Annotated in this window: 54 protein-coding genes (2 of these 54 running past the window's edge); 39 read left to right on the top strand and 15 right to left on the bottom strand. The window is 49.0% G+C overall.

Annotated elements, in window-relative coordinates; translation table 11 throughout:
* The 3 genes from ftsA to lpxC form a co-directional block, all read left to right on the top strand.
* Positions 1-685: the 3' portion of a cell division protein FtsA gene (ftsA, locus tag AC6R0R_RS09550; RefSeq protein ID WP_487901317.1), read on the top strand. It extends 578 nt beyond the left edge of the window; only the last 685 of its 1263 coding nucleotides appear in the window; the start codon falls outside the window, past its left edge; the stop codon is at positions 683-685.
* Positions 686-715: 30 nt separating this feature from the next.
* Entirely contained in the window at positions 716-1939 is a 1224-nt protein-coding gene (ftsZ, locus tag AC6R0R_RS09555) for a cell division protein FtsZ (RefSeq protein ID WP_500626517.1), read from the top strand.
* A gap of 99 nt (positions 1940-2038) precedes the next feature.
* Positions 2039-2956 carry a UDP-3-O-acyl-N-acetylglucosamine deacetylase gene (lpxC, locus tag AC6R0R_RS09560; protein WP_487901315.1) on the top strand — a complete coding sequence of 306 codons (918 nt, stop codon included), beginning with the start codon at positions 2039-2041 and terminating at the stop codon, positions 2954-2956.
* A gap of 109 nt (positions 2957-3065) precedes the next feature.
* Here lpxC and AC6R0R_RS09565 read toward each other — a convergent pair whose 3' ends face one another.
* Positions 3066-3521 carry a DUF721 domain-containing protein gene (locus AC6R0R_RS09565; RefSeq protein ID WP_500626518.1) on the bottom strand — a complete coding sequence of 152 codons (456 nt, stop codon included), beginning with the start codon at positions 3519-3521 and terminating at the stop codon, positions 3066-3068.
* A 322-nt stretch (positions 3522-3843) separates the two neighbouring features.
* Between AC6R0R_RS09565 and secA the strand changes: the two genes are divergently transcribed.
* The 5 genes from secA to carB all read left to right on the top strand — a co-directional run bounded on the left by secA (position 3844) and on the right by carB (position 12824).
* Positions 3844-6570: a preprotein translocase subunit SecA gene (gene secA / locus AC6R0R_RS09570; RefSeq protein ID WP_500626519.1), complete on the top strand. Its 2727-nt coding sequence runs from the start codon at positions 3844-3846 to the stop codon at positions 6568-6570.
* 93 nt (positions 6571-6663) lie between these two features.
* Positions 6664-7059 carry an 8-oxo-dGTP diphosphatase MutT gene (gene mutT / locus AC6R0R_RS09575; RefSeq protein WP_334554360.1) on the top strand — a complete coding sequence of 132 codons (396 nt, stop codon included), beginning with the start codon at positions 6664-6666 and terminating at the stop codon, positions 7057-7059.
* Positions 7060-7130: 71 nt separating this feature from the next.
* Entirely contained in the window at positions 7131-7940 is an 810-nt protein-coding gene (gene dapB, locus AC6R0R_RS09580; protein WP_500626520.1) for a 4-hydroxy-tetrahydrodipicolinate reductase, read from the top strand.
* 482 nt (positions 7941-8422) lie between these two features.
* A complete protein-coding gene (gene carA / locus AC6R0R_RS09585) occupies positions 8423-9580 on the top strand; it encodes a glutamine-hydrolyzing carbamoyl-phosphate synthase small subunit (protein WP_500626521.1) in 1158 nt (385 codons plus the stop codon).
* A gap of 16 nt (positions 9581-9596) precedes the next feature.
* Positions 9597-12824 carry a carbamoyl-phosphate synthase large subunit gene (gene carB / locus AC6R0R_RS09590; protein WP_500626522.1) on the top strand — a complete coding sequence of 1076 codons (3228 nt, stop codon included), beginning with the start codon at positions 9597-9599 and terminating at the stop codon, positions 12822-12824.
* A 148-nt stretch (positions 12825-12972) separates the two neighbouring features.
* Here carB and AC6R0R_RS09595 read toward each other — a convergent pair whose 3' ends face one another.
* Positions 12973-15318, bottom strand: coding sequence for a PilZ domain-containing protein (locus tag AC6R0R_RS09595; protein ID WP_500626523.1), 2346 nt, complete (start codon positions 15316-15318; stop codon positions 12973-12975).
* Between the two features lie 134 nt (positions 15319-15452).
* On the opposite strand from AC6R0R_RS09595, the gene radA reads away from it, so the two are divergent.
* Positions 15453-16832, top strand: coding sequence for a DNA repair protein RadA (gene radA / locus AC6R0R_RS09600; RefSeq protein ID WP_500626524.1), 1380 nt, complete (start codon positions 15453-15455; stop codon positions 16830-16832).
* An 89-nt stretch (positions 16833-16921) separates the two neighbouring features.
* On the opposite strand, the gene csdA is transcribed toward radA, so the two are convergent.
* The 4 genes from csdA to AC6R0R_RS09620 all read right to left on the bottom strand — a co-directional run bounded on the left by csdA (position 16922) and on the right by AC6R0R_RS09620 (position 20508).
* Positions 16922-18133 (bottom strand): cysteine desulfurase CsdA, encoded by a 1212-nt coding sequence (gene csdA / locus AC6R0R_RS09605; protein ID WP_500626525.1) that lies wholly within the window; start codon positions 18131-18133, stop codon positions 16922-16924.
* Positions 18133-18732 (bottom strand): DJ-1 family glyoxalase III, encoded by a 600-nt coding sequence (locus AC6R0R_RS09610; protein ID WP_500626526.1) that lies wholly within the window; start codon positions 18730-18732, stop codon positions 18133-18135. Before AC6R0R_RS09610 ends, csdA begins: the two co-directional genes overlap by 1 nt.
* Positions 18725-19612 carry a 2-dehydropantoate 2-reductase gene (gene panE, locus AC6R0R_RS09615; protein ID WP_500626599.1) on the bottom strand — a complete coding sequence of 296 codons (888 nt, stop codon included), beginning with the start codon at positions 19610-19612 and terminating at the stop codon, positions 18725-18727. Before panE ends, AC6R0R_RS09610 begins: the two co-directional genes overlap by 8 nt.
* A gap of 107 nt (positions 19613-19719) precedes the next feature.
* A complete protein-coding gene (locus tag AC6R0R_RS09620; protein WP_334554376.1) occupies positions 19720-20508 on the bottom strand; it encodes a nucleoside-specific channel-forming Tsx family protein in 789 nt (262 codons plus the stop codon).
* Between the two features lie 356 nt (positions 20509-20864).
* Between AC6R0R_RS09620 and AC6R0R_RS09625 the strand changes: the two genes are divergently transcribed.
* The 3 genes from AC6R0R_RS09625 to AC6R0R_RS09635 all read left to right on the top strand — a co-directional run bounded on the left by AC6R0R_RS09625 (position 20865) and on the right by AC6R0R_RS09635 (position 22769).
* Positions 20865-21431, top strand: coding sequence for an LON peptidase substrate-binding domain-containing protein (locus AC6R0R_RS09625; protein ID WP_500626527.1), 567 nt, complete (start codon positions 20865-20867; stop codon positions 21429-21431).
* 85 nt (positions 21432-21516) lie between these two features.
* On the top strand, positions 21517-22101 hold the full coding sequence (locus AC6R0R_RS09630; protein WP_334554380.1) for an RNA polymerase sigma factor: 585 nt from the start codon (positions 21517-21519) through the stop codon (positions 22099-22101).
* Positions 22098-22769, top strand: coding sequence for a ChrR family anti-sigma-E factor (locus AC6R0R_RS09635; RefSeq protein ID WP_500626528.1), 672 nt, complete (start codon positions 22098-22100; stop codon positions 22767-22769). The genes AC6R0R_RS09630 and AC6R0R_RS09635 overlap by 4 nt, the downstream gene beginning before the upstream one ends.
* A gap of 70 nt (positions 22770-22839) precedes the next feature.
* Here the strand turns inward: AC6R0R_RS09635 and AC6R0R_RS09640 are convergent, their stop codons facing one another.
* From AC6R0R_RS09640 to AC6R0R_RS09655, 4 genes are all read right to left on the bottom strand, one after another.
* Positions 22840-24195, bottom strand: a complete 1356-nt coding sequence (locus AC6R0R_RS09640; RefSeq protein ID WP_500626529.1) for an AmpG family muropeptide MFS transporter — start codon at positions 24193-24195, stop codon at positions 22840-22842.
* A gap of 95 nt (positions 24196-24290) precedes the next feature.
* Positions 24291-24836 carry a peptidylprolyl isomerase gene (locus AC6R0R_RS09645; RefSeq protein WP_500626530.1) on the bottom strand — a complete coding sequence of 182 codons (546 nt, stop codon included), beginning with the start codon at positions 24834-24836 and terminating at the stop codon, positions 24291-24293.
* Positions 24836-25405, bottom strand: a complete 570-nt coding sequence (locus AC6R0R_RS09650; RefSeq protein ID WP_500626531.1) for a YajG family lipoprotein — start codon at positions 25403-25405, stop codon at positions 24836-24838. Before AC6R0R_RS09650 ends, AC6R0R_RS09645 begins: the two co-directional genes overlap by 1 nt.
* A gap of 59 nt (positions 25406-25464) precedes the next feature.
* On the bottom strand, positions 25465-26595 hold the full coding sequence (locus AC6R0R_RS09655; protein ID WP_500626532.1) for a methyltransferase: 1131 nt from the start codon (positions 26593-26595) through the stop codon (positions 25465-25467).
* 149 nt (positions 26596-26744) lie between these two features.
* Here AC6R0R_RS09655 and bolA point away from each other — a divergent pair, with 149 nt between their 5' ends.
* From bolA to nqrM, 9 genes are all read left to right on the top strand, one after another.
* Positions 26745-27056 (top strand): transcriptional regulator BolA, encoded by a 312-nt coding sequence (bolA, locus tag AC6R0R_RS09660; protein ID WP_500626533.1) that lies wholly within the window; start codon positions 26745-26747, stop codon positions 27054-27056.
* A 424-nt stretch (positions 27057-27480) separates the two neighbouring features.
* Positions 27481-28821: a Na(+)-translocating NADH-quinone reductase subunit A gene (locus AC6R0R_RS09665; protein ID WP_334554394.1), complete on the top strand. Its 1341-nt coding sequence runs from the start codon at positions 27481-27483 to the stop codon at positions 28819-28821.
* 5 nt (positions 28822-28826) lie between these two features.
* The gene (locus AC6R0R_RS09670) at positions 28827-30071 is read left to right on the top strand and encodes an NADH:ubiquinone reductase (Na(+)-transporting) subunit B (RefSeq protein ID WP_500626534.1); all 1245 of its coding nucleotides are present in this window, start codon (positions 28827-28829) and stop codon (positions 30069-30071) included.
* A complete protein-coding gene (locus tag AC6R0R_RS09675; protein WP_500626535.1) occupies positions 30061-30831 on the top strand; it encodes a Na(+)-translocating NADH-quinone reductase subunit C in 771 nt (256 codons plus the stop codon). The genes AC6R0R_RS09670 and AC6R0R_RS09675 overlap by 11 nt, the downstream gene beginning before the upstream one ends.
* The gene (locus tag AC6R0R_RS09680) at positions 30831-31463 is read left to right on the top strand and encodes an NADH:ubiquinone reductase (Na(+)-transporting) subunit D (protein ID WP_334554400.1); all 633 of its coding nucleotides are present in this window, start codon (positions 30831-30833) and stop codon (positions 31461-31463) included. The genes AC6R0R_RS09675 and AC6R0R_RS09680 overlap by 1 nt, the downstream gene beginning before the upstream one ends.
* A 7-nt stretch (positions 31464-31470) precedes the next feature.
* A complete protein-coding gene (nqrE, locus tag AC6R0R_RS09685; RefSeq protein ID WP_014232790.1) occupies positions 31471-32067 on the top strand; it encodes an NADH:ubiquinone reductase (Na(+)-transporting) subunit E in 597 nt (198 codons plus the stop codon).
* A gap of 33 nt (positions 32068-32100) precedes the next feature.
* Positions 32101-33324, top strand: a complete 1224-nt coding sequence (gene nqrF, locus AC6R0R_RS09690) for an NADH:ubiquinone reductase (Na(+)-transporting) subunit F (protein ID WP_334554404.1) — start codon at positions 32101-32103, stop codon at positions 33322-33324.
* 110 nt (positions 33325-33434) lie between these two features.
* Positions 33435-34439, top strand: a complete 1005-nt coding sequence (locus AC6R0R_RS09695; RefSeq protein WP_500626536.1) for an FAD:protein FMN transferase — start codon at positions 33435-33437, stop codon at positions 34437-34439.
* Positions 34440-34460: 21 nt separating this feature from the next.
* On the top strand, positions 34461-34694 hold the full coding sequence (nqrM, locus tag AC6R0R_RS09700) for a (Na+)-NQR maturation NqrM (RefSeq protein WP_334554408.1): 234 nt from the start codon (positions 34461-34463) through the stop codon (positions 34692-34694).
* A gap of 31 nt (positions 34695-34725) precedes the next feature.
* On the opposite strand, the gene AC6R0R_RS09705 is transcribed toward nqrM, so the two are convergent.
* Positions 34726-35940 (bottom strand): GGDEF domain-containing response regulator, encoded by a 1215-nt coding sequence (locus AC6R0R_RS09705; RefSeq protein ID WP_500626537.1) that lies wholly within the window; start codon positions 35938-35940, stop codon positions 34726-34728.
* A 154-nt stretch (positions 35941-36094) separates the two neighbouring features.
* On the opposite strand from AC6R0R_RS09705, the gene dinB reads away from it, so the two are divergent.
* The 3 genes from dinB to AC6R0R_RS09720 all read left to right on the top strand — a co-directional run bounded on the left by dinB (position 36095) and on the right by AC6R0R_RS09720 (position 39495).
* The gene (dinB, locus tag AC6R0R_RS09710; RefSeq protein WP_500626538.1) at positions 36095-37147 is read left to right on the top strand and encodes a DNA polymerase IV; all 1053 of its coding nucleotides are present in this window, start codon (positions 36095-36097) and stop codon (positions 37145-37147) included.
* 73 nt (positions 37148-37220) lie between these two features.
* On the top strand, positions 37221-37964 hold the full coding sequence (locus tag AC6R0R_RS09715; RefSeq protein WP_500626600.1) for a DUF2884 family protein: 744 nt from the start codon (positions 37221-37223) through the stop codon (positions 37962-37964).
* A 169-nt stretch (positions 37965-38133) separates the two neighbouring features.
* Positions 38134-39495 (top strand): sodium-dependent transporter, encoded by a 1362-nt coding sequence (locus AC6R0R_RS09720; protein ID WP_500626539.1) that lies wholly within the window; start codon positions 38134-38136, stop codon positions 39493-39495.
* 42 nt (positions 39496-39537) lie between these two features.
* Here AC6R0R_RS09720 and rimK read toward each other — a convergent pair whose 3' ends face one another.
* Together rimK and AC6R0R_RS09730 are read right to left on the bottom strand one after the other, a co-directional pair.
* On the bottom strand, positions 39538-40443 hold the full coding sequence (gene rimK / locus AC6R0R_RS09725; protein ID WP_487901292.1) for a 30S ribosomal protein S6--L-glutamate ligase: 906 nt from the start codon (positions 40441-40443) through the stop codon (positions 39538-39540).
* 324 nt (positions 40444-40767) lie between these two features.
* Entirely contained in the window at positions 40768-42240 is a 1473-nt protein-coding gene (locus AC6R0R_RS09730; protein WP_500626540.1) for an aminoacyl-histidine dipeptidase, read from the bottom strand.
* Between the two features lie 448 nt (positions 42241-42688).
* Between AC6R0R_RS09730 and vcdP the strand changes: the two genes are divergently transcribed.
* The 15 genes from vcdP to pgpA all read left to right on the top strand — a co-directional run bounded on the left by vcdP (position 42689) and on the right by pgpA (position 55701).
* Entirely contained in the window at positions 42689-42775 is an 87-nt protein-coding gene (gene vcdP / locus AC6R0R_RS09735) for a small protein VcdP (RefSeq protein WP_500626601.1), read from the top strand.
* Positions 42776-43230: 455 nt separating this feature from the next.
* On the top strand, positions 43231-44523 hold the full coding sequence (locus AC6R0R_RS09740; RefSeq protein WP_487901289.1) for an NCS2 family permease: 1293 nt from the start codon (positions 43231-43233) through the stop codon (positions 44521-44523).
* A gap of 214 nt (positions 44524-44737) precedes the next feature.
* The gene (gene gpt, locus AC6R0R_RS09745) at positions 44738-45202 is read left to right on the top strand and encodes a xanthine phosphoribosyltransferase (RefSeq protein WP_334554424.1); all 465 of its coding nucleotides are present in this window, start codon (positions 44738-44740) and stop codon (positions 45200-45202) included.
* A 121-nt stretch (positions 45203-45323) separates the two neighbouring features.
* A complete protein-coding gene (gene frsA, locus AC6R0R_RS09750; protein ID WP_487901287.1) occupies positions 45324-46571 on the top strand; it encodes an esterase FrsA in 1248 nt (415 codons plus the stop codon).
* Between the two features lie 105 nt (positions 46572-46676).
* Positions 46677-47066, top strand: coding sequence for a sigma factor-binding protein Crl (gene crl / locus AC6R0R_RS09755; protein WP_500626541.1), 390 nt, complete (start codon positions 46677-46679; stop codon positions 47064-47066).
* Between the two features lie 137 nt (positions 47067-47203).
* Positions 47204-48337 (top strand): glutamate 5-kinase, encoded by a 1134-nt coding sequence (proB, locus tag AC6R0R_RS09760; RefSeq protein ID WP_500626542.1) that lies wholly within the window; start codon positions 47204-47206, stop codon positions 48335-48337.
* 19 nt (positions 48338-48356) lie between these two features.
* Positions 48357-49607: a glutamate-5-semialdehyde dehydrogenase gene (locus tag AC6R0R_RS09765; protein ID WP_500626543.1), complete on the top strand. Its 1251-nt coding sequence runs from the start codon at positions 48357-48359 to the stop codon at positions 49605-49607.
* Positions 49608-49710: 103 nt separating this feature from the next.
* Positions 49711-50160 carry a transcriptional regulator NrdR gene (nrdR, locus tag AC6R0R_RS09770; RefSeq protein WP_334554434.1) on the top strand — a complete coding sequence of 150 codons (450 nt, stop codon included), beginning with the start codon at positions 49711-49713 and terminating at the stop codon, positions 50158-50160.
* A 26-nt stretch (positions 50161-50186) separates the two neighbouring features.
* Positions 50187-51287 carry a bifunctional diaminohydroxyphosphoribosylaminopyrimidine deaminase/5-amino-6-(5-phosphoribosylamino)uracil reductase RibD gene (gene ribD, locus AC6R0R_RS09775; RefSeq protein ID WP_500626544.1) on the top strand — a complete coding sequence of 367 codons (1101 nt, stop codon included), beginning with the start codon at positions 50187-50189 and terminating at the stop codon, positions 51285-51287.
* Position 51288: 1 nt separating this feature from the next.
* Entirely contained in the window at positions 51289-51942 is a 654-nt protein-coding gene (locus AC6R0R_RS09780; protein WP_500626545.1) for a riboflavin synthase, read from the top strand.
* A gap of 46 nt (positions 51943-51988) precedes the next feature.
* Positions 51989-53095: a bifunctional 3,4-dihydroxy-2-butanone-4-phosphate synthase/GTP cyclohydrolase II gene (gene ribBA / locus AC6R0R_RS09785; protein ID WP_500626546.1), complete on the top strand. Its 1107-nt coding sequence runs from the start codon at positions 51989-51991 to the stop codon at positions 53093-53095.
* Between the two features lie 130 nt (positions 53096-53225).
* The gene (gene ribH, locus AC6R0R_RS09790) at positions 53226-53696 is read left to right on the top strand and encodes a 6,7-dimethyl-8-ribityllumazine synthase (protein WP_053408902.1); all 471 of its coding nucleotides are present in this window, start codon (positions 53226-53228) and stop codon (positions 53694-53696) included.
* A complete protein-coding gene (gene nusB, locus AC6R0R_RS09795) occupies positions 53696-54163 on the top strand; it encodes a transcription antitermination factor NusB (RefSeq protein WP_334554444.1) in 468 nt (155 codons plus the stop codon). Before ribH ends, nusB begins: the two co-directional genes overlap by 1 nt.
* A 60-nt stretch (positions 54164-54223) precedes the next feature.
* Positions 54224-55201, top strand: coding sequence for a thiamine-phosphate kinase (gene thiL / locus AC6R0R_RS09800; protein ID WP_500626547.1), 978 nt, complete (start codon positions 54224-54226; stop codon positions 55199-55201).
* Positions 55198-55701: a phosphatidylglycerophosphatase A gene (pgpA, locus tag AC6R0R_RS09805; RefSeq protein ID WP_500626548.1), complete on the top strand. Its 504-nt coding sequence runs from the start codon at positions 55198-55200 to the stop codon at positions 55699-55701. The genes thiL and pgpA overlap by 4 nt, the downstream gene beginning before the upstream one ends.
* A 92-nt stretch (positions 55702-55793) precedes the next feature.
* Here the strand turns inward: pgpA and AC6R0R_RS09810 are convergent, their stop codons facing one another.
* Both AC6R0R_RS09810 and glnD read right to left on the bottom strand, forming a co-directional pair.
* Positions 55794-56177, bottom strand: coding sequence for a DUF3461 family protein (locus AC6R0R_RS09810; protein WP_334554450.1), 384 nt, complete (start codon positions 56175-56177; stop codon positions 55794-55796).
* A 137-nt stretch (positions 56178-56314) separates the two neighbouring features.
* Positions 56315-57344, bottom strand: partial view of a bifunctional uridylyltransferase/uridylyl-removing protein GlnD gene (gene glnD / locus AC6R0R_RS09815; protein ID WP_500626549.1) — the final stretch only. 1592 nt of this gene lie beyond the right edge of the window; 1030 of the gene's 2622 nt are visible here — the last part of the coding sequence; its start codon lies beyond the right edge, outside the window; its stop codon occupies positions 56315-56317.

A 57344-nucleotide genomic window follows, 5' to 3' on the forward strand; every position in this document is an offset into this window, starting at 1 on the left:
TAATGCGGTCATTACAGAAGATGAGCGTGAACTTGGCGTGTGTGTGGTTGATATTGGTGCAGGCACCATGGATGTAGCCATCTGGACAGGCGGCGCGTTACGTCACACTGAGGTCTTTTCTTACGCAGGAAATGCGGTCACTAGCGATATAGCCTTTGCATTTGGCACGCCAGTCAGCGATGCTGAAGAGATTAAAGTCAAATATGGCTGTGCCGTGAGTGAATTGGTCAGCAAAGATGACACAGTTAACGTTCCTAGCGTTGGAGGACGTCCATCGCGAAGTTTACAACGTCAAACTCTATCTGAAGTGATAGAGCCTCGTTATACTGAGTTAATGGGTCTGGTGAACCAGACGATCGATACTGTTCAAGAAAGACTGCGTGAAGAGGGGATTAAACACCATCTTGCCGCAGGTGTGGTGCTCACAGGTGGGGCATCACAAATTGAAGGTTTGGTTGAGTGTGCGGAGCGCGTGTTCCGCAACCAAGTACGAGTTGGCAAGCCACTAGAGGTGAGCGGCTTAACGGATTATGTCAAAGAGCCGTATCATTCTACGGCTGTGGGTTTACTTCATTACGCGCGCGACAGTCAGGTAAATGATGAGACGGAATACAACGAGCCTTCTCGCCAGTCAGTTACCGGCTTTTTTGCTCGAGTGCGTAATTGGATACAAAAAGAGTTTTAACCTGAGCAGCAGGAAAAACGGAGATAACACATGTTTGAACCGATGATGGAAATGTCTGACGATGCAGTAATTAAAGTCGTTGGGGTTGGTGGCGGCGGTGGTAACGCTGTCGAACACATGGTGCGTGAATCCATCGAAGGTGTTGAGTTCATCAGTATCAATACTGATGCTCAGGCGCTTCGAAAAACCAGTGTCAGTAGTGTCATCCAAATTGGTGGCGACATGACAAAAGGTCTAGGTGCAGGGGCAAACCCGCAAGTAGGACGTGACGCTGCTCTTGAAGATAGAGAAAGAATTAAAGAAGAGTTGTCAGGTGCCGATATGGTATTTATCGCGGCCGGAATGGGCGGTGGTACTGGTACCGGTGCGGCACCTGTTATTGCAGAAGTGGCAAAAGAACTCGGCGTATTGACCGTCGCTGTAGTCACTAAGCCATTTAGCTTCGAAGGCAAAAAGCGCCTAGCGTTTGCTGAGCAAGGTATTGAAGAGCTCTCAAAGCATGTGGACTCGCTTATCACGATTCCTAATGAGAAATTGCTCAAGGTTCTTGGCCGAGGCATCACACTACTCGAAGCGTTTGCAAGTGCAAATGACGTATTGAAAAACGCGGTACAAGGTATTGCTGAGCTAATCACTCGCCCTGGCATGATTAACGTCGACTTTGCGGATGTTCGCACAGTGATGTCGGAAATGGGTCACGCTATGATGGGTAGTGGTGTCGCGAAAGGTGAAGACCGTGCGGAAGAAGCGGCAGAGATGGCAATCTCTAGTCCACTGCTTGAAGATATTGATCTTGCGGGCGCTCGTGGCGTCTTGGTCAACATCACAGCGGGTTTGGATATGCGCCTCGATGAGTTTGAAACTGTGGGTAACACAGTTAAGGCGTTCGCTTCTGACAATGCAACTGTGGTGATTGGTACTTCTCTTGATCCAGACATGGCTGATGAAATCCGTGTCACCGTTGTAGCGACAGGTATCGGTAACGAGAAAAAACCTGACATTACTCTGGTTGCGGGTGGAAAAGCGAAGCCGGTTACGCAAACTCAACCACAACAAACGGTGACGCCTCAAGCGAGCGTCAACAAAGTGGAAGAAAAAGCGGCACCATCTTTGCAAGAGAAACCACAAGTTTCACCTCAGCCGACGACGTCAGGTGTTGGCGGTGGGGCAAGCCAAAGCGCTGCTGCACCGAAAGCCGATAAAGAAAGTGGCTACTTAGATATTCCTGCTTTCCTACGTCGCCAAGCTGATTGATGACATCCATAATTTGACACTGTTCGATTATGTGGTAGGATTCGCGGTCGATGTTAAAGATTGACCGCGTTTTGTGGCAATATTGTTGAGGCAAGGTAGATGATCAGACAACGTACTCTGAAAGAAATAGTGAAAACAACTGGTGTGGGTCTCCACTCTGGTCGCAAAGTCACGCTCACGCTACGCCCAGCTGCTGCAAATACTGGTATCATTTATCGCCGCACGGATTTAGAGCCGGCGGTCGACTTCCCTGCGAACCCAGACTCTGTGCGAGACACCAAATTGTGTACCGCTCTGGTTAATGACGCAGGTGTCCGTATTTCAACAGTTGAACACTTGAATGCTGCCCTTGCGGGAATGGGTATCGATAACGTTATCGTTGAAGTCGATGCGCCAGAAATCCCAATTATGGATGGCAGCGCAAGTCCATTCGTATTCTTGCTTCAACAAGCGGGTATCGAAGAGCAAAATGTCGCAAAACGTTTTATTCGTATCAAGAAACCTATCCGTTTTGAAGAAGAAGACAAGTGGGCGGAGTTTGTTCCGTTTAATGGCTTCCGTATGGATTTCGAAATCGAGTTCAATCACCCGGCTATTGATGCCGACGAGCAGCACTTGGTGTTTGATTTCTCGACAAACGGTTTTGTGAAAGAGATTTCACGAGCTCGTACCTTTGGGTTCATGCGTGATATCGAATACCTCCAGTCTCAAAACTTGGTGCTGGGTGGCAGTTTTGACAACGCCATCGTATTGGATGAATATCGTATTCTGAACGAAGAAGGTCTTCGCTTTGAAAATGAATTTGTGACGCACAAAGTGCTTGATGCCATTGGCGATCTGTACATGTGTGGTCACCCTATCATTGGCGAATTCCGAGCTTACAAATCGGGCCATGGCCTCAACAACCAGCTGCTTCGTGCAGTCCTCGCAGACCAGGAAGCGTGGGAGTGGGTGACCTTTGAAGAAGAGGCACCAGCACCGATGGCTTTTGCAGAGCCTAATATGGTGCTTGCATAAAACGCGGGTATTAAGCCAGCAGGCTAAAAATTTTAAAGGCCAGATCGAATGATCTGGCCTTTTTTGATCGCCCTAACAAATATCAGCCACATATCAGTGTGGTGAAGTCCTACGATTTCTTGGCTAATTTCGCCAAGCTTTCAAGTCGTGCCTTTACTTTCGGCGAGGCGTTTGAGGCGATCATTTCAAGATAGCTCGCGGCAGTGGAAGAGATCGGATCCCTTTGTGGCGCTGGCTGCTCGCTTTTCTCACTGTTTGATCGATATAGCTCCGGATTGATTTGTACGCTGACAGCGATCAGTCGAGCGAATCCCTGAGATCGTAATTGATTCAAAATATGCAGACGATCACGATCGATCTTCATCTTGATCCCTGCGCTAGCTACCTCGAGGATCAATTGTCCTTCACGGATGTTTGCCACCCGGCAATGCTTTTCCGTACCACGAGGCAAAATGGCCTGCAGTGCTCGGTTGATCAAGATGATCTCTTCGGCGTGTTGTTGCAGTGTCGACAAGCGAGATTGAGCGATGATGTCGTCGCCTAAAGTAGGGCGGTGGTCACGCATAGTGGGCCTTATATTGCTGGACGGTCTGTTTCATTCTAAGCGAAGCTCGTGCGAGTAGGTAGCACTGCATTGGATAAACTTACGTCATATAAGTACAAAAAATAAAGTGTGCTTCAAACAAATTACCTTGCTATTGGTTGTCAGGGTGAAAATTTCATAAGATAGGCGCCACTAAAATCAGTTCTAGCCTTGAATTCTAAAGTAAATAGCACAATATCTGAGGAAAGTGATTTATCTCAGTATTCTTAGTTTAAAACTGGTAGAGACTGAAGGCATTATAAGATGATCGGGCCCGATCTGAGTTAAGAGAGATTCATAGCAAATGATAACTAAGCTACTGACAAAGGTAATTGGCAGTCGCAACGACAGAACCCTGCGACGCCTGAGAAAAATAGTAAAAGAGATCAACAATTTTGAGCCGACGTTTGAGGCTCTATCTGATGAAGAGCTAAAACAAAAGACCGTCGAATTTCGTCAGCGTTTAGATCAAGGCGAGACACTAGACAGTCTGTTGCCTGAAGCTTTTGCGACGGTTCGTGAAGCATCAAAACGTTTGTATGGCATGCGCCACTTTGATGTTCAGCTTATCGGAGGCATGGTCCTAAACAACGGACAAATCGCTGAAATGCGTACTGGTGAGGGTAAAACACTCACCGCGACACTCCCTGCGTACCTGAACGCGCTGCCAGGCAAAGGGGTTCATGTCGTGACCGTCAACGACTACCTCGCTAAGCGAGACGCAGAAACCAACCGACCGCTGTTTGAATTCCTCGGTATGACGGTAGGCGTTAACGTGCCGAACATGCCACCTCAAGAGAAAAAAGAAGCCTACAAAGCGGATATTTTATACGGTACCAACAACGAATTCGGTTTTGACTACCTACGTGACAATATGGCGTTTCGCGCCGAAGACCGCGTTCAACGCGCGCGCTTTTTCGCTGTGGTCGATGAAGTTGACTCCATCTTGATTGATGAGGCGAGAACGCCGCTGATCATTTCTGGCCCTGCTGAAGACAGCTCTGAGCTGTACACTCGCATCAACACGCTCATCCCACAACTCCAGAAGCAAGACAAAGAAGATTCCGAAGAGTACCGTGGTGATGGTCACTACACGGTGGATGAGAAATCCAAGCAAGTGTATTTGACTGAAACCGGTCAAGAGTTTGTTGAAGAGTTAATGATCAAAAACGGCTTGATGGTCGAAGGTGACACCTTGTACTCACCGACGAACATCAGTCTACTGCACCATGTTAATGCTGCCCTGCGTGCGCACGTATTGTTTGAGAAGAACGTTGACTACATCGTCACTGAAGAGGGTGAAGTGGTGATCGTTGATGAACATACGGGTCGTACTATGCCTGGTCGCCGTTGGTCTGAAGGTCTACATCAAGCGGTGGAAGCGAAAGAAGGCGTTAAGATCCAAAACGAGAACCAAACGCTGGCGTCGATTACCTTCCAGAACTACTTCCGTCTCTACGAGAAACTGTCTGGTATGACGGGTACCGCAGATACAGAAGCGTTTGAATTCCAATCGATCTATGGTCTTGAAACTGTGGTTATCCCAACCAACAAGCCAATGATTCGTGATGATATGCCAGACATGGTTTATCGCACCGAGGCGGAGAAATTCGCTGCGATTATCGAAGACATCAAACAGCGCGTTGAAAAAGGTCAGCCAACGCTGGTGGGTACCGTATCGATTGAAAAATCAGAGCTACTCTCTACTGCGCTGAAGAAAGCGAAAATCAAGCACAACGTGCTGAACGCTAAATTCCATGAGAAAGAAGCAGAGATCGTCGCGGAAGCGGGCAAACCGGGTGCAGTCACCATCGCAACCAACATGGCGGGTCGTGGTACGGATATCGTCCTCGGCGGCAGTTGGCAGTCAAAAGTGGAGACACTGGACAACCCAACTCAAGAGCAAATTGATGCGATTAAAGCGGAATGGAAAGTCGTTCACGATCAAGTGCTGGAAGCCGGTGGTTTACACATCATCGGTACTGAACGTCATGAATCACGTCGTATTGATAACCAGCTTCGTGGTCGTTCTGGTCGTCAAGGGGATGCAGGTTCGTCTCGTTTCTACCTTTCGATGGAAGACTCACTGCTGCGCATCTTTACCTCGGATCGTATGGCTAGCCTTATCCAAAGTGGTATGGAAGAGGGTGAAGCGATCGAATCGAAAATGCTCTCACGTTCGATTGAAAAAGCGCAACGTAAAGTGGAAGGACGTAACTTCGATATTCGTAAGCAATTGCTGGAATACGATGACGTTGCGAATGACCAGCGTAAAGTGGTGTATGAGTTGCGCGATGAGCTGATGAGCGCTGACGACATCAGTGACATGATTGAGCAAAACCGTGACGACGTGCTTAACGCTGTTATCGATGAGTACATCCCACCGCAATCGCTAGAAGATATGTGGGATGTGGATGGGCTTCAAGCACGTCTGAAAAACGACTTCGACCTTGATGTGCCGGTCAAGCAGTGGCTTGAAGAAGACGACAAACTGTATGAAGAAGCGCTGCGCGAGAAAATCATTGCGACCTCTATCTCTGTTTACAAAGAGAAAGAAGCCGTGGTGGGCGAGCAAGTGCTGCGCAACTTTGAAAAGTCAGTGATGTTGCAAACGCTCGATACCTTGTGGAAAGAGCATTTGGCTGCAATGGACCATTTGCGTCAGGGTATTCATTTACGTGGCTATGCGCAGAAGAACCCGAAACAAGAGTACAAACGTGAATCTTTCGAGCTCTTTGAAGGTCTTCTTGAAGCACTGAAATCCGACGTGATCACTGTCTTGTCTAAAGTGCGCGTTCAGCAGCAAGAAGAAGTGGAACGTATGGAAGCTCAGCGTCGAGCGCAAGCAGAAGAAGCGGCTCGTTTGGCACAAGCGCAACACGCGAGCGCCGACAACCCATTGAGTGATGACGACGCGAGTGATGATGCTCATCAGCCAATGGTGCGAGAAGAGCGTAAAGTGGGTCGAAATGAACCTTGCCCATGTGGCAGCGGTAAAAAATACAAACAGTGTCACGGTAAAATTGCGTAAGCGATTAACGTGAGATCTATAGGAAAAGAGTCGCTTTGGCGGCTCTTTTTGTATCCGTCTGATGGATGGCAACAACCAAATAGGAACCAGTCAATGAAACGTATTCATATCGTTGCGGCGATCATCTTCAACCAAGACAAATCGAAGATTTTCATCACCAAGCGTCCGGATGACAAACATAAGGGCGGCTTTTGGGAGTTTCCCGGTGGTAAAGTCGAAGCAGGGGAAAGTATAGAGCAAGCGATGGCGCGCGAGCTGGAAGAAGAAGTGGGGATTGTCGTGTCACATCAAACCCCGTTTGAACATCTTGAGTATGACTATCCGGATAAATCGCTCAAGTTTGATTTTATCTGTGTGCATGAGTTTTCTGGTGAGCCGTACGGCAAAGAGGGACAGCAAGGTGCCTGGGTGGCGATTGCGGATTTGAGTCACTACACCTTTCCTGAAGCAAATGTGCCGATTCTAAAGCGTGTCATTCAAGAGTTTTAATACTGGTTTCAAGCCGAGATTGTTGATAGTTTATTGGCACAAATGGAACAAGAACCAAGGAGTTTTTTGCAATGGTCAGAATTGCAGTTGCGGGTGCGGCCGGTCGAATGGGTCGTAACTTAGTCAGAGCGACATTTTTAAATCAAGACGCCCGTGTTGGTGCAGGATCCGAGCGTCCGGAATCTTCTTTGGTGGGTGTCGATGTCGGCGAACTGTGCGGAGAGGGCAAATTTGATGTCGTGCTGACGGATGATCTTGCCAAAGAGATCGACAACTTTGATGTCATTATCGATTTTACGGCACCGGCGAGCACGCTAGCGAATTTAGAACTTTGCCGTCAGCATGGCAAAAGCATTGTGATTGGCACCACTGGTTTTAGTGAGCAAGAGCGAGCGACTATTGATGAGATTGCTCAGAGCGTTCCCGTCGTGATGGCGCCTAACTACTCCGTTGGGGTTAACCTTGTGTTCAAACTGCTTGAAAAGGCAGCCAAAGTGATGGGCGATTACTGCGACATTGAAATCGTTGAAGCGCACCACCGTCATAAAGTGGATGCGCCTTCCGGTACCGCAATTGGTATGGGAGAAGCCATTGCTGGCGCTATGGGAAATCAGCTCAGCGATGTTGCTGTGTATGCTCGTGAAGGTATTACCGGCGAGCGAACTAAAGATGAGATCGGTTTTGCCACCATTCGCGCAGGCGATATTGTCGGCGAACACACGGCGATGTTTGCTGATGTTGGTGAGCGTGTAGAGATCACTCATAAAGCGACGGACAGAATGACCTTTGCCAATGGTGCGGTCAAAGCCGCCGTCTGGCTTAGCCAAAAATCCCCTGGTTTTTATACCATGACGGATGTCCTAGGACTTAATGAGCTATAAATAAATAATTATGCGCTGGGCTTGCCCGGCGTTTTTTATATCTGTGCGTTGAAAGAAAATGAGTTAACTTCAGGTAACGCTCGTTTTTCTTGAGGTTTTGTTGGTTGTTTTGGTGGTTTGGCATTGGTTTTCTCTTTAATGTCTTTAAAGTTTGACTTTACCTATGGTGTTCATCGTTTGCGTGAGAGCGAAGAAAAAAAGTGTGATCTGGTACAGGTGATACAAAGAGAGATTTTGAGTTTTTTGAATTGAAATCGATTACTCATTTGCAAAAGTTGTTCTTTTAGGCCTTTTGGGCTGTTTTTTGTCTAAAGAGCCCTAAAGTTTCGGTGTTTTTTTACGTGTGTGTTGACACATGTCACAGGCCTCATTAGAATACCGCCAATTTGTCTGAAATACCTAAAACCGCTTTTTTATTGCGCACAGGAAGGCAAATTTGCAGTTAAATTTATTATTTTTGCATTTTTATTCTGGAGGTTGTCTTGAGTAAATCAGCACTGTTAGTCCTAGAAGATGGGACAGTGTTCCGCGGAGTTTCCATTGGAGCAGATGGGTCGTCCGTTGGTGAAGTTGTTTTTAATACCTCGATGACGGGGTACCAAGAAATCCTCACTGATCCTTCCTATTCCCAGCAGATCGTCACCCTTACTTACCCACATATTGGTAACACCGGTACCAATACCGAAGATGAAGAATCTTCTTCAATTCATGCACAAGGCCTTGTGATTCGCGATCTTCCTCTTATCGCATCAAACTTCCGTAGTGAACAAACGCTTTCTGATTACCTAAAGTCGCAAAACATTGTCGGCATTGCGGATATTGATACTCGTAAACTGACGCGTATCTTGCGTGAGAAGGGCGCTCAGAACGGTTGTATCATCGCGGGTGACAATCTTGATGAGGCATTAGCGCTGGCGAAAGCAAAAGAGTTTCCTGGCCTAAAAGGCATGGACTTGGCGAAAGTGGTGTCAACCAAAGAAGCGTACGTATGGAATCAAGGTTCTTGGACGCTAGAAGGTGGATTGCCAGAAGCGAAAACAGAGAGAGAGCAGCCTTACCACGTTGTCGCGTACGACTTCGGCGCTAAGCGTAACATCCTACGTATGTTGGTTGATCGTGGCTGCCGTCTAACGGTCGTGCCTGCAGAGACCAGTGCAGAAGAGGTATTGGCGCTCAACCCAGATGGCGTGTTCCTATCTAATGGCCCTGGTGACCCAGAGCCGTGTACTTACGCGATTGAAGCGACCAAGGTTTTCCTAGAAAAAGGCCTACCTATCTTTGGTATTTGTCTTGGTCACCAAATTCTTGCTCTTGCCTCTGGTGCGAAGACAGTGAAGATGAAGTTTGGTCACCACGGTGCTAACCACCCGGTGAAAGACTTAGACCGCAACGTTGTGATGATCACGTCTCAGAACCACGGTTTCGCGGCAGATGAAGCGACACTCCCTGAGAACCTACGTGCCACTCACGTGTCACTATTTGATGGCTCTCTACAAGGTATCCATCGTACTGATAAGCCAGCATTTAGCTTCCAAGGTCACCCAGAAGCAAGCCCAGGTCCACACGACGCGGCGCCGCTCTTTGACCACTTTATTGAACTGATCAAACAGTCTATTTCAGACACGCAAAACATCGCTTAATTCGGAGTAGTAGAGAATGCCAAAACGTACTGACTTAAAAAGTATTCTAATTCTAGGTGCAGGCCCGATTGTTATCGGTCAAGCATGTGAGTTTGACTACTCTGGTGCACAAGCGTGTAAAGCACTGCGTGAAGAGGGTTACCGAGTCATCCTTGTTAACTCTAACCCTGCGACCATCATGACTGACCCAGACATGGCCGATGCGACTTACATCGAGCCAATCCAATGGGAAGTGGTTCGTAAGATCATCGAGAAAGAGCGTCCGGATGCCGTACTACCAACAATGGGTGGTCAAACAGCGCTGAACTGTGCACTCGACCTTGAGAAACACGGCGTACTTGCAGAGTTCGGCGTAGAAATGATTGGTGCAACAGCTGACGCAATCGACAAAGCAGAAGACCGTTCTCGTTTCGATAAAGCGATGAAGTCTATCGGCCTTGAGTGTCCTCGTGCTGATACTGCGAAAACGATGGAAGAAGCTTATGCCGTTCTCGACATGGTTGGCTTCCCTTGTATCATCCGTCCGTCATTCACTATGGGTGGTACTGGTGGTGGTATCGCTTATAACAAAGAAGAGTTCGAAGAGATTTGTCGCCGTGGCCTCGACCTGTCGCCAACTAACGAACTTCTCATCGATGAATCACTGATCGGTTGGAAAGAGTATGAGATGGAAGTGGTTCGTGACAAAGCGGACAACTGTATCATCGTATGTTCTATCGAAAACTTCGACCCAATGGGCATCCACACGGGTGACTCAATTACAGTAGCACCAGCACAGACTCTGACTGACAAAGAATACCAGTTGATGCGTAATGCCTCTCTAGCGGTACTGCGCGAAATTGGCGTTGAGACAGGTGGTTCAAACGTACAGTTTGGTATCAACCCGAAAGATGGCCGTATGGTTATCATCGAGATGAACCCACGTGTATCGCGCTCGTCTGCGCTTGCATCTAAAGCAACAGGTTTCCCAATCGCTAAGATTGCCGCGAAACTGGCGGTTGGCTTTACCCTTGACGAGCTACAAAACGACATCACAGGCGGTGCAACGCCAGCATCATTCGAACCTACCATCGATTACGTCGTGACTAAGATTCCTCGTTTTAACTTCGAGAAGTTTGCCGGTGCGAACGACCGTTTGACCACTCAAATGAAGTCAGTGGGTGAGGTGATGGCGATTGGCCGTAACCAACAAGAGTCGCTACAAAAAGCACTTCGCGGTCTTGAAGTTGGCGTGAATGGCTTTGACGAAATGGTTGATCTTGATGCGCCTGACGCACTCACCACCATTCGTCACGAACTCAAAGAAGCGGGCGCTGAGCGTATTTGGTACATCGCTGACGCATTCCGTGCAGGCATGTCGGTAGAAGGTGTATTCAACCTCACCAACATCGACCGTTGGTTCCTAGTTCAGATTGAAGAACTCGTTAACCTAGAAAACCAAGTTAAAGCAGGCGGTTTTGCCGGTTTAACAGAAGACGTGCTGCGTGTGATGAAGCGTAAAGGCTTCTCAGATGCGCGTTTGTCAGCACTGCTTGGTGTGTCTGAAAGCGAAATTCGTCGTCTGCGCGATCAGTTCGATATTCACCCTGTTTATAAGCGCGTCGATACGTGTGCGGCGGAGTTCTCCTCTGACACGGCGTACATGTACTCCTCTTACGATGAAGAGTGTGAAGCGAACCCGACTGACAAAGACAAGATCATGGTGCTGGGTGGCGGTCCAAACCGTATCGGCCAAGGTATCGAGTTTGATTACTGCTGTGTACACGCCTCTCTTGCCCTTCGCGAAGATGGTTACGAGACCATCATGGTTAACTGTAACCCAGAGACAGTATCCACCGATTACGATACCTCTGACCGTCTCTACTTCGAACCTGTGACGTTGGAAGATGTTCTGTCTATCGTTCGTGTTGAGAAGCCAAAAGGTGTGATCGTGCAATACGGTGGTCAAACGCCACTGAAACTCGCACGAGCGCTAGAAGCGGCGGGTGTGCCAATTATCGGTACCAGCCCAGATGCGATTGACCGTGCAGAAGACCGTGAGCGTTTCCAAGCAGCGGTTGAGCGTCTAGGTCTAAAACAGCCAGAAAACGCGACAGTCACCACAATGGAACAAGCGATCGAGAAGTCGAAAGACATCGGTTTCCCATTGGTCGTTCGCCCATCTTACGTACTGGGTGGCCGCGCGATGGAAATCGTCTACGATGAGCAAGACTTGCGTCGTTACTTCAACGAAGCAGTCAGCGTATCGAACGAATCTCCAGTCCTACTTGACCGCTTCCTTGATGACGCAACGGAAGTCGACGTGGATGCCATCTGTGACGGTGAGCGCGTTGTGATCGGCGGTATCATGGAGCACATCGAGCAAGCGGGTGTTCACTCAGGCGACTCTGCGTGTTCTCTACCGGCTTACACCTTGAGTCAAGAGATTCAAGATGTGATGCGTGAGCAAGTTGAGAAGTTGGCGTTCGAGTTGGGTGTTCGCGGCTTGATGAATACGCAGTTCGCTGTGAAAGACAACGAAGTGTACCTCATCGAAGTTAACCCTCGCGCTGCGCGTACCGTACCATTCGTATCAAAAGCGACAGGTGCTCCACTGGCGAAAATCGCGGCACGTGTGATGGCTGGACAATCTCTAGAGTCTCAAGGCTTTACCAAAGAGATCATCCCACCATACTACTCAGTGAAAGAAGTGGTGTTGCCATTCAACAAGTTCCCTGGCGTCGACCCACTGCTTGGCCCTGAAATGCGCTCTACTGGCGAAGTCATGGGCGTGGGTGCGACATTCGCTGAAGCGTACGCGAAAGCAGAATTGGGTTGTGGTAACGTCTACCCAGAAGGTGGCCGAGCGCTTCTTTCTGTTCGTGAAGGCGATAAGCAGCGCGTGGTTGACCTAGCGTCTAAGCTAGTGAAACTCGGTTACCAGTTGGATGCGACGCACGGCACTGCAGTGATTCTTGGTGAAGCGGGTATCAACCCTCGCTTGGTCAACAAGGTGCACGAAGGTCGTCCTCACATTCTTGACCGTATCAAGAACAATGAGTACACCTACATCGTTAACACGGCAGCAGGTCGCCAAGCGATTGAAGACTCAAAAGTACTTCGTCGTGGTGCATTGGCAGAGAAAGTGAACTACACCACAACGCTAAACGCAGCGTTTGCAACGTGCATGTCTCACACCGCGGATGCATGTGCATCAGTCACCTCTGTACAAGAGCTGCACGCAAAAATCGCTGAAAACGCCTAATCGTTTGATTCGACAATAGGCTCAGTGATAAGAGCCGAATTGACAACCTCATTGCCCACTCCTTCGAGTGGGCTTTTTTATGTTGGGTGATGGGTGATGGGTGATGGGTGATGGGTGATGGGTGATGGGGATCAAGCGAAAGAGCGGATTAGCGCGTGAGCTCAAGGCGGATTAGGACTTCTTCTGTGATGTCGCTTAGCTCCCCGTAACCGACGATGGTACCGATCTCTTTTTCTAAGCTTTTTGCCTTGTGGAGGCTGATGTTGGCAAGTTCGGCTAAGTCAGTGCGTACCAGTGCGGTCATAGGGTCAAACACGGGCGCGGCGCAAATTCTCAGGGCATAAAATTCGCCAATCGACATCGCTTGTTTGACGAAGCGAATACGATCTTTCAGTGTTTCAAACTCGCTGACCAATTTCGATTCGATCGACTGAATGCGCGTACCAAACTTCACCGCACTCAAGTAGATCTCATGATATTGAGGCTCAGCGCCTTCAATTCGGCGCATCGGTTGGGCGATAAGGGTATTGGTGCGACCTTTGTAGATCGGTTCGAGAGAAAAGTTCTTCTCTTCACCAAGCTTTGCCAGGAGTCCAAGGTAAGGAGGCAAAGGATAGTTGACCCCAATAACACGTGGGCGTAGATTCGGGCCGCGTTTTTCAAAAAACAGCGGTGAGCTGACCATTTTATCCAACAAAATATCGTGCAGCCCTTCAAGCAGGGCATTACTGGGCAGTAGCTCTTGTTTGGCAACTAATTTATTTTGGTTGTGGTCAATCAGCGAGCCAAAGAAGGCAATAGTCTTCATCGTCTGGCGCTCTTCGATGATCGCCAGTTGCATCCGCTTACCACCAGGGCTGATGCGTATCACCGTATACGGCACTTCATCAAGCGGCAGCTTTTTGTCGTAAAGCTTTAATTCACTAAAGTCGACATGACACAGATCGCCCGCTTTTAATCCGCAAGGTGAGGTGACTGCAATGCTCGCGCCATGCTTGGAGATATCTAACGTAACCCCAGCGTGACGCTGGCCATCGGCGGTTTTCAGTTGCAAAGGCGATTGAAACTGATACCTCGGCTCTTTGCGACGGGATTTGGCATCAAAATAGAGGCAAGCGGGGTTTGACTCAGGGTTGCGAGTGTGGCGAAACGGGTTGAGCTCGCTGCTGGCAAGACGCGGCTTGTCCGTCAGCAAGTAGTCATTGCGACTGCTGCTGCCTGATATCTCTTGCAAAATGCCGCAGTGCGTCAAGGTGTTGGGCTCAAGGCCAAGCTCGGTCGAGTGCGTAGACAGTTCACTTTTTTCTTCGTCATTCAGCTCAAATACAGAGAGGCGAAAGGCTCGCCAACTCTCTTTTTTCGCGCCCACATGCCAAAACAACTGTCGCTGTTCGCGCGTCGCTTCCGGCATCATCATCGAGAAAAACAGCTGCTTGCCCTGATGGTCATGGGTGAAGGAGTAAAGTACGTTACTGCTGCCGCGCATACCCGGAGTGGTCAGTTGTTTCATGCGCTGTTTATTGAACAAACTGGTGAGCGCTTGTTGATTACGTTCGTCGTGCCAGTACTGCCAAATCGGCTGATTGTTCTCCGTCATCAACACCAGTTTAAGCTCGTCACCACTGAAAAAGACCGGCAGATTGCAGGTGTGTTTGAGATAAGTGTGCTCGTACCCTCGAGAGCGAGCGCGAATGATCTTATCTTGATTATCGTGACGGGCTTTTTTACTGTCGTTATTGAGGCATTCTGCGATGATCGCTTCGATGGCTTGGGTTTCGTCGAGCATGATGGTACGCAGAAACTTCACTGCATCGTTTTCGTAAGACTCGTCGATACCAACAATCCGATAGCTAAACGCTGAGTGAATGGCCTCTACTTCTGAGCTTTGGGCGAGTTCTACAAAGCGTACCTCGACAATTTCACCCAGCTTATAGTCAAACGCAGACGGGACTTTAAACTTGGCGCCAGAAGGAGAGAGGTCAACGGTGACGCCGTGAACCAGTTGTCCTTTAGCGAGATTGAGCTCGATTTGGGATGAAAGGCGCAGACGATTCTCTTTGCGCTTCAGGTCATAGCCTAAGTTAATCGGCTCGACTTCCAGTGCACTGCTTTTGGCCTGCACTTCGGTGCCGATGGGCTTGCCGCGCTTTTGCATAACACGAAAGTTGTTGTGTGTGTTGGACAGCGCTTCCCACACGCCTTCGGTATAGCCGCCAAACTTACGCACATTTTTGTGATAAGCGTTGAAGGCGACATCATCTAACCAGTGGCGCAGTCCATCAAGCTTGTATTCTCGACACTCACCTTTGACCCGTCCGCGCAGATCCACCGGTTTGGTGCACGGTGCCATCACTCGATTGAGCTCCATTTTGACCAATATTTTGACCGACGGAGGCTCGCCTTCTGTCATTTGGGCAAGAAGGTACTCAAAGTCTTGTGAGTGGTAAGCGGCAATGAGCCGCTCAGCGATTGAAAGGATTTCCTGTTGCTGCATATTTTATGGTTAGATCTACCTAATTATTCTCTATCGACCTTGATAACACGATCTTTAATGATATGTTACATCGAATCAAGATAAAGTGACCCAGATTCGAATTGATAAGGTCACAAAATAGCAGGTGAGGAACCATGGCAAAGGCAAAAAGAGCCTACGTGTGCAACGACTGCGGCGCAGATTTCCCAAGATGGCAAGGGCAATGCAATGCTTGTGGCGCTTGGAATACCATCAGTGAGGTGCGTTTAGCCGCTTCACCAGCGGCGGCGCGTAACGAGCGCTTGAGCGGATACGCGGGCAACGCCGCTGAAACCAAAGTACAGACATTGTCTGAGATTGATCTTCAGGAAGTGCCCCGTTTTACCAGCGGTTTCAAAGAGCTGGACCGAGTATTGGGCGGTGGCGTCGTCCCGGGAGCCGCGATCTTGATCGGCGGCAATCCTGGCGCAGGTAAGTCGACATTGCTGCTGCAAACCATGTGTTACTTAGCGTCGCAAATGCCGACCCTCTATGTCACAGGGGAAGAGTCCTTGCAGCAAGTCGCGATGCGCGCATCGCGCTTGGGGCTACCTAAAGACAACCTCAAAATGCTTTCGGAGACAAACGTCGATCGCATCTGCCAGATCGCGGAGCAAGAACAACCCAAAATCATGGTGATTGACTCGATTCAGGTCATGCACGTTTCGGATGTGCAGTCGTCCCCGGGCAGCGTCGCTCAGGTGAGGGAATCTGCCACCGCACTGACCCGTTATGCTAAGCAAAACAACGTCTCGGTATTTATTGTCGGCCACGTCACCAAAGATGGCACACTCGCAGGCCCTAAAGTGCTTGAGCACATTATCGACTGTTCTGTGTTGCTCGATGGCGGTACTGACAGCCGTTTTAGAACGCTGCGCAGTCACAAGAACCGCTTTGGCGCCGTCAATGAATTGGGAGTGTTTGCCATGACAGGGCAAGGGCTTAAAGAAGTCAGTAACCCTTCGGCCATCTTTTTATCGCGCGGCGAAGAAGAAACCTCAGGCAGTTCCGTCATGGTCGTATGGGAAGGCACACGACCCTTGTTGGTTGAGATACAAGCGCTGGTGGATTACTCCCAGTTGGCCAATCCACGTCGTGTGGCGGTGGGTCTTGAGCAGAACCGCTTGTCGCTGCTACTTGCTGTGCTGCATAAGCACGGTGGGCTGCAGATGGCTGACCAAGATGTGTTTGTTAATGTGGTCGGCGGTGTCAAAGTCACCGAAACCAGTGCCGATCTTGCTTTGGTCATGGCGCTGCTATCCAGCTTTAGAGATCGCCCACTACCTAAAGATGTTGTGGTGTTTGGAGAAGTGGGGTTAGCGGGGGAGATTCGCCCGGTGCCCAGTGGTCAAGAGCGCTTGAACGAAGCGTTTAAGCACGGCTTTAAAAAAGCGATCGTGCCGGCTGCGAACATGCCTAAAGGCGGGATTGCAGGTATGCAAATCCATGGTGTGAAAAAGCTGTCTGAAGCGATTGAAGCGTTTGATGAGTTGTAACTGTCAGCGCGATTGAGCACTTAAACGAATTAAAAAGCGCCTTGCCGAACATTCAGCAAGGCGCTTTTTTGTCTATACGTAGCGCCGCTCTAAAGCATATCGAGTGCTTTTTCTACGGCTTCAATCAATCGATCAACATCATCCTGCTGGTTATAGAGGGCAAAGGAGGCTCGAATCGTACCTGAGACGTTCAAAGCGTCCATCAAAGGATGTGCGCAGTGGTTCCCAGCGCGCACCGCAATGGCCTGTTGATCCAGTAAGGTCGCGACATCTTGATGATGCACCCCTTCAACAATAAAAGAGACCACAGAGGCGTTGTCTTGATAACCCAGCACTTTAACATCAGGTAGCGCTGAGAGCCTTTCATAGGTTTGACGAGCGAGGGCGCGCACATGTTTTTCAACGTCGGAGAGATTGAACGTCTCAAGCCAGGCCACTGCTCGACTTAGCGCCAGCGCGCCGGCGACATTGGGTGTGCCGGCTTCGAATTTCCCCGGCAGATCGCTGAACGTCGTCCCGGAGAAGGAGACTTTTTCGACCATTTTTCCGCCGCCATGCCAAGGGGGCATGGCATTGAGAAGATCGAGTTTACCATACAGTACCCCAATCCCTGCGGGCGCAAACAGCTTGTGGCCAGAAAAGAGATAAAAGTCAGCGTCTAGGCGTTCGACATCAACCGGCTCGTGCACAATACCTTGCGCGCCATCGACCACCACTATCGCGCCCACTTGATGAGCTTTCTCAATCACGGTTTCAATCGGTTGACGCGTGCCCGTTACGTTGGTGACGTGCGCTAACGCGACAATTTTGCAGCGCGGTGAAAGGAGTGACTCAAAGGCAGTAAGATCAAATTGACACTGCGGCGTCATCGGCACTTTCACCACTTTCGCGCCCGTTTGCTCAGCGACAATTTGCCACGGCACGATATTGGCGTGATGCTCCAGCTCGCTGACTAATATCTCATCGCCCGGAGACAACGTGCTGCGCGCATAGGTTTGAGCGATTAGGTTGACCGCTTCGGTTGCGCCACGTGTCCAGATAACGGATGCCGGACTCTGCGCGCCAATAAACCGAGCGATGTGAGCTCTGGCTGCTTCAAATTCACTGGTCGCTTGAGCCGTTAAACGGTGACTGCCACGATGGACATTGGCGTTTTGTTGACTGTAGTAACGGCTCAATGTATCGATGACGCACTGCGGCTTTTGTGTCGTCGCCGCGCTATCAAGGTAGACCAAACGCTGCCCATTCACGTCTTGGTTGAGCGCTGGAAATTGGCTAATGATCTCAGCGGTTTCTCTCATTACGCTTCACCCAATTTGTGATATTGCAGGGTCGGAATCGTCACCATCGGCTCGGCAACTGTGGCGGCATGGGCTTTCCCAGTGAGATGAATGATGATTTCCATTGCAAACTCTAACGCTGTGCCCGGTCCCTGACTGGTCATTAGATTGTGATTGATGTCGTAGGTGACGCGTTTGACACGGCGTCTCTGCTCATCAATCATCGGCCAGAAACTAGGGTGACAGGTCATCAGCGCATCGGTGTACAAGCCATGATGAACCAGAACGAGCGCAGGCGCGGCGCAAATGGCTGCGACCAACTTACCTTCGTACATCTGCTGGCGCACAATCTCGACCAAAACGGTGCTGTCGCGAAAGACCTCGCTGCCGCCAACGCCACCGGGTAGGATGACGGCGTCAAATTCATCGTCTGCCACATCAACCAGTGTGCATTGCGCCGTGAGTGGGATGCCGCGTGAGCCAATCATGGTCAGATGACCATCAAAGTCGGCGCTGGCCACCACGGCATCATAGCCGGCACGTACCATCATATCGATGATGGTGACCGCTTCCATTTCTTCGCTGCCAGGGGCGATGGGGATCAGTACTTTTTTAGTCATCTTTCCAGCTCTGTTCTCTCAGTTTTATCTCTTGGTATAGGCGTTGATTCATCGGTGTGGTTAGCCCGTAGTGCGCCGCCCATTTGAGGAGGTATCCAGTAATAAAGTCTATCTCGCTGTGCCTTTTATGCACAATATCTTGATGCATGGATGAGAAGTTACGAGCGGTGTTGGCGATCACGGCATTGATCTTCTCGAACAGTTCTTTTTGAGTGATGGTGTAGCCCTTAGCATGCATGACGCTATGCACTTCACTGACGATCTCGGCAATGGTTGCCTGAAGATCGTCTCGGGCCAGCTCGCCATTGCGGACGTGTTCTAGAGCCGTCAGCGGATTGATGGCGCAGTTAATGGCAAGTTTTAGCCACAACGCTTGTTCGATGTCTGGGTGCCATGCCGTTGTTGGTAAAGCGTGGTGGAGCACCTCGGCCAGAAAGCCACACGCTTGAGCGCGAAGATTCGCAGCACCGATAAAGGTTTCCCCTTGGCCGGTATGATGAATCGATCCGCTGTTGCTGCGCAAAGCGCCGTGCGTGGTGGTCGCCAGCAGTAAAGGATTGTTGGGCAGCCAGGTCTGTACTTGCTCTGCGTTACCCATGCCATTGTGCATCAGCATGATCATGGTATCGGGGTGAAGGAGGCCTCGGAGTGGCAACAGTGCCTCACACACCTGAGGGGCTTTGAGTGTGACCAATAAAAGGTCGGCGTTGGCTAAGCGGTCCGGTTGGTTGTTGGCGAACGTTAGAGATTCACCATCTAGGCAAAGGGATAGGCTCGTCACGTCATGTCGTGAATAGACCGAGACAGCGTGCCCTGCTCGATAGAGCGCATGGGCCCACAAGGTACCAATCGCACCAGGACCGAGAATCACGATATTCATCATCAAGCAAAGGGTTAAGGATTTGAGGCAAGGATACGGATTGGCCGCGAGAATGCCAATAAAAATGGCGCCGATTGGCGCCATTTAGCTATGAAATTGCTGTTAACTTAGAATTTGTATGTGACAGCGAGGTAGTGACCAAAGCCAGTTGACTTAAATCCATCTGTATCTTTAATGCCGTAGATATCTTTATAGCCTTTTAAGCCATAACCTACAGCAAACTGGTCTGAGTGCCAGTAAATACCATTGAACATTGCGCCACCATTGCTAGCAGTCGCGTAGCCTTTATCTGTTTCCATACCAAATTGGTAGTCAATGTAGCCTTGGTAAGAGATAAACGAGCCGTTTTCGAAGAAGTAGAATGGTTTGAACCAGTTAGTTGAGATTTGGTAGCCGTTCCAATCTTTTTTGTTGCTGTCGTATGTACCGTAGAAGTTTAAGCCAACTTTACCAAACCAAGGTAGCTCAACATCTGAGCCAAGGCCAACTTTCTGAGTATTTACGCCGGAATTACCACCCCATTCCATTAGAGTTGCTACGTATAGCTCTTGCACTGGACCAAATGACAAATCTTTACCAGTTAATGCATCAAGAGACATGCGTGGTGCAAACTTCATAAAGATCTTTTCTGCTTCAGCTTTGTCACTACCTGGATCTGAAGTCAAGTTAAACACGTCAACGTAACCATAGAGGTCGAAGATTCCTGAACGTCCGCCAAATTCCATCTCTAGGTAATCGTGAGTTGATTCGCCAGGAAGTTCATCGACTGCAGCCATAAGGTTAAACTGCATCCATTTGTAGTCGTTCTTGTGGATGTCGCCGTCTGAATAGTCAGCTGCCATCGCAGGCGCAGACATTGCTGCTACAACACCAAGAGCTAGAAGTGATTTACGCATAGTGGGACTCTCTATGTATTCGTTAAGTGTAAAAATGACGTCCATATATTGTGTAGCACGTTCTCCGACGTGCTCAGTTGGTGAGCATAATAGCGATTTAAATCTCAATTGGTAGTGATACAGAGTGCAAAAACACACAAAGTTAGTGAGGCTTATCACATTTATAGATAGAAAACTCAGTTATCGAGGAACTTTCACACTTTTGCATACTTTTTGATACAGATATCGTTTACGCAAACGTTTATGCGAAATTTTATGCTTGTCAATGAATCAACAGATTTGGTTAGTGATCGGTTTTTTTCAGCGCTGCGTACACATTGGCAACGATGTAGAGGTGAAACAAAGTGCAAGAGATCATGCTATTTCCCTTAAGTTCCATTGTCCTTCCTGAAGGGAAAATGAAACTGAGGATATTCGAGCCCAGATACAAACGACTCGTCTCTGATGCGATGAAAGGAGACGGCACGTTCGGAATTTGCTTGCTAGAAAGAGCCAAGCAGTCAGACGCCGTTCAACTGTCACACACCGGCTCTCTGGTTCGCATCGTCGATTTTGATCAGCTAGATGACGGTCTGCTCGGTATAACGGTGTGTGGACTTCAGCGTTTTACTATCGAGCGGGTGCGCACTGAGTTTGATGGGCTGCGCATGGCGAAAATTCGCACGCTGCCTAACTGGCAAGTGGCAGAGATGTCGCCTGCAGACGTTCATCTTGGTGAACATCTGCTTCAGGTGTATAACGACTACCCGCAAGTGGGGGAGTTATACCAGCAGCGCTTTATGGATGACGCGAGCTGGGTATCGCAGCGTTGGTTGGAGTTACTGCCTCTCACGCCCAGTCGGTTTGATTCACTTAATCAGCAGCAAACTTGTGAGGCGGCACTTGCCTTTATTAACCAGATGATTCCCTCTCCTCAGCCTTGATCTAGAATGAGAGTGATCGAAACGCGCGTGAGCGCGTATAGGTATCCGTTCGCATCTCAAGATTAGGTGAAACCAAGGAATCGTTATGGTCAGTGAAGATACTCAGGCGTTCACTCGAGCCGATTGGACTGAGTGTATGGATAGGGTAAAACAGAAGGACACACAAGCGTTCGCCCTGGTGTTCCAACATTTTACCCCGCGTTTAAAGCAATTTACCTATCGCCACATGGGCAATGAGCAAGTGTGCATGGAAGTGGTACAGGAAACACTGACCATTGTCTGGCAAAAGAGCATCATGTTTGATGGCAGTAAGAGTTCGCTCTCCACATGGATTTACACCATCGCGCGCAACTTGTGCTTTGATATGCTGCGCAAGCAAAAAGGGCGCGACGCCCATTTGTCCTCCGATGACATTTGGCCCAATGATTACTGCCCACCTGACTTAGTTGAGCACTATTCGCCAGAGCAAGAGATGCTTAAAGAGCAAGTGGTGAAATATTTAGATACCTTACCGGATGCCCAACGCACCGTTGTGAAAGCCGTCTATCTGGAAGAGATGCCTCACCAGCAAGTGGCAGAGATGCTGAATATTCCCCTTGGTACCGTGAAGTCGCGCCTAAGGCTCGCGATTGAAAAACTGAAACATTCCATAGAGGCCGATCGCTTATGAGTTACCATCCACACATCGAAATGTTGCAGCAATACGCACAAGGGTCATTGGATGATGTCAACGCGTTCACTATTGCCGTGCATTTGGAAAGTTGCCCACATTGTAAAGAGCAAGTGAGATCCTTTGAGCAAGAGTGCGGGTTTGCGCTTGAGCAAGAGGTTCCAGACAACCAAACACCGGTGCAAAGTCTTGAGCAGATGCTGGCAAGCATCACCCAAACGGAGCAGATCAAAGATCCTATCAAGCTGCTGCGCCAGCCGAAAACGATTGATGTCAACGGACGCTCGATGACCTTACCGCTTGCACTATCCAAGCTGTATGATCGAATCGGCGAGTGGCGCAATTATGGTGGCAAGGTGTTTAGCGCTCCTATCGCGATTTCCGGCAACGCCCGTGTCAATCTTATGTACATGGCGGAAGGGGTCAAAGTGCCCGAGCACACCCATAAAGGGTTCGAATCGACGTTAGTCCTTCATGGTGGTTTTTCTGACGAAGAAGGGCACTATGAAGTCGGCGACTTTCTCTATAAAGACGCATCGGTCAAGCACAGCCCGCAAACTCAAGTTGGTGAAGATTGCTTGTGTTTAACGGTGCTGACTGAGCCTATGATCTTCACCCAAGGCGTCGCCCGAGTCTTCAATATGTTTGGACGTGGCTTGTACCCTTAATCTCTTCCCTAGATTAATAATCGACAAAGGCTTGGAGTATTCCAAGCCTTTGTCGTTCTTGCCATCTTGTCTATTTTTGCTGACGTGCTTTTTCGAGTAGATCCGAGAAGTAGTGACGCAGAGAATAGAGCATCAATAAGCTTGGGATAACCATTACTGCGGTCAGTATGAAGAACAGTGACCAATCGTTTAAGTAATCGGCGAGCTCGCCACTGAATGACGCAAGGGTCGTACGGCCGAAGTTGCCCAGTGAAGCCAGCAGCGCATATTGCGTGGCGGAGAAGGCTTGGCCGGTGAGTACAGTCAAAAATGAGACAAACGCGACGGTTGAGAAGGCCGTGGTGAAGTTGTCCACGATGATCGTGGCTAAGAAGAGGGTTTCACTTGGTCCTGCCTTGGCGATCCAGGCAAACATTAAGTTACTGCCCGCCATCGCAATACCGCCGATCATCAACCCGCGAACGATACCAAATTTGACGTTAAATAGACTGCCGACCAAGGTAAAGACAATGGTTGCCCCCCAACCAATCAATTTCGAGTAGTAACCAATTTGCTCATTGCTAAAGCCGACTTCTTTGTAGAAGGTGATCGACATGCGGCCAAGGAACGCCTCACCAATCTTGAACAAGAAGACAAACAGTAACAGCGTGATCGCGACGCGCACACCGTTACGTTTGAAGAAATCGAGGAAGGGTTCGACAACCGTGACACTCAACCACGCGACGGTTTTTGAATCGACGACTTGGTAATGTCTTTGCTCGGCTTGTTCTTGCAGCGAACTTCGCTCAGTCTTGGGCTCGCCGACCAGCAAGGTAAAGAGCATCAGTACGCCGACGATGATCGCCATGCCGTAATAGACGCCATTCCACCCCATGCTGTCTGCGTTGATAAACGCGAGATAACCCGGTAGAGAATACCCCGTCCACCATCCGATCACGGCCATCGCTGAGGCTTGAGGCAGTTTAGAGGATTCAGACTTGGGGAAGGTGTCGATACGAAAGGCGTCAATAGCAATGTCTTGTGTCGCTGAGGCAATCGCAATACCCAGCGCGAGCATCGACGTGAACGCTAAGTTTTTTGCAGGATCGACACCGGCAATGAACAGGGTGCAAGAGAGCACAACAAGCTGACAGAGTAAAATCCAACTGCGGCGTTGGCCAATTTTATCGGTGAGATAAGGCAGGCGGACTCGGTCAACCAGTGGTGCCCACAAAAAGTTGATCGCGTAGACGGCGAACACGCTACCAAAATAGCCGATGGCGGCTCGGGTTAAGCCTGCATCTTTAAGCCAGCCAGACATGTTGGAGCCAATCAACACCCACGGAAAGCCGCTTGAGCAGCCCAGCATAAATACCCAAAGCAGACGCTTATCGAGATAGCTTTTGATGGTGTCGCGCCATGACATTGGCGATGATGTCGCAGACATAGACGTATCCTTGTTCTGTGCGGTTTGAAATAAGAGGGCAGGTCACTAACGACGGAGATGCCACCGCCCCAACATGTGTAGGGGCGGGTAGAGGTTTATTCAATAAGGGTGGTTTTTTTGATGACGATAGGGATCGACGGCACGTCACTATAGCGACCGACATTGTGCGTTTTGATGCCCGCCATCGATTCAACGACGTCAAAGCCATCGACCACTTTACCAAACACCGCATAGCCCGGCGGGCGCTGGTCATAGTCTAAAAAGTGATTGTCTTTAAAGTTGATGAAAAACTGGCGAGTGGCAGAATTTGGGTCGTTGGTACGCGCCATTGCAATCGTGCCACGGTCGTTTTTTAGCCCGTTTGCGGCTTCGTTCTGAATTGGAGCGTAGGTACTCAACTGTTTCATATTGGTGTCAAAGCCGCCGCCCTGCGCCATAAAGCCAGGGATCACGCGGTGAAATTGGCTCCCTGCATAACTGCCCTCTTCGACGTACTTGAGGAAGTTGGCGACCGTAATCGGCGCCTTCTCTTGGTTAAGCTCAAGGGTGAAATTACCCAGCGTGGTTTCCACCAAGACTTTTGGCCCGGCAAACGCAAGTTGGCTCACCAATGCCAGTGACGTCAGTGCCCACTTCCACATTAGAAACGCTCCTGCATGTAAGTTTGCAATTCACGATCGTTCGCGACTTCTTTTAGCACCAAGTTGACCACATCGTTAAGAACGGTTTCGATCTCTTGGTTGGATGCACTGAGTGCTCCTGTGCGTTTCGCTGTGCCGGTGTAAGCTTTTACTAACTTGCCGCGTGGCGTTTCGGCGGTGATTTCTAGCACTACTTTGCCGTCCATCTCATTTTCCATTACCGAGTGTTTGACCGACACCAAAGCTTCCTGCACTTCAATCTTCAGTGCGTTTTCGCTGTTGACGGTGCTGCGGAATCCTTGAGATTGGAACTGCTCCAGCAGGGCATTTTCTAATGTGATACGCACATTCTGTTTAGAATGAATCGGTTCGATGTTAGAGCGGCCACTGTCGACCAAGGCGACATATTGCGCAGAGCGAACATCTTTACTGGTAATAGTAAAGGTGGCGTCCTGGACTAAATCACCGCGACTGAGTACCGCTTGTGGCATAAAGTTCAGTTGCTCTTGCTGAGGGGACGCACAGGCGGTCAAGATGGCCATTGACGCCGCTAATACCAGTTTTTTCATTGTCTTTTCCTTAATGCTTCACGTATGAAGTTAACTCTCAGTTCAAAGATAATAGAGGACTATTTAGTCGCTTGTAAAATAACAAATTTCTTATTTGATGCGATCACTTTGACTTGATGTTTACCAAACACTCTTTTCAGTTTTCCATCGTAGCCGAGGTGGCGGTTGCCGATAACTAATAATTGCGCACCAACACGAAGAACATGCTTTGCATCACAGAACATTTGCCAAGCGATGTGGTCAGTAATGGTTTGTTGCTGGTGGAACGGTGGGTTGCAAAGCACCACATCGTAGCTATCAGCATCAAATCCATCCAAGCAGTTGTTGGCAATACACTCTATTTGACGCTCACCTGTGTCATAGGGGCGTAAGTTTTCTCGCGCCGACGCCACGGCGCTGAAACTTTCATCGACGCAGGTGAGTGACAGCGCTGGATTGAGCTGTGCTAACTTAACGGACAGCACACCATTGCCACAGCCAAGATCGAGTGCTCGAGCGCGGCCCAGGTTGTCTGGCAAATGGTCAAGAAAAAAGCTCGCTCCCTGATCAAGCCCTTCGCCTGAGTAGACGTTAGGGTGATTTTTTAGCGTCATCCCGTGTTGAGGAACGGGCCATTCAGTGATCGCCACTGCGGGGATAGGCGTATCACAATTAGCGAAACTAAATACCAGACGGTGTTTTTTCCACGCCAAAGAGGTCGTCGTGTCGCCCAAGTGTTTCTCAAACAGTTTCAGTGTTGAGCTGTGGATCTCTTTTGCTTTGTTGACCGCAATGACAGGGATGGTTGGCGACAGTGTCTCTCTTAACTGAGCGAGCTGCCACACTAAGTGGCGATTGGTACGCGGGATTTGCATCAACACTAGATCTGCATCTTTAGGGATAGGGTCGAGCGTTGAGCAGAGAGTGACCTTAGGGCACTGATTTACCTCAAGGTTGGCGTGTGTCGCTTGGTGAGCAATCCACGAGTCACTCATCATGGTGACTCGGTAGTCACGAGAGAACCACGTGCTGAGCGCACCAAAATGATCGTTTAAAACAACGATGTGGCTCCCTTTTGTGAGAGAAAGTTGCTCGACATGATTGATCAGGTACTCATCTCCGGCGTCCCAGGCTTGTAAGGTGTCGTTGCTACGCTTAGGGTAACGGTAAAGGAACAGTGTTCGCTCAAAAAGAGTCAGCTCAGTTTTCATGCAGTCAATGGTCTCATCATAGGAATGGCTAAATTGTCGCAAATGTTACTGGCAGTGAAAACTAAAACCTTTTCTTTACTGAGTAGCACATTATTATGGTCACGCCCATAATCCAACTCGCTTAAACAGATTAGCGTAACGGTGAATTCATGCTCCAGCAAACAATAGAATCGAAACTTCACGAGGCTTTCCAGCCAAGCCACCTGCAAGTGGTGAATGAAAGCTACATGCACAATGTTCCCGCAGGTTCAGAGAGCCACTTTAAAGTCATTGTCGTGAGTGAACACTTTGATGGCGCTCGGTTAATTGCGAGGCACCGTCTTGTGAATCAGGCCTTGTCCGATGAATTGGCCAATCATATTCACGCCTTATCCATCCACACATACACGCCGCAAGAGTGGCAAGCGCAGAACCAGAGTGCGCCAGATAGCCCGATGTGCATGGGTGGTAGTAAAGCATAAAGTGACAGTGTAAATACCTCTAAAGGGTAGGGGTATTAAACCGACTTGTTAACAGCAAAGAAACATATGAATGGACGGCAGGCATTAAAATGAAATATTTCGCCTTATGACGGATTGTGACAGAAAGTCTTTGTGGATATTTGGGTCTTTGTGCGATGGCTCAAAGTTATGACGATTCCTTAGCCTTTTAAACTCAAAACGTTCGAAATATCTTCTTTAATACCTGTATTGGTCATGGCGTCGTCTTTGCAAAAGATGATAGACTATCGCACCTGATAAATCTCGTTGCATTTGTGCGATGTGATTTTTAAGAGGATGTTGCGATTTTGGTGTTTAAAACATCACCAGAACCGGACACAAGTGTCGTGTCTAAAAGTTACGCAATCAAAGAATCTTTTTCCCGATAAAAGTAGTGCAAGTGCGTATGATTACAATAAAAAAGGGTTTGGATCTACCTATCGCAGGTGCTCCTACCCAGGTGATTAATGATGGTAAAACCATCAAGAAAGTCGCCTTGCTTGGCGAAGAGTACGTCGGCATGCGTCCTACCATGCATGTCCGCGTAGGCGATGAAGTAAAGAAAGCTCAAGTTCTTTTTGAAGATAAGAAGAATCCTGGTGTGAAGTTTACTTCTCCAGCAAGCGGTAAAGTGATCGAGGTGAACCGTGGTGCAAAACGTGTACTCCAATCCGTTGTGATTGAAGTATCCGGTGAGCAACAGGTGACATTCGATAAGTACGAAGCAGCTCAACTAGCCAGTCTTGACCCACAAGCGGTGAAGTCTCAACTGGTTGAATCTGGTCTTTGGACAGCTTTACGTACTCGACCGTTCAGCAAGGTTCCAGCAATCGAGTCTTCGACAAAAGCGATTTTTGTTACCGCCATGGACACCAATCCATTGGCAGCTCAACCTGAGTTGATTATTAATGAACAGCAAGAAGCCTTTGTTGCTGGTCTTGATATTCTCTCAACCCTCACTGACGGCAAGGTTTACGTTTGTAAATCTGGCACTAGTCTTCCTCGCTCGTCTCAACCGAACGTTGAAGAACATGTGTTTGATGGCCCACACCCAGCCGGTCTCGCCGGTACTCACATGCATTACCTGTTCCCAGTGAATGCGGAAAATGTGGCGTGGAGCATCAACTACCAAGACGTGATCGCGTTTGGTCAGCTGTTCTTGACGGGTGAACTCTACACAGACCGCGTGATTTCACTAGCGGGTCCTGTGGTTAACAACCCTCGTCTTATTCGTACCACGATCGGTGCGTCTCTAGACGACGTGACGGACAACGAACTCATGCCTGGTGAAGTTCGTGTGATTTCAGGCTCTGTCCTCTCTGGCGTTCATGCCACAGGTCCGCACGCGTATTTAGGTCGTTACCACATGCAGGTCTCTGTCCTGCGCGAAGGTCGTGAGAAAGAACTGTTTGGCTGGGCGATGCCGGGCAAAAACAAGTTCTCTATCACTCGTTCTTTCCTAGGTCATCTATTCAATGGTCAGTTGTTCAATATGACAACATCGACCAACGGTAGTGACCGTTCAATGGTACCGATTGGTAACTACGAGCGCATTATGCCGCTTGATATGGAACCAACGCTGCTTCTTCGTGACCTGTGTGCCGGTGATACCGACAGTGCTCAAGCACTGGGTGCGCTGGAGTTGGATGAAGAAGATCTCGCTTTGTGTACCTTTGTATGTCCTGGCAAATACGAGTACGGTGCGCTACTTCGTGAATGCTTAGACAAGATCGAGAAGGAAGGGTAATTTTCATGGCGCTTAAAAAGTTTCTTGAAGACATCGAGCATCACTTTGAGCCGGGCGGCAAACACGAGAAGTGGTTTGCCTTGTATGAAGCGGCGGCAACGCTGTTTTACACACCAGGTCTAGTGACAAAGAAAAGCTCACATGTCCGTGATAACGTTGACTTAAAACGTATCATGATCATGGTTTGGTTTGCGGTATTCCCAGCAATGTTCTGGGGTATGTACAACGCTGGCGGCCAAGCCATCGCTGCTCTTAACCATATGTACGCAGGGGATCAACTTGCGGCTGTGGTTGCGGGTAATTGGCATTACTGGTTAACAGAAATGCTTGGCGGCACCATCGGAGTAGAAGCGGGCGTGGGTAGTAAAATGCTACTTGGCGCAACCTACTTCCTTCCTATCTACGCAACGGTCTTTATCGTTGGTGGTTTCTGGGAAGTGCTGTTCTGTATGGTGCGCAAGCATGAAGTCAACGAAGGTTTTTTCGTGACCTCCATTCTGTTTGCTCTCATCGTTCCACCTACGCTTCCATTGTGGCAAGCCGCTTTGGGTATTACCTTTGGTGTTGTTGTCGCAAAAGAGATCTTTGGTGGCACAGGTCGTAACTTCCTCAACCCAGCATTGGCGGGTCGTGCGTTTCTATTCTTCGCTTACCCAGCTCAAATCTCGGGTGACGTTGTATGGACAGCGGCTGACGGTTTCTCTGGCGCGACTGCATTGAGCCAATGGGCTCAAGGTGGTAATGGTGCCTTGATGAACACCGTGACTGGCGCGCCGATCACTTGGATGGATGCCTTTATTGGTAACATTCCAGGTTCAATTGGTGAAGTATCGACACTGGCACTGATGATCGGTGCTGCGATGATCGTTTACATGCGTATTGCGTCTTGGCGCATCATTGCCGGCGTGATGATCGGTATGATCGCAACCGCAACGCTATTTAACGTGATTGGCTCTGATACCAACCCTATGTTCAACATGCCATGGCATTGGCACCTGGTTCTAGGTGGTTTTGCATTCGGTATGTTCTTTATGGCAACAGACCCTGTGTCGGCTTCCTTTACCAACAAAGGTAAATGGTGGTACGGCGCGCTCATCGGCGTGATGTGTGTTCTGATTCGTGTCGTCAACCCAGCGTACCCAGAAGGTATGATGCTGGCGATTCTATTCGCGAACCTATTTGCACCTCTGTTCGACCATGTAGTAGTTGAAAAGAACATCAAGCGGAGACTAGCACGCTATGGCAAGTAATAACGACAGCATTAAAAAGACGCTGGGTGTTGTTATCGGGTTGAGCCTGGTTTGTTCAATCATCGTTTCAACAGCAGCGGTCGGTCTGCGTGATAAGCAGAAAGCGAACGCGGTTCTCGACAAGCAGAGCAAGATTATCGAAGTGTCTGGCATCGATTCTCAGGGTCAAAAAGTCCCTGAGCTCTTTGCTCAGTATATTGAACCTCGTCTTGTAGACTTCACTACCGGCGATTTCGTTGAAGGTAACGCAGCTACATTCGATCAGCGTAAAGCGGCGAAAGATCCAGCGGAGTCCATCAAGCTCGACGCGGCGGACGACAAAGCGAAAATCTTGCGTCGCGCGAACACGGGCGTGGTTTACCTCGTGAAAGATGGCGACTCTGTCTCTAAGGTTATCCTTCCGGTTCACGGCAACGGCCTATGGTCGATGATGTACGCGTTCGTCGCGGTTGAAACGGATGGCAACACAGTGGCAGGGATTACTTACTACGAGCAGGGTGAAACCCCAGGACTTGGTGGTGAAGTAGAAAACCCATCTTGGCGTGCACAGTGGGTCGGCAAGAAACTGTTTGACGACAACCACAAGCCAGCGATTAAAGTCGTGAAAGGTGGTGCACCAGAGGGTTCTGAGCACGGTGTTGACGGCCTTTCAGGTGCAACGCTAACAAGTAACGGTGTTCAACACACTTTTGACTTCTGGTTAGGTGATATGGGCTTCGGTCCGTTCCTAGCAAAAGTTCGTGACGGAGGTCTGAACTAATGTCTAGTGCACAAAACGTGAAAAAGAGCATCTTAGCGCCGGTATTGGACAACAACCCGATCGCGCTACAGGTTCTCGGTGTCTGTTCTGCGCTTGCAGTAACGACCAAACTTGAGACAGCTTTTGTTATGACACTGGCGGTAACCTTTGTTACGGCATTGTCGAACTTCTGTGTATCTCTGATTCGTAACCACATCCCTAACAGTGTGCGTATTATCGTCCAGATGGCGATCATCGCCTCTTTGGTTATCGTGGTTGACCAGGTGTTGAAAGCCTACCTCTACGACATCTCAAAACAGTTGTCGGTTTTCGTAGGTCTGATCATCACCAACTGTATCGTTATGGGCCGCGCAGAAGCATTTGCAATGAAATCTGCGCCTGTGCCGTCTTTGATTGACGGTATCGGTAACGGTTTGGGTTACGGTTTCGTTCTGATCACTGTTGGCTTCTTCCGTGAACTGTTTGGTAGCGGTAAGTTGTTTGGTCTAGAAGTTTTGCCATTGGTGAGCAACGGCGGTTGGTACCAGCCAAACGGCCTGATGCTCCTAGCACCTTCGGCGTTCTTCCTGATCGGCTTCCTAATTTGGGGTATTCGTATCCTGAAACCAGAACAAGTCGAAGCGAAGGAGTAAGGTCGTCATGGAACATTACATTAGTCTGTTAGTTAAATCGATTTTCATCGAGAACATGGCGCTCTCTTTCTTCTTGGGTATGTGTACCTTCCTGGCGGTATCCAAGAAAGTGAAGACGTCATTCGGTCTAGGTGTGGCGGTTGTGGTGGTATTGACCATTGCGGTTCCTGTGAACAACCTAGTCTACAACCTAGTATTGCGAGAGAACGCGCTAGTCGAAGGCGTTGACTTGAGCTTCCTTAACTTCATTACCTTCATTGGTGTGATTGCAGCGTTAGTACAGATCCTAGAAATGGTCTTGGACCGCTTCTTCCCACCTTTGTACAACGCATTGGGCATCTTCCTACCGTTGATCACTGTAAACTGTGCGATCTTCGGTGGTGTATCTTTCATGGTACAACGTGACTACAACTTTGCTGAATCTGTCGTGTACGGTTTTGGTTCTGGTGTGGGCTGGATGCTCGCGATCGTCGCTCTTGCAGGTATCCGTGAGAAGATGAAGTATTCTGACGTTCCTCCAGGCCTACGTGGTCTTGGCATCACCTTCATTACTGTGGGTCTGATGGCGTTAGGCTTTATGTCTTTCTCTGGTGTTCAACTGTAAGTCGGGTAAACCGCAACAATTAAGGAATAGTCAATGGACATTATTCTTGGTGTAGTGATGTTTACTCTGATTGTACTGGCGCTAGTATTAGTGATTCTTTTCGCTAAATCTAAGCTGGTACCAACAGGTGACATTACAATTTCTGTGAACGATGACCCGAATCTGGCGATCGTTACACAACCAGGTGGTAAGCTACTTGGCGCTCTAGCGGGCGCGGGTGTGTTCGTATCTTCTGCCTGTGGTGGCGGTGGCTCTTGTGGCCAGTGTCGCGTTAAAATCAAATCCGGTGGTGGTGATATCCTGCCAACCGAGCTAGACCATATTACTAAAGGTGAAGCTCGTGAAGGTGAGCGTCTTGCCTGTCAGGTCGCGATGAAAACCGACATGGATATCGAGTTACCAGAAGAGATCTTCGGCGTTAAAAAGTGGGAATGTACCGTTATCTCTAACGATAACAAAGCGACATTCATTAAAGAGCTTAAGCTGCAAATTCCAGATGGCGAGTCTGTGCCTTTCCGTGCAGGTGGCTACATTCAGATTGAAGCACCCGCTCACCACGTGAAATACGCTGACTTCGATGTTCCAGAAGAGTACCGTGAGGATTGGGATAAGTTTAACCTATTCCGCTACGAGTCTAAGGTCAACGAAGAGACGATCCGTGCATACTCAATGGCTAACTACCCAGAAGAGCACGGGATTATTATGCTGAACGTACGTATTGCTACGCCGCCGCCTAATAATCCTGAGGTACCACCAGGTATCATGTCTTCTTACATCTGGTCTTTGAAAGAAGGCGACAAGTGTACGATCTCTGGTCCATTCGGTGAGTTCTTCGCAAAAGATACCGATGCGGAAATGGTCTTCGTCGGTGGTGGTGCGGGTATGGCGCCAATGCGCTCTCACATCTTCGATCAGCTTAAGCGTTTGAACTCCAAGCGTAAGATGTCTTTCTGGTACGGCGCACGTTCTAAACGCGAAATGTTCTATGTGGAAGATTTCGATATGCTGCAAGAAGAGAATGACAACTTTGTTTGGCACTGTGCATTGTCCGATCCAATGCCAGAAGACAACTGGGATGGCTACACAGGCTTTATCCACAATGTCTTGTACGAAAACTATCTGAAGGATCATGAAGCTCCAGAAGATTGTGAGTACTACATGTGTGGTCCACCGATGATGAATGCGGCCGTTATTGGCATGCTAAAAGACTTGGGTGTAGAGGATGAAAACATCCTACTCGATGACTTTGGCGGTTAATAGTTCGCGCCTCTAAAACGATGGCTGGCTCTTTGAGTCAGCCATTTTGCATTCCACACGACCCGTTTATACCTGACTGGATAAACCAACCCGAAACCCAGGAGTTTTTTGTGAAAAAGTGGCTTGTTGCGTTTGCTTCCCTACTGATACTGGCAGGGTGTGAACAGCCCGTTGAGCAAATACATTTAAGCGGCCCAACGATGGGGACGACTTACAACATCAAGTACCTCAATACCGAAGGGCTGCCTGAACCTGAAGTCATTCAGCAAGAGGTTGATCGCCTGCTTGAGGAGGTCAACGACCAAATGTCGACCTATCGTAAGGACTCTGAGCTCAGCCGTTTTAACCAAAGTGAAAGTACGGAGCCTTTTCCCGTGTCGCCACAAACGGCGTTGGTGGTGAAAGAAGCCATTCGCCTCAACGGTCTTACTCTAGGTGCATTGGATGTGACGGTTGGGCCTTTGGTTAACTTATGGGGATTCGGGCCTGAAGCGCGCCGTGAAGTGGTACCCACCGATGACGAGCTGGCGGAGCGCCAGGCCAGAGTGGGGATTGAGCATCTGCATGTTGAGGGCAATACCCTGCGCAAAGAGATTGCCAATCTTTACGTCGACTTATCAACCATCGCCAAAGGTTGGGGAGTGGATGTGTTGGCGGATTACATCCAAGCCATCGGTGTCGACAATTACATGGTTGAAGTGGGCGGTGAGATTCGCCTCAAAGGCGTAAATCGTGAGGGTGTCGGCTGGCGTATCGCGATTGAAAAACCTTCGGTCGATGAGCGTTCGATTCAAGATATTATTGAACCCGGCGATATGGCGATTGCCACATCAGGTGATTACCGCAACTATTTTGAGCGTGATGGGGTTCGCTACTCCCACATCATCAACCCTGAAACGGGTAAACCTATAGACCATAAAGTGGTGTCGGTGACGGTTTTACATCCTTCGTCAATGACCGCAGATGGGCTGGCGACCGGTCTTATGGTGTTAGGTGAAGAAGAGGGAATGAAGGTGGCAGAAGCGCACCAGATCCCGGCACTCATGATTGTCAAAACAGACGATGGGTTTAAAGAGTTCGCTTCGTCTACCTATAAGCCATACTTACATCAATAAACGGCAAGAGAGCATGTCACTATGAGTACATTTATTATCACCTTCGGTGTTTTCATTGCAGTGATTGCAGCCATGTCTATTGGCTACATAGTGCAAAAGAAAGTGGTGAAGGGCAGTTGCGGCGGTTTAGGCGCGGTGGGCATTGAGAAAGTGTGTAATTGCCCTGAGCCTTGTGATGCCCGTAAAAAACGCGAAGCAAGAGAAGCGGCGCGAGCAGAAAAGCTGGCCGCTTGGGAAAAGGACCGTATTGCCTAACCGTTATTCGCTAACGGTTAATCCCTAATGGTCATTGGCTGACGACTTGATTGCGACCATTCGCTTTTGCGGTGTAGAGTCGATCGTCAGCCACTTTTATTTGGCCATCAAGGCTTGCCTCAATACAAGAAACGCCAATGCTGATGGTGACATTGATGGTGTCGTCAGCGTAATGAATCGGCGTCTTTTCGACTCGGCGGCGCATACTATCCAGCCGTTTGACAAAGTCGTCATACGGTTGGCAAGATTGAATACAGAACTCTTCTCCGCCAAATCGGGCGACAATATCTTCCGGAAAATAGATCTTTAGGATGTTGGCGACCATAACCAATGCCGCATCACCGCCATCGTGGCCGTAGTTGTCATTTACTCGCTTAAAGTGATCAATATCGAGCATCGCAATGTTGCGTTTTTCGCAGCCGTCACACACTTGATCAAACAAAAAACGGCGATTCCATAAGCCTGTTAGTGCATCTTGGTTGGCGAGTTTATACAGCTCATCCGTAGCCTCTTTCATATCAAGCAACTGGTGAACACGGCAATAAAACTCTTCTTGATTGAAGGGCTTAGTCAAAAAGTCATTCGCCCCAGCTTTAAGAAATTGCGCGGTTAAGGTTTTGCTTCCCGTACCGGATAAACCCAGTACCGCGAGCTGATTTTTGGTGTAAGTCTGGCGCAGTTCCCTTGTCATCATCACGCCGTCTTTTTCCGGCATGTCATGATCGGTGATGATAAAGGTAATGTCTGGGTTCTGCGCAATCAGTTCGAGCGCTTGCTGGCCATTTTCAGCTTGAGTGGTTTTGATGTATTGATGTTCCAATAGCTGCGCGACATGGCGACGAACGGTGGGGGAATCATCAACCACCAAGCCATGATGATTTTCGTTGTTGAGCAAGCGTTTGGCGAGTGGCAGCAAATAAGACACCGAGGCCATGCTGTCTTTGAGGATGTAATCCATCACCCCTTTGGCAATGAATCGTTCCCGTGCTTGCTCATTAAAAGTGGCGGTAAGGACGATGACTTTCTGTTCATGAGAAAGAACCAGATCAATCACTTCACCATCTTGCGCATCTGGCAAACAGTAATCTAACACCGCGAAGCGAAACGACGGATGTTTCTCTAAAGTCTCTTTGGCTTGGGCATACGATTCGACACCAATCACGTGACAGCCGAGTGAGGAAAGTTGTTGAGTAAGATAGTTGCGATAGGCACGGCTATCCTCTACGACCAACACTTTATTATTCAACGTGGTGCTCCTAATTTATATTTTACTTGTTAATAATAACCGCATCTCATTAACTTGCGAATCTTTTAACAAATCTCAAACCAAAATTAGGCTTTGTGGTTATGGGAAGATAAATTATACTGTTTGGATATACAGTTTCTGAGTTAAAAAGGCGATGAGGAAGATCATTCACATCGATATGGATTGCTTCTTCGCTGCGGTCGAGATGCGTGATCACCCTGCTTATCGTGGGCGTCCTCTGGCCGTCGGAGGCAGCGAAAAGCAACGTGGAGTGATCAGCACGTGCAACTACGAAGCGCGCCAGTTCGGCGTTCGCAGTGCAATGCCAACCGCACAGGCACTGAAGCTTTGCCCGCATCTATTGGTTGTACCCGGTCGGATGCAAGTTTACAAAGAGGTCTCAGCGCAGATCCGAGAGATTTTCGCGCGCTATACGCCGCTCATCGAACCTCTGTCTTTGGATGAAGCTTACCTTGATGTGACGCACTCCCCGCACTGCCATGGCAGCGCTACCCTAATTGCGCAAGCGATTCGACAGGATATCCATCAGGAGCTCAATTTGACCGCCTCAGCCGGGATTGCGCCTGTGAAGTTTCTCGCCAAGGTAGCCTCAGACATCAATAAGCCGAATGGCCAGTGTGTGATCCCACCGCAGGATGTACAACGCGTCGTGGACAGTTTGCCGTTAGGGAAAATCCCCGGTGTCGGCAAGGTAAGTTTAGAGAAGCTGCATCAAGCGGGCTTTTATGTTTGCGAGGACATAAAAAACAGCGATTATCGTGAACTGTTGCGCCGTTTTGGGCGCCTCGGGGCGTCCTTGTGGAACAAGAGCCAGGGGATTGATGCACGTGAAGTCGTGACAGAGCGAGAGCGAAAGTCTGTGGGTGTGGAGCGCACGTTCAGTCATAATATTCACAGCTATGATCAATGCTGGCAAGTGATTGAAGAGCGACTCTTCCCAGAGCTGGAACGGCGCTTAGAAAGAGTGTCACCGGATAAAGAGATCATCAAACAGGGCATCAAAATGAAGTTCGCCGATTTCCAACTCACCACCATCGAGCATGGACACAATCAATTGGAGTTGGCGTATTTTAAGCAATTGCTTAGTGATATATTAACCAGACAACAAGGCCGGGAGATTCGCTTGCTTGGATTAAGCGTGATGTTGAAGCCTGAAGAGCAAACCAAGCAGCTGAGTTTCTTCTAAATGTTGACACAGGGGTAGCACAACACTGACAAAACCCTGCTAGCGTCAGCAAAAAGGACATAGGTAAATCATGATGAGAAAAATCGTATTGGCATTGGCACTCAGTGCTTCGGCACCTACGCTCGCGGCTCAATGCCATATTGGGCTGCAAAATGAGATTCACCTCAATGAACGTCAGCTAGAGATCCATCAAACCAGCGGTGACAGTGCGGTGGTGGATGGGAATAACGAATTGACCATTCACGGCGAGCGCGTACCGCTCAGCGCCGAGCAGAAAAAAGCCATTGAAGAATATAAACAAAACCTCAATAGCTACGTGCCTAAAGCAAAGCAGTTAGCCCAAGATGGCTTAGCGTTAGCGGACGATATTATTGATGATATTGCCGATAGCTTTGATACACCCGACGCCTTTGAGGGGGTCAAAGCATCACTGCGAGCCTTCTATGAGGATATGGAATCGAGATATTACAACGACGGTGATCTTATTTTGCCGGCGCAAAGCTTTCGTGAAATGGCGCAAACCTGGGCAGAAGATTTTGAGAAGGCCAAAGCACTATTTAACCAAGAGTTTATTACCAGCAGTTTTGCTGCGCTTCAGGCGAAGATGACCGCCGAAGGCGCGATTAACCTCACCGAAATGGCGGAAACCATGGCCGAACTGAAAGAGCGTATTGCGGCTCGGTTGGATGAGCATGGAGCTCAGTTGCAGAAAAAAGGCGATGCATTGTGTGATTCATTAGAAGAGATGGTCGAGCAAGAGCAGCAGCTGCATCAACAGATCCCAGAGTTAAAAAACTATCCGGTCTTTACCATCTAACCCTACTTTTTATCTTTTCTAATAATAATGAAGATGCTTGTAAAATTACCTTTACTAGCATCTTCTTTGTTTTCTATGTCACTAAGCTAGAGAAATGTAGTCCAGCAATTGAAATGGCCAGTGTTTATCTATATTGTACCAGTAAACTAGTTCAATGGTGCAAAGTGGTATGTCACAAACAGACAACGTACAAGCTCGTGAGCACTTTGGTTCACGTTTAGGATTCATTCTCGCAGCGGCTGGTGCGGCTGTGGGGTTAGGGAATATTTGGGGTTTTCCAACCCAAGCGGCAAGCAACGGTGGCGGGGCATTTCTATTGGTCTATCTGATCATGATCTTTGTCGTCGCCTTTCCGATGCTAGTGGTTGAAATGGCAATTGGTCGTCATGGTCAAGCAAACCCCATTGATAGTATGCGCTCACTTCATTCTCACCCTATGGCAAAAAACATCGGCTCCATGGTCGGTTGGGTTGGTCTGAGTGTCCCGTGTGCTGTGCTCGCTTTTTACAGCATCGTTGGCGGGTGGTTGATTTGCTTCTTGTTCGCGGCGGTGTGTGATCTGGCAGGGCTCGACGCCCTGAGTGCATGGTTCAAAGGCTTTAGCATCGAGCGTAACCTATTGGGCACTGTGATCTTCTATGTGCTGACCATTTTGATTGTTCAAGGTGGTGTTAAACAGGGCATCGAGAAATGGTCGACTCGGCTCATGCCTGCGTTGTTTTTGCTCTTCGCTTTGCTGTTTATCTACATCATGACCCAAGCGGGCGCAATGGAAGGTCTCAAACACTATTTGGTGCCAGATTTCGCTAAGATCATGGATCGTAAGCTGATTTTAGCAGCGATGGGGCAAGGTTTCTTCTCGCTAACCATAGGGGGATGTTCCATGCTGATCTATGGCTCTTACCTGAGTAAAAAAGAGAACCTGCCAAAGATGGCCATGAACGTTACCTTGGTTGACACCGCTGTCGCTTTTATTGCGGGATTGGTGGTATTGCCTGCCATGTTTGTGGCGATGCAAAAAGGTGTTCAGATCTACGCTGAAGATGGCTCATTACTCAGCTCGGATACCTTGGTGTTTAGGGTACTGCCGTTGATGTTTGAAAGCTTAGGGCTTCTTGGGCAACTCTTTGCTGTGGTGTTTTTCTTGTTGCTGACCATTGCCGCGTTGACCTCCTCAATCTCGATGCTTGAGTGCCCCGTTGCCTTAGTCGGCGAACGTTTCGGTACGGGAAGAACGGCGACCAGTTGGTGGTTAGGCGGCGCGATAGCGTTAGTCAGTGTAGTTGTGGTGTATCACTTCTCTGCCTTATTTGGCTTAGTCGCGATGATCGCCACGCAGTATCTGCAGCCGATGGCGGCGTTAATGTTCTGTCTGTTTGGTGGCTGGGTTTGGAGTCGTAAAGGGAAAGTTCGCGAGCTAGAGCAAGGGTATCCAGAGTTTAGCCTGGGGTGGTTTGGCAAAGTATGGCCAGTGTATGTCAAATTTGTCTGCCCGCTGCTTGTCGCGACGGTGATCTGGGCGTCGTTTTAAAAAGCTTGAAGAGTGCCTGACTGGCACTCTTCAACCCTTCAACTAGCCACGACCTCGTGTTTTTGTCCCTTTTATCGCCGCATTTTTTTCAATAAAGTCGATGATCATCCCTGCAATGTCTTTACCTGTTGCGGCTTCAATACCTTCAAGACCAGGAGATGAGTTCACTTCCATCACCAGTGGCCCACGTTCTGAGCGCAACAAATCCACGCCAGCGACGTTAAGACCCATGATTTTGGCCGCAGCAACCGCAGTACGGCGCTCTTGCGGGGTGATTTTGACGAGTGATGCGCTACCGCCTCGATGCAGATTTGAGCGAAATTCGCCTTCCGCCCCTTGACGCTTCATCGCGGCGATCACCTTGTCGCCAATCACAAAACAGCGAATATCGGCGCCGCCGGCTTCTTTAATGTACTCTTGGACCATGATGTTGGCCTTTAAGCCCATAAACGCTTCAATCACACTTTCGGCTGCTTTTCGTGTTTCAGCAAGCACTACGCCAATACCTTGTGTTCCTTCTAGAAGCTTGATCACAACAGGGGCACCGCCGACCATCTCCAACAAATCTTTCACATCATCTGGTTTGCTGGCAAAACCGGTGATCGGCATACCGATGCCTTTACGAGAAAGTAACTGCATGGAACGAAGCTTATCTCTAGAGCGGGTGATCGCCACGGACTCGTTGACCGGATAGACACCCATCATCTCAAATTGACGCAACACAGCGGTGCCATAGAACGTCACCGAGGCGCCAATACGAGGAATGATGGCATCAAACCCTGACAGCTCTTCGCCTTTGAAATGAATTTCAGGTTTGTCTGAGTTGATATTCATGTAACAACGTAGAGCGTCAATAACCTTCACTTCGTGGCCGCGTTCTTTTGCTGCCTCGATTAAACGCTTGGTCGAGTAAAGTTTAGCGTTACGAGACAGAACACCGATTTTCATGCTGTAATTTCCTAATAGGGCAATACTCATCCGGCGATGGTCTCCGAATGAGTGCAAACAAAACAATAGAAACTCAGATGCCAGAGCTAGCACCTGTGACTTTTAAGATAAAGAGTCAGCGCGAAAAAGTGGCGATAATGACGCCTCAGCGCTGTAAGGACGCGAACCTTAGCAGTGGGGTAAATGGCTTGGCTAACAAAAATTAATTGTCGTCACCACAAATATTATCGCTCGATGATAGCCCAATCCGTGCGGCGATTTTGAGTCACAAAAAAGCCGAGCAAGAGCTCGGCTAGTACAGCAATACCATGTTTAGATGAAAGACTATGACTTCTCAGGAATCGCTTCCAGCAGGGCGACCATTTGCTCCCAAAAGAGCGCCACGGTATCAATCTTAACCTTTTCATCTGGTGAGTGAGGGAACTTAATGGTAGGACCAAAAGAGACCATATCCATATTTGGGTAAGGTTCTTTAAATAGACCACACTCTAGACCGGCGTGAATCACCATGATGTTCGGCTTGTGACCGTAAATGCCTTCATACATGTCGCGGAAGATGGCCATGATCTCTGAATCCGCATCCGGTTTCCAGCCAGGGTAGGCGCCAGAGAAAGCGATCTTAGCACCAGCAAGCTCAGCCACGGAGGTGAGCATGCCTTCAACTTGTTGGCGACCCGAGTCAATCAAAGAGCGAACTAAGCAGAGAACGTGAATGGCTTCTTTTTCTGTGGTAATGACACCAACGTTTAATGAGGTCTCGACCACTCCTTCAATGTCGTCACTCATACGAATCACGCTATTCGGGCAAGCGTTCAAAGCGGCGATAAAACGTTGTTGATCGTTAATAGACAACACATCTTCCTGGCTGTCACTCACTTCGTTAAACGTGACAAGGCTTGTTTCCACTTTGCCTAGCTCGTTGATAAGCAGTTGTGTGTAGAACTGATAAAGCTCGGCAAGCTTGGCTTCGTTTTCAGCAGGGACGGCGACCGTAACAAACGCTTCGCGTGGAATTGCATTGCGCAGGCTACCACCACGGAATTCAATCAGGCGCAAATCCAGTTCGCTTGCGTGACCTGCTAGGAATCGAGCGAGGAGTTTGTTGGCATTACCGCGTCCAGTGTGGATATCACAGCCTGAGTGTCCGCCTTTTAAGCCTTTAAGAATAAGCTGTCGGGTCACATAGCCCGCAGGCAGAGCTTCGCGTTGGATCTCGAACGTCATTTCACCGTCGATACCACCGGCACAACCCATGTACACTTCACCCTCTTGCTCAGAATCGGTATTGAGCAGAATGTCGCCTTCTAACCAACCCGCTTCAAGACCAAATGCGCCAGTCATGCCTGCTTCTTCATCAATCGTCAGCAGCACTTCTAGTGGCCCGTGTTTAATGTCATTGGACGCCAATACCGCGAGACAAGACGCCATACCAATGCCGTTGTCCGCACCCAAGGTTGTGCCTTTGGCGGTGACCCACTCACCATCAATATAAGGTTGGATCGGGTCTTGGGTAAAATCATGATCCGTATCTTCGTTTTTCTGCGGCACCATATCAATGTGCGCCTGCAGAACCACACCTTTTTTATTCTCCATCCCTTTGGTCGCCGGTTTTTTGATGAAGACGTTGCCGGTTGGATCGCGTTTGACTTCTAGGCCTTGATCGGTCGCCCAATCAATGATCATTTGCGCTAGGGCTTCTTCGTGTTTCGATGGGTGAGGAATGGAGCAAATCTTGTCGAAAAACTGCCACAAAGGCGCTGGTGACAAGCTGCTAATTTCAGAATGGAACTCAGACACGGATAACTCCTTATAATGAGAGATGGCAAATATTGTCTTATGCACCAAATGATGAGTAGCACAAACATCCAAACTTGCCGATTTGATGTTGGTCAGAATAGCACTCTCAAGATCGATACCCAAGTGAGTTGATGCAAACTGCAGCGAAAAGTGCCTACCTCTCTATCGACGGGATATTCAATGATGTGATTATCAATCTGACAGATTAACTTAGATGCTAGTGATTTTTATGTAATTAAATTACAGTTGCGGTTTAATTTGAATCAGTAATCGCAATTTTTTGTGACTTTTATCACTTTAGGTGTTGTAATTTAATTTCTATAAGGTATATTTGTAACCACTTCGGCAGCGAAGTAAAAACGCTCAAAGGATGAGTCCGAGTTATCGCCTCCAAGGAACTGAGAAATCAATCATTGTAATGTGTTTAATTGATTTAGAAGGTGATGTTATGAAAGGTTTACCAAGTGCAGCGTTCTGGCTAAACAAATCTGTTTATACAGGAAGCTTTACTTACCCCACTAGCTTTGGTTACTAACACTGAAAGCTTGTTTATCTCGAACGTTATGTTCACCCCCTAATATTGGAATATATTTGCAGCGCCGTTTTCGCTGACATGATTCAACCGCCACTCATTTTGAGTGGCGTTTTTTTATCCACCAACTCACCGATTTCTCCTTATTAATGCCATTCTCTGCATATTATGCACATAAGCACGTGTTACTCAGGTTACAAACTGCCGTTCTGGATTTGAAAGTTTACAACATGGTACAAAAGTTCACCGTCTGAATGATGATGTCTTTTCTTTCTATCTTTATGAATTTTCTTTGTTTTTGTTTTGTTTGTGGCTCTTTTATAGCGATAGGTTGGCCATTTACAACCCGAAATATTGATTAGAGTCATAATTCTATCTGGAATTTACTATTTGATGACTTTATAATTCCGCCAATCGATTACGCAACCGTTTACTTTTTACCCTTTTAGGATTCGATCATGTTCGAAAAACTGTTCAAACTCAGTGAAAATGGCACGAATGTCAAAACTGAGATCATTGCCGGTGTGACCACATTCCTGACAATGGCTTACATCATTTTTGTCAACCCAGCGATGCTGGCCGATGCAGGGATGGACAAGGGCGCTGTCTTTGTTGCGACCTGTTTAGCCGCTGCGATTGGCTGTTTTATCATGGGCTTTGTCGCTAACTACCCGATTGCATTGGCGCCAGGTATGGGCCTCAACGCGTTTTTCACTTATGGCGTTGTTTTGGGTATGGGCCACTCATGGCAAGTCGCGCTCGGTGCGGTGTTTATCTCTGGTTTGATCTTCATGGCGCTTTCGGTATTCAAAATCCGTGAGTGGATCATCAACTCCATCCCATTGTCGCTGCGCACGGGTATCTCTGCGGGTATTGGTCTATTCCTTGCGTTTATCGGCCTACAAAACTCAGGTATCGTCGTTGATAATCCAGCGACCTTGGTCGGCTTGGGCCACATCACAAACCTAGCACCAGCCTTGGCTGCCTTGGGCTTTTTCTTGACCATCGGTTTGGTGTACCGCGGTGTTCGTGGCGCTGTGATGATCGCGATCCTTATTATCACCGCACTTGGTCTATTGGTGGGTGATGTGCAGTGGGGCGGTGTGATGTCGACACCACCAAGCATTGCGCCGACCTTTATGGAAATGAACATTGCTGACGTGTTTGAAGTGGGCATGATCTCAGTGGTCTTTGCCTTCTTGTTTGTTGATCTCTTTGACACGGCGGGTACGCTGGTGGGTGTCGCGACTAAGGCGAACTTCATTAAAGAAGACGGCAAACTACCACGTTTGAACAAAGCACTATTGGCAGACTCAACCGCAACGTCAGTGGGCGCGGTACTTGGTACCTCAAGCACTACGTCTTACGTAGAGTCTACGGCAGGGGTTGCGGCAGGCGGTCGTACTGGTTTAACGGCGGTGGTTGTTGGCGTTCTGTTCTTGTTGGCACTGTTCTTCTCGCCTTTGGCAGGCATGATTCCTCCATACGCGACCGCTGGCGCACTGTTCTACGTGGCGATTCTAATGATGTCTGGCTTGGTCAGCATCGATTGGCGTGATCTAACAGAAGCGGCACCGGTTGTGGTGACGTGTCTGCTGATGCCACTGACTTACTCAATCGCAGAAGGTATTGCACTGGGCTTTATCTCTTACGCTGCAATTAAGCTACTGAGTGGTAAAGGACGCGACGTGTCTGTGAGCGTTTGGGTACTGTCGGCAGTCTTCTTACTGAAGTACGTCTTCGCTGGTTAATAACAAGCATTGAATCAACAACGCCACAGCGCTTTCGCTGTGGCGTTGTTTTATAGAGAATATAATTCGCCATTGGTATTGGCCGCCGCTTCCGGTAAAATAATCGTTTGCGTAGCTTTTCCCCTATTTGGCCTGGTGCATCAAGCTGTAGGTTGTATCAACTTAGCTTGTTTTTCAGGGGATGCCGATTGGACAAAACTATTAGGTTATTACAATGAGTAAAAAATTCATCATCACTTGGGATCAGATGCACGCGTACTGTCGTGAACTTGCAGAAAAGCAGATGCCTGCCGAGCAATGGAAAGGGATTTGGGCTGTGAGCCGTGGCGGTTTAGTACCGGGTGCTATTTTAGCGCGTGAACTCGGTATTCGTTACGTGGATACCATCTGTATTTCAAGCTACGATCACGATCACCAACGTGATATGAGCGTATTGAAAGCACCTGAAGGTGACGGTGAAGGTTACCTTATCGTTGAAGATCTGGTCGACAGTGGTGACACAGCACGCAAGCTTCGTGACTTGTACCCGAAAGCGAAATTGATCGCCGTGTGCGCGAAACCATCAGGCGCTGAACTTTTAGATGACTACGTGGTGGATATCGCTCAAGAGACTTGGATTGAGCAACCATGGGATATGTCGATTCAATACATCGAACCGATCAATCGCAAACAAAAGTAATGCTTTTTCACTCTTGGGTGAATGCATTGGCGATTTCAATAAAGAATCTTGATAAATGACCCTTTCTTGGGTCATTTTTTTTATTACTATGAAAGAATCGAACGAATACACGAGTAATGTGATGTCGGAAGAAGTAAGCAAAAACCTGTCTGAGACGCTGTTTGCCAAAGATAAAAAAGCCAAAGAGACGTCGGAGTTGATTGCCTACATGCCATCAAGTCAGGCACTGCTGGATGAAAAACGGGTCGAAGACGGCTACAAATGGTATCGCAACTTACGCCGCCTGCAATGGACATGGCAAGGGCTACAACCTATCGAAATCGAAGGCGTATTAGCGGCGATGGCCTCCTCAAAGCACTCGCGTACCCATGATGAGTGGCTAGATACTGTGATGGGCTATCACAGCGGGAACTGGAACTTCGAGTGGACAAAGTTGGGTATGCTGCATCAAAAGCGCGCGCAACAACTCAAAGGTGAAGAAGCGGCTGATGAGCTCTTTAACGCCTCACTTTGTTACAGTATCGCTGGTTATCCGCACCTCAAAAACGATACGCTCGCCGCTCAGGCGCAAGTGTTGGCGGGCAATGCTTATGAGGAAGCAGCGAAACAGACTAAGTATACTGTCAAACGGCTAGAGATCCCGCATCAAAATAAAAAAATCGTCGCCCACCTTCACTTAACTCGTACTGATGAGCCACAACCTGTGGTGATGGTGAGCGCAGGTCTCGATAGTCTACAAACGGATATGTGGCGTCTATTTCGCGATCATCTAGCCAAAAAAGGCATCGCGATGCTCACTATCGATTTGCCATCTATGGGTCACAACACCCATTGGAATCTGACGCATGATAGCTCTTGCCTACATCAGGCCGTGCTAAATCAACTGGTTGATATTCCTTGGGTTGATCATCACCGAGTGGGTTTAATCGGGTTTCGTTTTGGTGGCAATGCCATGGTGCGTTTGTCATTTATGGAGCAAGAGAAGATCAAGGCGTGCGTAACGCTAGGGGCGCCGATTCATGACATCTTATCGTCTCCGGATAAAATCAAGCAGATGCCCAAGATGTATCTGGACGTGTTGGCATCGCGCATTGGGAAGAATATTGTCGATATCAACAGCTTAGCGATTCAACTGATGGCATGGTCGTTGAAGGTGCAAGGTATCTTAGGTGGGCGTAAAACCAAGGTGCCTATTTTGGCGATGAACTTAGAGCGAGATCCTGTTTCTCCCTTTAGTGACAACCGATTAGTCGCCTTGTACAGCCAATACGGCAAAGCGAAGCAAATCAGTGCTAAGACAATTACACAAGGATATGAGCAATCCCTCGATTTAGCGATCAAGTGGCTAGAAGATGAGCTAATTAGATGACATTGTGGGTTTTTTAGACGACACTAAAGTAATGACGTACCGCATCTAAAGTGTCCGTCACACCGTGTTCCAGCCAACAGATAATAATGAATATGGAGATTCACTATGACTGGAGAAAAAAAGACCCCGACGCATTTTCGCTTGTTAACCACACTGCGTGCTATTGGTCCCTATCTGCGAGAAGTACAGAGCTCGGAAGGGGCGTATCTATTTGATTGCCTGTCTGTGTGTGTCAACGACAAGAAATCCCCTGAAAAGCGCGAGTTTTGGGGCTGGTGGCTTGAGCTTAGCTTAGTCGACGGCTATTACGAAGCGCGTTACCGTACTGGTCTTTATGATGTCAGTGGTGAATGGCGAGACGAACCCTTGCCGAAAAAGGCCGTGGAAGATGTCACCAAAACCCAAGAAGCGTTTCATCAAAAATTGATTGAAACCTTGTCAACGGAGTTTGAACTCGAAGTAAAAATGCATCAGCAATCGGTCGAATTTGTCTAAATTTCATTGATTGACATTGAATCCTAGTAAAAAGGCGCGTTATCGCGCCTTTTCTACTTGTGAAAAGCGGATTTGATTGCTAAAACAACAGGTCAGTTTTTTAACCATCCTTATTTCTCATTCAAAGTAGAAGTGTCATGAATCAGCAACGCACCGCTGCCGCATCACCAAAAACCGTGGTAGTGAAACTTGGGACCAGTGTACTCACTGGTGGGACTTTGGCGCTTGATCGGGCTCATATGGTTGAGCTTGCGCGTCAATGTGCAGAACTTAAAAAGCAAGGCCACTCAGTGGTCATGGTCTCATCGGGCGCGATTGCCGCAGGTCGAGAGCACTTAGGTTATCCCGCACTCCCCAATGCGATGGCCAGCAAGCAGTTGCTGGCGGCGGTTGGTCAAAGTCAGTTGATTCAAACTTGGGAAGCCTTGTTTGGCATTTACGGCATTAAGATTGGTCAAATGCTGCTCACGCGCGCTGACCTCGAAGACAGAGAGCGTTTTCTCAACGCGCGCGACACCATCAATGCCCTAGTTGATAACGACATCATTCCTATTGTGAATGAGAACGATGCCGTCGCCACCAGTGAAATCAAAGTGGGCGACAACGATAATTTATCGGCCTTGGTTGGCATTCTTTGCGGCGCAGACAAACTGTTGCTGCTGACGGACCAAAAAGGTCTGTTTACCGCTGACCCACGCAAAGATCCCTCAGCAGAGTTGATCAAAGAAGTGAAAACCATCGACGATACGCTACGTAAAATCGCCGGCGGCAGTGGCACAACCTTAGGGACGGGCGGCATGGCGACCAAGCTACAAGCGGCTGATATCGCACGCCGCGCTGGGATTGAAGTCATCATCGCCGCAGGTAGCGCGCCAGATGTGATCTTTGATTCGTTAAGTGAAGCGCCGCAAGGCACGCGCTTTTTGCCATGCGAGGAAGCGCTGGAAAACCGTAAACGTTGGATTCTTGCAGGCCCTGCGGCATCAGGTACCATCACGATTGATGATGGGGCGGTGCGTGCCGTGATCAAAAACGGCAGCAGCTTATTGGCTAAAGGCGTCACAGCGGTGACTGGCGAGTTTGCTCGTGGTGAGGTGGTTCAAGTGACCGCACCCGACGGGCAGCTAGTCGCGCGAGGTATCGCTAGCTACTCTAGCCAAGACATGGCCAAAATTATCGGCAAGCACAGTAAAGATATTATCGCTATCCTCGGTTACGACTACGGTAGTGAAGTGCTGCACCGCGACGATATGGTCGTTATCCAAGAATAATCAGACGAAGGAGCCGAGAGTGAAACTTATTTCAATGGGCAAGGCAGCAAAAGACGCTGCTTTTCAACTTGCCACCGCATCAACGAAACAGAAGAACCAAGCCCTAGCGATCATCGCTGATGAATTGGAAGCTAATGCAGACCTTATTCTTGCTGCCAATGCTAAGGACATCGAACTGGGCCGAGAAGCGGGGTTGACCGATGCCCTGCTTGACCGTCTGCTGCTCAATCCTGAGCGCTTGAGCGGTATTGCCAATGATGTGCGCAATGTGATCACCCTCAATGATCCTGTTGGCAGTGAGATAGACAGCAAGGTGCTAGAGAATGGCATGTCTCTCTCTCGCCGTCGTGTGCCGCTCGGTGTAGTCGGTGTGATTTATGAAGCGCGCCCTAATGTCACTATCGATATTGCTGCGCTGTGTTTAAAAACCGGCAATGCGAGTATTTTGCGTGGGGGTAAAGAGACGTTTTACTCCAATATGGAGTTGGTGAAGGTCATCCAATCTGCACTGGCCAAAGCCGGGTTGCCTGCGGCGTCGGTTCAGTACATTGAAAATCCAGATCGCGAATGGGTCTCTCAGCTACTCAAACTGGATGATTACGTCGATATGATCATTCCAAGAGGCGGCGCAGGTTTACACAAAATGTGTAAAGAGAACAGTACGATTCCTGTCATCATCGGCGGATTTGGCATTAGCCACATTTTTGTTGATGAAAGTGCCGATCTAGCAAAATCGCTCGATGTGGTGGAAAACTCCAAAGTACAGCGTCCATCAGCATGTAACTCGCTAGACACCTTATTGGTACATCAAGCGGTCGCGGAACGTTTTCTGCCTATGATTGTTGAGCGCATGAACGAGAGTGTCGCGTTTGTCGCAGAACCTAAAGCGAAAGCCTTGATGGCGGGCGCACGCGATCTTCGCGACGCGAAAGAGGGCGACTTTGACACTGAATGGTTGAGTTACACCTTAGGCGTGAAAGTGGTGGCGGATGTCAATGAGGCGATTGACCATATGCGTGTTCACAACGCGAGCCACTCCGATGCGATCATGACCAACAGCTTGGAAAATTCAGAGCGTTTCATTAACTCAGTGGGTTCGGCGGCGGTGTATGTCAACGCAGCGACGCGATTTACTGATGGTGCGCAGTTTGGCCTTGGTGCTGAAGTTGCTGTGTCGACCCAGAAATTGCACGCACGCGGTCCTATGGGTCTAGAAGAGCTCACCAGCTACAAATGGGTCGGTAAAGCGAACTACTTGCCGCGCAGTTAACACTTTCACCAGACACCATTTGAAAAAGGGGCAAGTTTGCCCCTTTTGCTTTTCTAACTTCTTGGATTTCCGTTACACTGTTTGCCACTAATATGGAGGTGATATGCATTGTCCTTTTTGTTCTGAGAACGATACTAAAGTGATCGACTCTCGTCTTGTAGCTGACGGCCACCAGGTGCGCCGCCGCAGGCAGTGTTTAGCGTGCAGTGAACGATTCACTACCTTTGAAACCGCGGAATTGGTGATGCCGAAAGTCATCAAGTCCAACGGAAATCGTGAGCCATTCAATGAAGATAAAATGATTGGTGGTTTGCAACGAGCGCTTGAGAAGCGTCCGGTGAGTGCCGATGCCGTAGAGTTGGCCATCAGCATGATCAAGTCTAAGTTGCGTGCGACGGGGGAACGAGAAGTGCCGAGTGAGATGATCGGCAATCTGGTCATGGAGCAGTTGAAAGAGCTCGATAAAGTGGCTTACATTCGTTTCGCGTCTGTGTACCGCAGCTTTGAAGATATTCGTGAGTTTGGTGAAGAGATCGCCAAGCTCGAAGATTAAACGGTTAAGCGTGGTGAAAGGCGAGCATGTTTAGTGCACAAGATTATCAAATGATGGCGCGCGCCATTGAACTCGCACAGCGTGGGAAATACACCACAGCGCCGAATCCTAATGTTGGCTGTGTCATTACCCGAGATGGCGACATTGTCGGTGAAGGTTTCCACTTTCGAGCCGGTGAGCCTCATGCTGAGGTACATGCGCTGCGTATGGCAGGCGACAAGGCGCAAGGGGCGACCGCTTATGTCACCTTGGAGCCGTGCTCTCACTATGGTCGCACGCCGCCCTGCGCGGAAGGCTTGATCAATGCCCAAGTCGCGAAGGTTGTCTGCGCGATGCAAGATCCTAATCCGCAAGTGGCAGGTCGTGGTATTGAAATGCTACGCAGCGCGGGTATTGAGGTCCAAGTCGGGCTGCTCGAACAAGATGCCGTGGCGTTAAACCCATTCTTCCTAAAGCGCATGCACAGCAAAATGCCTTATGTACAATTGAAACTAGCGGCGAGCCTTGATGGACAAACGGCGCTAAGCAATGGGGAGAGCCAATGGATCACCAGTCCAGAAGCCCGTCAGGATGTGCAGCGCTACCGAGCGCAAAGCAGTGCGATTCTCTCCACTAGCCAAACGGTGATCGCCGATGATGCTTCACTTAATGTCCGTTTTGATGACTTGCCTGCGTCGCTGAAACTTCAATACTCACCCACCGATCTCCGTCAGCCAGTGCGTGTCATTTTGGACCGGCAAGGGCAGCTTCATCCAGAGCTTAAACTCTTTAATACACCGGGCGAGGTGCTGGTGGTGGGGCCAAATGGCGCTCTCAACGCACCGCTCGGGGATGATGGACGTGTGGATCTCTTTGCTACGTTCGCCAGCTTAGCCCAAGATCACAACATCAATCAGCTATGGATTGAAGCGGGCCCAACGCTTGCGCAAAGTGTGCTCAAAGCGGGATTGGTGGATGAGCTGATTCTCTACGTCGCGCCTAAACTGATGGGCAGTGATGGACGAGGCCTGCTCGGTGCTTTAGGGCTTGGTGCCATGAGTGAATGCATCGAGCTCGATATTCAAGATATTCGTATGGTCGGCAAAGATATTCGTGTTGTCGCCAAACTAGCTAACAAAGAATCCTAATATGTTTACAGGTATTGTAGAGGCAGTAGGGATCCTATCTGCCATCACCCCAAAAGGGGAAGACATCAGTGTGACCGTCGAGGTCGGTAAATTGGACATGAGCGATGTCAAACTGGGCGACAGTATTGCGACCAATGGTGTCTGCTTAACGGTGGTGGATTACACCGCGACCAGTTACAGCGCCGATTTATCCCTCGAGACACTGCAAAAAACCGGCTTTGCTGATTATCAAGCGGGCGACAAAGTTAACCTTGAAAAAGCCATGCTGCCGACCACTCGATTTGGCGGTCATATTGTCTCCGGCCATGTGGACGGTGTTGGCGAGATCGTTGAGCGCAACAGTGTCGGTCGCGCGATTGAGTTCTGGGTCTCGATGCCGGAATCCATCGCGAAATACGTGGCAGAGAAAGGCTCCATCACGGTTGATGGAATTAGCTTAACGGTGAATGCGCTACGTAAAAACGCTTTCAAGCTCACTATCGTGCCGCATACGGGAGAAGAGACCACCATTGCCGACTTCCACGTCGGGCGTAAAGTCAATCTCGAAGTCGACGTCTTGGCCCGTTACATGGAGCGTCTATTAACGGCCTCCACCTCTGCACAGCCAGAATCCACCCTAACACTCGAATTCTTACAACAAAACGGATTTGCGTAGTGACGGAACGTCCGCAAAAGCCGCGCCAATAATAAGGAACAGAATCATGCCAATTAGTACGCCTCAAGAAATCATCGACGACATTCGTTTGGGTAAAATGGTCATCCTCATGGATGATGAAGATCGTGAAAATGAGGGGGATTTGATCATGGCGGCGGAGCACGTCACGCCGGAAGCGGTCAATTTTATGGCAACCCACGGTCGCGGTTTGATCTGTTTGACCATGACCAAATCACGCTGTGAAAAGCTCGGATTGCCACCTATGGTGCAAGACAATAATGCGCAGTACACCACCAACTTCACGGTGTCGATTGAGGCTGCTGAAGGGGTGACAACGGGTATCTCTGCCGCCGACCGCGCCCGTACAGTACAAGCCGCAGTGGCAAAAGACGCTAAAGCGGCGGATCTCGTTCAGCCCGGGCACATTTTCCCGCTGGCCGCCCAAGAAGGTGGCGTGTTAACGCGCGCAGGTCATACCGAAGCAGGCTGCGATTTGGCTCGCCTTGCAGGTCTTGAGCCCGCAGGCGTGATTGTTGAAATCCTTAATGATGACGGCACGATGGCGCGTCGCCCTGATCTGGAAGTGTTTGCGCAAAAGCACGACATCAAACTGGGCACCATTGCCGATTTGATTGAGTATCGCAACAACACGGAAACCACCATTGAGCGCGTAGCGGAGTGCCAATTGCCGACGGAGTTTGGTGAGTTCAAATTGGTCACATACCGCGATGTTATTGACAACCAAGTCCATTACGCGTTGTGCAAAGGTGAGATGACACAAACCCCATTGGTGCGTGTTCACTTACAAGATACCTTTACTGACTTGCTGCACAGTAACCGGAACGCAGACCGAAGCTGGAGCCTGGATGCGGCGATGAAGCGCATCGGTGAAGAGGGCGGTGTATTGGTGATTTTGGGTAACGAAGAGTCGACCGATTTACTCATCCACCGCGTCAAGATGTTTGAAGCGCAAGACAAAGGGGAAGCGCCGACGCTGGCCAAGCGTCAAGGTACATCACGTCGCGTGGGCGTTGGGTCGCAAATTCTTGCGGATCTCGGTGTGCATGATATGCGTCTGCTGTCATCGACCAACAAAAAATACCATGCATTGGGTGGTTTTGGTTTGAATGTCGTTGAGTACGTCTGCGAATAAGCAGGATTGAGTGGAAGGTGGCATCGTCTGCCACCTCCCCAGTCGGTGCGAATTTCCATTAGATATTGCTCACAAATTTGTGCTAGAATCCGGCGATTCTCACTTGATGAATATAGTTAAAGGAAAGCTTATGAAAGTGATCGAGGGTGGCTTCCCAGCGCCAAATGCAAAAATTGCTATCGTTATTTCTCGTTTCAACAGTTTTATTAACGAAAGTCTATTGTCTGGTGCAATCGATACTTTAAAGCGTCATGGACAAGTTAGCGAAGAGAACATCACCGTTGTGCGTTGCCCTGGTGCAGTTGAACTGCCATTGGTTGCTCAACGTGTTGCAAAAACCGGTAAATTTGACGCGATCGTATCGCTTGGTACGGTGATTCGTGGTGGTACACCACACTTTGACTATGTTTGTAGTGAATGTAACAAAGGTCTTGCTCAAGTCTCATTGGAATACAGTTTACCAGTGGCGTTTGGCGTATTGACCGTTGATACAATTGACCAAGCAATTGAGCGCGCAGGAACCAAGGCTGGTAATAAAGGTGCAGAGGCTGCACTAAGCGCACTTGAGATGATTAACGTTCTATCCGAAATTGATTCCTAATGGGGGCCAGTGTGAAACCAGCCGCACGTCGTAATGCACGTCGATTTGCTTTACAAGCAATCTACTCTTGGCAAATTACCAAAGAAAATGTTGCCACAATTGAAGAGCAGTTCTTATCGGGCGGTAAGTACGATGAAGAAGAGCACCACGCTCAAGAGCCAGCGCTTTCTGCTCCAGATACAGACGTTGCCTACTTCCGTGACCTGTTATCAGGTGTTGTGCTAAGTCACACAGAGCTAGACAGCAAAATTCGCCCATACACCGCGCGTCCAATGCAAGATTTGGACATGATGGAGCTTGCGTTGCTTCGTCTTGCGATGTATGAAATGACTCGCCGCGAAGATGTTCCTTACAAAGTGGTCATCAACGAAGCGATTGAGTTGGCAAAAGTGTTTGCTGCAGAAGACAGCCACAAATTCGTCAATGGTGTGCTGGATAAAGCCGCACCACACGTACGTAAAAAGTAACTCAGTAGTTTGAGATAAAAGGTCAGCAAGCGCTGACCTTTTTTATGTGAGAAATTCTCTATGGCGAGTGAATTTAACCTAATTAATCGATATTTTGTTGGTCGACAAGGGCAGCGCAAAGACGTGCTGTTGGCGGCAGGCGATGACTGTGCGCTAGTCCAACCACCAGGCAGTGATCTGGCGATTGCGATCAGCACCGATACCTTAGTCGCGGGGACCCATTTCCTCCTCGATGCCGATCCTCACGCTGTTGCGCACAAAGCGTTGGCGTCCAACATCAGTGATTTAGCGGCGATGGGAGCAACACCTGCTTGGGTGTCGTTGGCGCTCACCCTACCTGAGGCCGATGAGTCTTGGTTGAGCGGATTTTGTGACGCATTCTACCAATTGGCGGACTATTTCGATATTCAACTGATTGGCGGAGACACCACCAAAGGGCCGCTCAGTATGACCTTAACAGTACAGGGATACGTAGACCCAAATAAAGCGCTACGCCGAGATGGGGCCCAAGTAGGGGATTGGATCTACGTCACCGGAGAGCTTGGTGATAGCCAAGCGGGGTTGGATGTGATCCTTGATCCAAGCTTGGCCCAAAAGCCTTTGGCAAGCGAGTTAGTACATCGACATTACTATTCAACGCCGCGTGTCTTGGTCGGACAAGCCTTGTTGGGGCTCGCCAGTGCCGCGGTCGATATCTCTGATGGGTTAATTGCTGATCTTGGGCATATTCTTGAATGCTCAGAGGTTGGAGCAAGCCTTGACGTGAGCACGCTTCCTGTTTCTAATGAACTGGTGACATTTTTGGCCAGCACTGAACGTGCTCAGCAAATGGCGTTGTCGAGCGGCGAAGAGTACGAACTCTGTTTTACCGTCAGCGAGGCCAATCGTGGCTCCATTGAGAGTGCGCTAGCACACTGTAATTGTAAAGTGACCTGCATCGGCCAAATTCGCCCACAGGGTCACTGGGAACTTCACACAAAAGGACAACCAATGACATGGCCACGACAAGGCTATGATCATTTTAGTGAATCAGTATGACAAATCCCTTAGCACTTATTTCGCTGAAAAACCCGTGGCATCTACTTGCGACAGGCTTTGGCAGCGGGCTTTCTCCTATCGTCCCCGGCACCATGGGCACCTTAGCTGCGGTGCCTTTTTATCTTTTTTTAGTCCAGCTACCGTTACCACTCTATATTGTGGCGGTGCTGTTCTCTTGCTGGATTGGCGTCAAAATTTGCCAAGTGACGTCTGATGACATGGGCGTGCATGATCACGGATCGATCGTCTGGGATGAGTTTGCTGGCTTTTGGATCACCATGCTGGTGGTGCCTCTGTTTAATCTGTCGACGACGGATTGGAAGTGGCTGTTGACCGGATTTGTCTTGTTTCGATTTTTCGATATGGTCAAGCCTTGGCCGATCGGCTGGCTCGATAAGCGTATCCACGGCGGCTTAGGGATTATGATTGATGATATCGTCGCTGGCGTCATGGCAGCGGTGTCACTCTATTTCATTGGTCGATATGCAGGCTGGCTATAGCAGAGTGTAGTCATAGAAACAGCTAGATATAGAACGCGATAAAAAAGGACAGCAACTGCGCTGTCCTTTGTCTTTCTAGGTTGAGAGTACGCTTATTTCAGCTTCTCTAAATCGGCTTCAATCTCGGCAATCTTGCTGGCGACCACTTTCTCTAAGTGACGAAGATCGGACAAGATTTTCTGTTTCACATCCGTTTCAGCCGCTTTTTCTGGTCGTGTGATTTGGTTCAATTCATCGATAACCAGCGTTAAATTGCGATTAATCTCAGTCACTTCTTTGTATTGGTGACTGCCACTGTCGACGAGTACGTTTTTGACTTGGCGGGGATATTTGAATTTTACGCTTTTCGCAAACAATTCGCCTTTTTGCTTACGAAAATAGATCTTTAACACATCCTTGTGCGCTTCTTGACGAAGTGAATAGCGCTCAATTTGCTTAGGCTCGTGAATACCTAAACCAGTGAGGTTTGGAAACATAAGCTACCTCTTTTGTGTTGTAGTAACCCCTTCCCATCCGGGAAGGGAAACAAAGTGTTCATAGGTTAATGTAGCAGCCTATGATCGTGGTAGATAGTTGTTTTTTAATCAGCTTTGTAACTTGTGGACGAGATCGCTTACGGTGCCAACTCCGCCACGTTCTTGATCAAGGTCTCACGCAGTCGTTGCTCTTCTTCTTCGCTGAGCTTGCCGGTGTGATCACTAGTGATAATGAACAAGTCCTCAGCCCGCTCACCAATAGTGGTGATTTTGGCGGCGTGCAGGTTGAGATTCAATTCGGCAAATGTCGCCCCTACCGTGGCAAGCAGTCCTGGGGTATCGAGGGCCACAAACTCCATCAAGGTGCGCTTTTTACTCTTAGTCGGCAGAAAGTCGACTTGTGTTTTCACCTTGAAGTGCTGCAGGTTACGCGGCACTCGACGGGTTTTGATCTTGGTTGGGCGGCCATCTTCGAGTACGTGAACCAAGTGCTTAATCAGTGCCTTGTGGCGCGTCTTATCAATGACCTCACCGTGTTGATCCAACACCATAAAGGTATCTAACACATAACCATCTTTACTGGTCATAACCTGCGCATCGTGAACGTTGAGATTGCGCCTATCTAATTCGGCTACCACAGTCGCAAACAGAGCATGTTGGTCTTTACTGTAGACAAATACTTCCGTTCCGCCTCGGGTTGCTTTCTTAGAGATTAAGATCAATGGCTTAGCCGGATCGTCATGGCGCAGCAGATGCGCGCAGTGCCACGCAATTTGTTTGTGGGTGTGTCTTAAGAAGTAGTCGGCTTTAAAGCGTTGCCACAGTACTTCGATCTCTCTGGCACTGAACCCCTCTTTGCGCAGCAGCGCAGAAGCTAACTGCTGGTTGTGACGGATGCGCTCACGTACATCGACAGGGTTCTCTAAACCGCGGCGTAAGGCACGTTGCGTCGAGTAAAAAAGCTCAGCGAGCAGTGTGCGTTTCCAACTGTTCCAAAGTTCAGGGTTGGTGGCGCAGATATCAGCGACGGTTAGGCAGACTAGGTACTCCAGATACTCTTCATCCCGCACTTGCTTGGCGAACTCAGTGATCACCTCAGGATCGTAAATATCTCGGCGCTGAGCAGTGACAGACATCAAGAGGTGATGACGAACCAACCAAGAAACC

The organism is Vibrio sp. R12-SW3-ISO1 (assembly GCF_059834005.1).

What these genes read in the sequence shown, in the direction of transcription:
- ftsZ (WP_500626517.1), top strand. Translation starts at nt 716, where the DNA reads ATGTTTGAACCGATGATGGAAATGTCTGACGATGCAGTAATTAAAGTC.
- lpxC (WP_487901315.1), top strand. Translation starts at nt 2,039, where the DNA reads ATGATCAGACAACGTACTCTGAAAGAAATAGTGAAAACAACTGGTGTG.
- AC6R0R_RS09565 (WP_500626518.1), bottom strand. Translation starts at nt 3,521, where the DNA reads ATGCGTGACCACCGCCCTACTTTAGGCGACGACATCATCGCTCAATCT.
- secA (WP_500626519.1), top strand. Translation starts at nt 3,844, where the DNA reads ATGATAACTAAGCTACTGACAAAGGTAATTGGCAGTCGCAACGACAGA.
- mutT (WP_334554360.1), top strand. Translation starts at nt 6,664, where the DNA reads ATGAAACGTATTCATATCGTTGCGGCGATCATCTTCAACCAAGACAAA.
- dapB (WP_500626520.1), top strand. Translation starts at nt 7,131, where the DNA reads ATGGTCAGAATTGCAGTTGCGGGTGCGGCCGGTCGAATGGGTCGTAAC.
- carB (WP_500626522.1), top strand. Translation starts at nt 9,597, where the DNA reads ATGCCAAAACGTACTGACTTAAAAAGTATTCTAATTCTAGGTGCAGGC.
- AC6R0R_RS09595 (WP_500626523.1), bottom strand. Translation starts at nt 15,318, where the DNA reads ATGCAGCAACAGGAAATCCTTTCAATCGCTGAGCGGCTCATTGCCGCT.
- radA (WP_500626524.1), top strand. Translation starts at nt 15,453, where the DNA reads ATGGCAAAGGCAAAAAGAGCCTACGTGTGCAACGACTGCGGCGCAGAT.
- csdA (WP_500626525.1), bottom strand. Translation starts at nt 18,133, where the DNA reads ATGAGAGAAACCGCTGAGATCATTAGCCAATTTCCAGCGCTCAACCAA.
- AC6R0R_RS09610 (WP_500626526.1), bottom strand. Translation starts at nt 18,732, where the DNA reads ATGACTAAAAAAGTACTGATCCCCATCGCCCCTGGCAGCGAAGAAATG.
- panE (WP_500626599.1), bottom strand. Translation starts at nt 19,612, where the DNA reads ATGAATATCGTGATTCTCGGTCCTGGTGCGATTGGTACCTTGTGGGCC.
- AC6R0R_RS09620 (WP_334554376.1), bottom strand. Translation starts at nt 20,508, where the DNA reads ATGCGTAAATCACTTCTAGCTCTTGGTGTTGTAGCAGCAATGTCTGCG.
- AC6R0R_RS09625 (WP_500626527.1), top strand. Translation starts at nt 20,865, where the DNA reads ATGCTATTTCCCTTAAGTTCCATTGTCCTTCCTGAAGGGAAAATGAAA.
- AC6R0R_RS09630 (WP_334554380.1), top strand. Translation starts at nt 21,517, where the DNA reads ATGGTCAGTGAAGATACTCAGGCGTTCACTCGAGCCGATTGGACTGAG.
- AC6R0R_RS09635 (WP_500626528.1), top strand. Translation starts at nt 22,098, where the DNA reads ATGAGTTACCATCCACACATCGAAATGTTGCAGCAATACGCACAAGGG.
- AC6R0R_RS09640 (WP_500626529.1), bottom strand. Translation starts at nt 24,195, where the DNA reads ATGTCTGCGACATCATCGCCAATGTCATGGCGCGACACCATCAAAAGC.
- AC6R0R_RS09645 (WP_500626530.1), bottom strand. Translation starts at nt 24,836, where the DNA reads ATGTGGAAGTGGGCACTGACGTCACTGGCATTGGTGAGCCAACTTGCG.
- AC6R0R_RS09650 (WP_500626531.1), bottom strand. Translation starts at nt 25,405, where the DNA reads ATGAAAAAACTGGTATTAGCGGCGTCAATGGCCATCTTGACCGCCTGT.
- AC6R0R_RS09655 (WP_500626532.1), bottom strand. Translation starts at nt 26,595, where the DNA reads ATGAAAACTGAGCTGACTCTTTTTGAGCGAACACTGTTCCTTTACCGT.
- bolA (WP_500626533.1), top strand. Translation starts at nt 26,745, where the DNA reads ATGCTCCAGCAAACAATAGAATCGAAACTTCACGAGGCTTTCCAGCCA.
- AC6R0R_RS09665 (WP_334554394.1), top strand. Translation starts at nt 27,481, where the DNA reads ATGATTACAATAAAAAAGGGTTTGGATCTACCTATCGCAGGTGCTCCT.
- AC6R0R_RS09670 (WP_500626534.1), top strand. Translation starts at nt 28,827, where the DNA reads ATGGCGCTTAAAAAGTTTCTTGAAGACATCGAGCATCACTTTGAGCCG.
- AC6R0R_RS09675 (WP_500626535.1), top strand. Translation starts at nt 30,061, where the DNA reads ATGGCAAGTAATAACGACAGCATTAAAAAGACGCTGGGTGTTGTTATC.
- AC6R0R_RS09680 (WP_334554400.1), top strand. Translation starts at nt 30,831, where the DNA reads ATGTCTAGTGCACAAAACGTGAAAAAGAGCATCTTAGCGCCGGTATTG.
- nqrE (WP_014232790.1), top strand. Translation starts at nt 31,471, where the DNA reads ATGGAACATTACATTAGTCTGTTAGTTAAATCGATTTTCATCGAGAAC.
- nqrF (WP_334554404.1), top strand. Translation starts at nt 32,101, where the DNA reads ATGGACATTATTCTTGGTGTAGTGATGTTTACTCTGATTGTACTGGCG.
- nqrM (WP_334554408.1), top strand. Translation starts at nt 34,461, where the DNA reads ATGAGTACATTTATTATCACCTTCGGTGTTTTCATTGCAGTGATTGCA.
- dinB (WP_500626538.1), top strand. Translation starts at nt 36,095, where the DNA reads ATGAGGAAGATCATTCACATCGATATGGATTGCTTCTTCGCTGCGGTC.
- AC6R0R_RS09715 (WP_500626600.1), top strand. Translation starts at nt 37,221, where the DNA reads ATGAGAAAAATCGTATTGGCATTGGCACTCAGTGCTTCGGCACCTACG.
- AC6R0R_RS09720 (WP_500626539.1), top strand. Translation starts at nt 38,134, where the DNA reads ATGTCACAAACAGACAACGTACAAGCTCGTGAGCACTTTGGTTCACGT.
- rimK (WP_487901292.1), bottom strand. Translation starts at nt 40,443, where the DNA reads ATGAAAATCGGTGTTCTGTCTCGTAACGCTAAACTTTACTCGACCAAG.
- vcdP (WP_500626601.1), top strand. Translation starts at nt 42,689, where the DNA reads ATGAAAGGTTTACCAAGTGCAGCGTTCTGGCTAAACAAATCTGTTTAT.
- AC6R0R_RS09740 (WP_487901289.1), top strand. Translation starts at nt 43,231, where the DNA reads ATGTTCGAAAAACTGTTCAAACTCAGTGAAAATGGCACGAATGTCAAA.
- gpt (WP_334554424.1), top strand. Translation starts at nt 44,738, where the DNA reads ATGAGTAAAAAATTCATCATCACTTGGGATCAGATGCACGCGTACTGT.
- frsA (WP_487901287.1), top strand. Translation starts at nt 45,324, where the DNA reads ATGTCGGAAGAAGTAAGCAAAAACCTGTCTGAGACGCTGTTTGCCAAA.
- crl (WP_500626541.1), top strand. Translation starts at nt 46,677, where the DNA reads ATGACTGGAGAAAAAAAGACCCCGACGCATTTTCGCTTGTTAACCACA.
- proB (WP_500626542.1), top strand. Translation starts at nt 47,204, where the DNA reads ATGAATCAGCAACGCACCGCTGCCGCATCACCAAAAACCGTGGTAGTG.
- nrdR (WP_334554434.1), top strand. Translation starts at nt 49,711, where the DNA reads ATGCATTGTCCTTTTTGTTCTGAGAACGATACTAAAGTGATCGACTCT.
- ribD (WP_500626544.1), top strand. Translation starts at nt 50,187, where the DNA reads ATGTTTAGTGCACAAGATTATCAAATGATGGCGCGCGCCATTGAACTC.
- AC6R0R_RS09780 (WP_500626545.1), top strand. Translation starts at nt 51,289, where the DNA reads ATGTTTACAGGTATTGTAGAGGCAGTAGGGATCCTATCTGCCATCACC.
- ribBA (WP_500626546.1), top strand. Translation starts at nt 51,989, where the DNA reads ATGCCAATTAGTACGCCTCAAGAAATCATCGACGACATTCGTTTGGGT.
- ribH (WP_053408902.1), top strand. Translation starts at nt 53,226, where the DNA reads ATGAAAGTGATCGAGGGTGGCTTCCCAGCGCCAAATGCAAAAATTGCT.
- nusB (WP_334554444.1), top strand. Translation starts at nt 53,696, where the DNA reads ATGGGGGCCAGTGTGAAACCAGCCGCACGTCGTAATGCACGTCGATTT.
- thiL (WP_500626547.1), top strand. Translation starts at nt 54,224, where the DNA reads ATGGCGAGTGAATTTAACCTAATTAATCGATATTTTGTTGGTCGACAA.
- pgpA (WP_500626548.1), top strand. Translation starts at nt 55,198, where the DNA reads ATGACAAATCCCTTAGCACTTATTTCGCTGAAAAACCCGTGGCATCTA.
- AC6R0R_RS09810 (WP_334554450.1), bottom strand. Translation starts at nt 56,177, where the DNA reads ATGTTTCCAAACCTCACTGGTTTAGGTATTCACGAGCCTAAGCAAATT.